This is a genomic window from Pseudomonas sp. M30-35 (assembly GCF_002163625.1).
Classification (GTDB): domain Bacteria; phylum Pseudomonadota; class Gammaproteobacteria; order Pseudomonadales; family Pseudomonadaceae; genus Aquipseudomonas.
On record NZ_CP020892.1, the window covers coordinates 573,213 to 630,883 of the forward strand.

At 54.5% G+C, this 57,671-nt stretch carries 47 protein-coding genes (2 of these 47 cut by a window edge); 23 read left to right on the forward strand and 24 right to left on the reverse strand.

Going from position 1 to position 57,671, the window contains the following annotated elements; genetic code table 11:
* The 5 genes from pgaD to B9K09_RS02555 form a co-directional block, all read right to left on the reverse strand.
* Positions 1-263, reverse strand: the 5' portion of a protein-coding gene (gene pgaD / locus B9K09_RS02535; RefSeq protein ID WP_087515376.1) for a poly-beta-1,6-N-acetyl-D-glucosamine biosynthesis protein PgaD. It extends 223 nt beyond the left edge of the window; 263 of the gene's 486 nt are visible here — the first part of the coding sequence; it begins with the start codon at positions 261-263; its stop codon lies beyond the left edge, outside the window.
* On the reverse strand, positions 260-1,600 hold the full coding sequence (pgaC, locus tag B9K09_RS02540; protein ID WP_087515377.1) for a poly-beta-1,6-N-acetyl-D-glucosamine synthase: 1,341 nt from the start codon (positions 1,598-1,600) through the stop codon (positions 260-262). Before pgaC ends, pgaD begins: the two co-directional genes overlap by 4 nt.
* Positions 1,597-3,603 carry a poly-beta-1,6-N-acetyl-D-glucosamine N-deacetylase PgaB gene (gene pgaB, locus B9K09_RS02545; protein ID WP_087515378.1) on the reverse strand — a complete coding sequence of 669 codons (2,007 nt, stop codon included), beginning with the start codon at positions 3,601-3,603 and terminating at the stop codon, positions 1,597-1,599. The genes pgaC and pgaB overlap by 4 nt, the downstream gene beginning before the upstream one ends.
* Positions 3,604-3,614: 11 nt before the next feature.
* A complete protein-coding gene (gene pgaA, locus B9K09_RS02550; protein ID WP_256574190.1) occupies positions 3,615-6,101 on the reverse strand; it encodes a poly-beta-1,6 N-acetyl-D-glucosamine export porin PgaA in 2,487 nt (828 codons plus the stop codon).
* Between the two features lie 646 nt (positions 6,102-6,747).
* The gene (locus B9K09_RS02555; protein ID WP_087515380.1) at positions 6,748-8,925 is read right to left on the reverse strand and encodes a malate synthase G; all 2,178 of its coding nucleotides are present in this window, start codon (positions 8,923-8,925) and stop codon (positions 6,748-6,750) included.
* 531 nt (positions 8,926-9,456) lie between these two features.
* On the opposite strand from B9K09_RS02555, the gene B9K09_RS02560 reads away from it, so the two are divergent.
* Positions 9,457-9,909, forward strand: a complete 453-nt coding sequence (locus B9K09_RS02560; protein WP_087515381.1) for an N-acetyltransferase — start codon at positions 9,457-9,459, stop codon at positions 9,907-9,909.
* 75 nt (positions 9,910-9,984) lie between these two features.
* Positions 9,985-10,503 (forward strand): glycine cleavage system protein R, encoded by a 519-nt coding sequence (locus B9K09_RS02565; protein ID WP_087515382.1) that lies wholly within the window; start codon positions 9,985-9,987, stop codon positions 10,501-10,503.
* Between the two features lie 299 nt (positions 10,504-10,802).
* Here B9K09_RS02565 and rarD read toward each other — a convergent pair whose 3' ends face one another.
* From rarD to B9K09_RS02590, 5 genes are all read right to left on the reverse strand, one after another.
* Positions 10,803-11,696, reverse strand: a complete 894-nt coding sequence (gene rarD, locus B9K09_RS02570; RefSeq protein WP_087515383.1) for an EamA family transporter RarD — start codon at positions 11,694-11,696, stop codon at positions 10,803-10,805.
* A gap of 203 nt (positions 11,697-11,899) precedes the next feature.
* On the reverse strand, positions 11,900-12,874 hold the full coding sequence (locus B9K09_RS02575) for a serine/threonine protein kinase (protein WP_087515384.1): 975 nt from the start codon (positions 12,872-12,874) through the stop codon (positions 11,900-11,902).
* Between the two features lie 203 nt (positions 12,875-13,077).
* A complete protein-coding gene (locus B9K09_RS02580; RefSeq protein ID WP_087515385.1) occupies positions 13,078-14,991 on the reverse strand; it encodes a PhoX family phosphatase in 1,914 nt (637 codons plus the stop codon).
* Positions 14,992-15,070: 79 nt separating this feature from the next.
* Positions 15,071-15,835, reverse strand: coding sequence for a TOBE domain-containing protein (locus tag B9K09_RS02585; protein ID WP_087515386.1), 765 nt, complete (start codon positions 15,833-15,835; stop codon positions 15,071-15,073).
* A 45-nt stretch (positions 15,836-15,880) separates the two neighbouring features.
* Entirely contained in the window at positions 15,881-16,630 is a 750-nt protein-coding gene (locus tag B9K09_RS02590) for a ComF family protein (protein ID WP_087515387.1), read from the reverse strand.
* Between the two features lie 173 nt (positions 16,631-16,803).
* Here B9K09_RS02590 and bioB point away from each other — a divergent pair, with 173 nt between their 5' ends.
* From bioB to B9K09_RS02625, 7 genes are all read left to right on the forward strand, one after another.
* The gene (bioB, locus tag B9K09_RS02595) at positions 16,804-17,859 is read left to right on the forward strand and encodes a biotin synthase BioB (RefSeq protein WP_087515388.1); all 1,056 of its coding nucleotides are present in this window, start codon (positions 16,804-16,806) and stop codon (positions 17,857-17,859) included.
* Positions 17,860-17,953: 94 nt separating this feature from the next.
* Positions 17,954-19,126: an 8-amino-7-oxononanoate synthase gene (bioF, locus tag B9K09_RS02600; RefSeq protein WP_087515389.1), complete on the forward strand. Its 1,173-nt coding sequence runs from the start codon at positions 17,954-17,956 to the stop codon at positions 19,124-19,126.
* Positions 19,119-19,850, forward strand: a complete 732-nt coding sequence (locus B9K09_RS02605) for an alpha/beta fold hydrolase (protein WP_087515390.1) — start codon at positions 19,119-19,121, stop codon at positions 19,848-19,850. The genes bioF and B9K09_RS02605 overlap by 8 nt, the downstream gene beginning before the upstream one ends.
* A complete protein-coding gene (bioC, locus tag B9K09_RS02610; RefSeq protein WP_087515391.1) occupies positions 19,843-20,658 on the forward strand; it encodes a malonyl-ACP O-methyltransferase BioC in 816 nt (271 codons plus the stop codon). Before B9K09_RS02605 ends, bioC begins: the two co-directional genes overlap by 8 nt.
* The gene (bioD, locus tag B9K09_RS02615; protein ID WP_087515392.1) at positions 20,655-21,344 is read left to right on the forward strand and encodes a dethiobiotin synthase; all 690 of its coding nucleotides are present in this window, start codon (positions 20,655-20,657) and stop codon (positions 21,342-21,344) included. The genes bioC and bioD overlap by 4 nt, the downstream gene beginning before the upstream one ends.
* A gap of 90 nt (positions 21,345-21,434) precedes the next feature.
* The gene (locus B9K09_RS02620) at positions 21,435-21,719 is read left to right on the forward strand and encodes a hypothetical protein (RefSeq protein ID WP_087515393.1); all 285 of its coding nucleotides are present in this window, start codon (positions 21,435-21,437) and stop codon (positions 21,717-21,719) included.
* A 474-nt stretch (positions 21,720-22,193) separates the two neighbouring features.
* Positions 22,194-23,999, forward strand: a complete 1,806-nt coding sequence (locus B9K09_RS02625; RefSeq protein WP_087515394.1) for a phenylacyl-CoA dehydrogenase — start codon at positions 22,194-22,196, stop codon at positions 23,997-23,999.
* Positions 24,000-24,254: 255 nt separating this feature from the next.
* On the opposite strand, the gene rmf is transcribed toward B9K09_RS02625, so the two are convergent.
* The 4 genes from rmf to B9K09_RS02645 form a co-directional block, all read right to left on the reverse strand.
* The gene (gene rmf / locus B9K09_RS02630) at positions 24,255-24,461 is read right to left on the reverse strand and encodes a ribosome modulation factor (RefSeq protein WP_087515395.1); all 207 of its coding nucleotides are present in this window, start codon (positions 24,459-24,461) and stop codon (positions 24,255-24,257) included.
* Between the two features lie 159 nt (positions 24,462-24,620).
* A complete protein-coding gene (gene gshA / locus B9K09_RS02635) occupies positions 24,621-26,216 on the reverse strand; it encodes a glutamate--cysteine ligase (protein WP_087515396.1) in 1,596 nt (531 codons plus the stop codon).
* 193 nt (positions 26,217-26,409) lie between these two features.
* Positions 26,410-26,796, reverse strand: coding sequence for a PaaI family thioesterase (locus B9K09_RS02640; protein ID WP_087515397.1), 387 nt, complete (start codon positions 26,794-26,796; stop codon positions 26,410-26,412).
* Complete coding sequence (locus B9K09_RS02645) at positions 26,793-29,114, reverse strand: Tex family protein (RefSeq protein ID WP_087515398.1); 2,322 nt, start codon at positions 29,112-29,114, stop codon at positions 26,793-26,795. Before B9K09_RS02645 ends, B9K09_RS02640 begins: the two co-directional genes overlap by 4 nt.
* A gap of 340 nt (positions 29,115-29,454) precedes the next feature.
* Here B9K09_RS02645 and ompR point away from each other — a divergent pair, with 340 nt between their 5' ends.
* Together ompR and B9K09_RS02655 are read left to right on the forward strand one after the other, a co-directional pair.
* Positions 29,455-30,192: a two-component system response regulator OmpR gene (gene ompR, locus B9K09_RS02650; protein WP_087515399.1), complete on the forward strand. Its 738-nt coding sequence runs from the start codon at positions 29,455-29,457 to the stop codon at positions 30,190-30,192.
* 97 nt (positions 30,193-30,289) lie between these two features.
* A complete protein-coding gene (locus B9K09_RS02655; protein WP_087515400.1) occupies positions 30,290-31,603 on the forward strand; it encodes an ATP-binding protein in 1,314 nt (437 codons plus the stop codon).
* Positions 31,604-31,665: 62 nt separating this feature from the next.
* Here B9K09_RS02655 and rimK read toward each other — a convergent pair whose 3' ends face one another.
* Both rimK and B9K09_RS02665 read right to left on the reverse strand, forming a co-directional pair.
* On the reverse strand, positions 31,666-32,571 hold the full coding sequence (rimK, locus tag B9K09_RS02660) for a 30S ribosomal protein S6--L-glutamate ligase (RefSeq protein WP_087515401.1): 906 nt from the start codon (positions 32,569-32,571) through the stop codon (positions 31,666-31,668).
* Complete coding sequence (locus B9K09_RS02665; protein ID WP_256574298.1) at positions 32,568-33,002, reverse strand: ATP-dependent zinc protease; 435 nt, start codon at positions 33,000-33,002, stop codon at positions 32,568-32,570. The genes rimK and B9K09_RS02665 overlap by 4 nt, the downstream gene beginning before the upstream one ends.
* A 108-nt stretch (positions 33,003-33,110) precedes the next feature.
* Here B9K09_RS02665 and B9K09_RS02670 point away from each other — a divergent pair, with 108 nt between their 5' ends.
* From B9K09_RS02670 to B9K09_RS02690, 5 genes are all read left to right on the forward strand, one after another.
* Complete coding sequence (locus B9K09_RS02670) at positions 33,111-33,509, forward strand: RNA-binding S4 domain-containing protein (protein WP_087515403.1); 399 nt, start codon at positions 33,111-33,113, stop codon at positions 33,507-33,509.
* 128 nt (positions 33,510-33,637) lie between these two features.
* Positions 33,638-34,525 (forward strand): Hsp33 family molecular chaperone HslO, encoded by an 888-nt coding sequence (hslO, locus tag B9K09_RS02675; RefSeq protein ID WP_087518952.1) that lies wholly within the window; start codon positions 33,638-33,640, stop codon positions 34,523-34,525.
* A gap of 239 nt (positions 34,526-34,764) precedes the next feature.
* Positions 34,765-36,306, forward strand: coding sequence for a phosphoenolpyruvate carboxykinase (locus B9K09_RS02680; protein ID WP_087515404.1), 1,542 nt, complete (start codon positions 34,765-34,767; stop codon positions 36,304-36,306).
* Between the two features lie 270 nt (positions 36,307-36,576).
* Complete coding sequence (locus B9K09_RS02685; RefSeq protein WP_087515405.1) at positions 36,577-38,376, forward strand: acyl-CoA dehydrogenase C-terminal domain-containing protein; 1,800 nt, start codon at positions 36,577-36,579, stop codon at positions 38,374-38,376.
* 170 nt (positions 38,377-38,546) lie between these two features.
* A complete protein-coding gene (locus B9K09_RS02690; RefSeq protein WP_087515406.1) occupies positions 38,547-40,325 on the forward strand; it encodes an acyl-CoA dehydrogenase C-terminal domain-containing protein in 1,779 nt (592 codons plus the stop codon).
* A gap of 58 nt (positions 40,326-40,383) precedes the next feature.
* On the opposite strand, the gene B9K09_RS02695 is transcribed toward B9K09_RS02690, so the two are convergent.
* Both B9K09_RS02695 and B9K09_RS02700 read right to left on the reverse strand, forming a co-directional pair.
* Complete coding sequence (locus B9K09_RS02695) at positions 40,384-40,992, reverse strand: endonuclease (RefSeq protein WP_371917428.1); 609 nt, start codon at positions 40,990-40,992, stop codon at positions 40,384-40,386.
* Between the two features lie 483 nt (positions 40,993-41,475).
* Positions 41,476-42,036: an NADPH-dependent FMN reductase gene (locus B9K09_RS02700; protein ID WP_087515408.1), complete on the reverse strand. Its 561-nt coding sequence runs from the start codon at positions 42,034-42,036 to the stop codon at positions 41,476-41,478.
* A gap of 284 nt (positions 42,037-42,320) precedes the next feature.
* Between B9K09_RS02700 and B9K09_RS02705 the strand changes: the two genes are divergently transcribed.
* Both B9K09_RS02705 and B9K09_RS02710 read left to right on the forward strand, forming a co-directional pair.
* Positions 42,321-42,551, forward strand: coding sequence for a hypothetical protein (locus tag B9K09_RS02705; RefSeq protein WP_087515409.1), 231 nt, complete (start codon positions 42,321-42,323; stop codon positions 42,549-42,551).
* Positions 42,552-42,683: 132 nt separating this feature from the next.
* Positions 42,684-42,842: a YqaE/Pmp3 family membrane protein gene (locus tag B9K09_RS02710; RefSeq protein WP_006991541.1), complete on the forward strand. Its 159-nt coding sequence runs from the start codon at positions 42,684-42,686 to the stop codon at positions 42,840-42,842.
* Positions 42,843-42,937: 95 nt separating this feature from the next.
* Here B9K09_RS02710 and B9K09_RS02715 read toward each other — a convergent pair whose 3' ends face one another.
* The 3 genes from B9K09_RS02715 to B9K09_RS02725 form a co-directional block, all read right to left on the reverse strand.
* Entirely contained in the window at positions 42,938-44,494 is a 1,557-nt protein-coding gene (locus B9K09_RS02715; RefSeq protein ID WP_087515410.1) for an acyl CoA:acetate/3-ketoacid CoA transferase, read from the reverse strand.
* Between the two features lie 82 nt (positions 44,495-44,576).
* The gene (locus tag B9K09_RS02720; protein ID WP_087515411.1) at positions 44,577-45,962 is read right to left on the reverse strand and encodes a GntP family permease; all 1,386 of its coding nucleotides are present in this window, start codon (positions 45,960-45,962) and stop codon (positions 44,577-44,579) included.
* A gap of 324 nt (positions 45,963-46,286) precedes the next feature.
* On the reverse strand, positions 46,287-47,762 hold the full coding sequence (locus B9K09_RS02725) for a sigma-54-dependent Fis family transcriptional regulator (RefSeq protein ID WP_087518953.1): 1,476 nt from the start codon (positions 47,760-47,762) through the stop codon (positions 46,287-46,289).
* Positions 47,763-48,096: 334 nt separating this feature from the next.
* Here B9K09_RS02725 and B9K09_RS02730 point away from each other — a divergent pair, with 334 nt between their 5' ends.
* The 4 genes from B9K09_RS02730 (at position 48,097) to B9K09_RS02745 (ending at position 52,210) form a co-directional block, all read left to right on the forward strand.
* Positions 48,097-49,095 carry a DctP family TRAP transporter solute-binding subunit gene (locus tag B9K09_RS02730; RefSeq protein ID WP_087515412.1) on the forward strand — a complete coding sequence of 333 codons (999 nt, stop codon included), beginning with the start codon at positions 48,097-48,099 and terminating at the stop codon, positions 49,093-49,095.
* Positions 49,096-49,144: 49 nt separating this feature from the next.
* On the forward strand, positions 49,145-49,621 hold the full coding sequence (locus tag B9K09_RS02735) for a TRAP transporter small permease (RefSeq protein WP_087515413.1): 477 nt from the start codon (positions 49,145-49,147) through the stop codon (positions 49,619-49,621).
* The gene (locus B9K09_RS02740) at positions 49,611-50,906 is read left to right on the forward strand and encodes a TRAP transporter large permease (protein WP_087515414.1); all 1,296 of its coding nucleotides are present in this window, start codon (positions 49,611-49,613) and stop codon (positions 50,904-50,906) included. The genes B9K09_RS02735 and B9K09_RS02740 overlap by 11 nt, the downstream gene beginning before the upstream one ends.
* 206 nt (positions 50,907-51,112) lie before the next feature.
* Entirely contained in the window at positions 51,113-52,210 is a 1,098-nt protein-coding gene (locus tag B9K09_RS02745) for a GGDEF domain-containing protein (protein ID WP_087515415.1), read from the forward strand.
* A gap of 29 nt (positions 52,211-52,239) precedes the next feature.
* On the opposite strand, the gene B9K09_RS02750 is transcribed toward B9K09_RS02745, so the two are convergent.
* The 3 genes from B9K09_RS02750 to B9K09_RS02760 form a co-directional block, all read right to left on the reverse strand.
* Complete coding sequence (locus B9K09_RS02750; protein WP_087515416.1) at positions 52,240-53,190, reverse strand: class I SAM-dependent methyltransferase; 951 nt, start codon at positions 53,188-53,190, stop codon at positions 52,240-52,242.
* A 607-nt stretch (positions 53,191-53,797) separates the two neighbouring features.
* On the reverse strand, positions 53,798-54,814 hold the full coding sequence (locus B9K09_RS02755; protein WP_087515417.1) for an AraC family transcriptional regulator: 1,017 nt from the start codon (positions 54,812-54,814) through the stop codon (positions 53,798-53,800).
* 343 nt (positions 54,815-55,157) lie between these two features.
* Positions 55,158-55,670, reverse strand: a complete 513-nt coding sequence (locus B9K09_RS02760; RefSeq protein WP_087515418.1) for a 2,4'-dihydroxyacetophenone dioxygenase family protein — start codon at positions 55,668-55,670, stop codon at positions 55,158-55,160.
* A gap of 620 nt (positions 55,671-56,290) precedes the next feature.
* On the opposite strand from B9K09_RS02760, the gene B9K09_RS02765 reads away from it, so the two are divergent.
* Positions 56,291-57,671 carry the 5' portion of a mechanosensitive ion channel family protein gene (locus B9K09_RS02765; protein ID WP_087515419.1) on the forward strand. 278 nt of this gene lie beyond the right edge of the window, so the window shows 1,381 of its 1,659 coding nt (coding positions 1-1,381); its start codon is at positions 56,291-56,293; its stop codon lies beyond the right edge, outside the window.

Here is a 57,671-nt window from a genome sequence, read left to right on the forward strand (position 1 = left end):
CGCAGTTCGTTGTATTTGGCCCATGTCAGCAAAATCCCGCCTATCAGTGCCCCGGCAATCGCGTAATTTGAAAGTTGCATGATCAGCGGCATAAACGCGCTGATGAGTATGCTTTGAAATTGCTCTGGGTGAGCAATCAACTGTTTGGCAAACGGCACTGTGCCGTTCGTGATCAAGTACAAAAAAACTGCCCATGCAGACAGTGTCAGCAGGGTGTCGATGGTTTTAGGTAGCCAGTGTTGCTCCGTCTTGATAATACTCATGGTTCATTCCTTTTGATTCCACGGTCAGGGCTTGTCCAACGCGCTCGTTTTCCTCGAGCGCTGATCATTACTTTCGGGAAACTCACTATCGTGGTGATAAACGTGAGCAGCCAAAAGGCCAGTGGGTACCAAATGGTCCAGAACAGGGCCTTACCCAAACCTTTTTCATATCTGCGTTCAATTACCAGGCTGAGCGCGAATTGCATCAGGCATACCGCTGCCAGAAGCACACCGGTAAAACCAGGCGGTAACATGTCGTTCACACGATAGTTCGGCGGCAACTCAACGAACTGGCCGGCAACCCAAAGTAATAATGAAAACGCCAAGGCGAAGGCCCAGGTGGCTGATATTGCGAACTCCAGCAGCAATGGCCACATGTAGCGATAGCGCCACGACCATATAGTGCGTGCGTTTTTAAGTAAGACTTCGGCGCCACCCTGTGCCCAGCGCTTGCGTTGCTTCCAAAGGCCCGCGATGGTTTCCGGCATGAGAATCCAGCACAGCGCGCGTGGTTCGTAGAAGATCGTCCAGTGGTCAAGCTGCAGCTTCCAGCTGACATCGATGTCTTCGGTGATCATGTCGGGGCTCCAGTAGTCAACGCGATCTAACGCACTGCGGCGAAAGCTCGCTATCACTCCTGAAATGGTGAATACACGCCCGTAAACACGCTGTGCACGTTTGATCAAACCGATAATTGAAGAAAACTCCCCGACTTGAATTCGCCCAACCAAGGTTGAGCGTGTGCGAATGCGCGGATTGCCGGTGACGGCACCCACGCGAGGGTTTTCAAGTAAGGGTTTGACCAAAAATGCAGCCGTGTCTCGGCTCAATAGCGCATCACCATCAATACACACCAGGTATTCGCTATTGGCGGCGATCGCAGCCATGCGCAATGCCACTGCTTTACCTTGATTCTGCGCAAGGTGGAGTACGCGCAAGCGTGGCTCACGGGCGGCAATCTGGTTGAGGATTTCGGCAGTAGTGTCTTTTGAACCGTCGTTTACTGCGATGACTTCGATATTAGGGTAGCGCTGGCTCAGCGCCGCACGAATGGTTTCATGGATATTATCGCCTTCGTTGAAGCAAGGGATAATGATTGAAATCAGTGGCTGGCCTACAAGGTCAGGGGCTGGGTTGTCACCGTCATAAGACCAGTTCCAGTCGCGCTCCCAGTGAATCCAGAAATACATCCCCCCAACAATCCATAGCACCGACATGAGCAATGGATAGAGGAAAATGAAGTTCAGCATCACCGAACCGCTTATGCCTTCAGCCAGGCCAAAAGGAATACCCAGAATGATGGCGAGGACGAGCAGTGCTATCAGGCGATCTGTCATGGTTTTGGCGCCCAAGCGTTAGAGAAAGCAGGATGAATCTCATCCAATGCAGGCTCATTGGTTACAAAGTTGTCTGGGTAGTAGCCGTAATTGACTACGCCTTTCCATTGCAGGTGCTTCATCCACTCAGCGAGCTGTTGGGCACTAATTGCAGGTGAGTTGGGCTTACTCCAGTCGCGCGCTTGCAGCTCAAAAACGGTACGTTTAAGGGCGCCTGGTCGCTGGCCGATGATGTCCACCATTTTCTCAAGCCAAGCGTTGGAGTCTTTCAGTGCGACGCCTTCCATCAGCGGCATGGCCATGGGCGCGGTCCAGTCATAGCTTGCGAGGAAATTGTCGAGGTTTTGCGCGAACCAGGTTTCGCTCACTGGATTCATGATCGGTTGTGCGTAAATGTTACGAGCCGTGAGAATCTGCGGGCCGCGGATCGCTTTAACTTTTGCTGCCAGTTCAAGCGTGAAGTCTGTCAGGTACTTGGTTTTAAACTGAGCCCAGGTTTCCAGCGACTGTTGGCTATCGCGCAGCGCGGCGATGTCTGCCGGCAAACCTGCTTTGCGGTACGCCGCAAGTGCGTCCGGCCCGGCGTCCTCAAAATCGGTGAGCAAGGCATCATCGTGGAATAGCAGGCCGTCGAAGTTTGCATAACGGGCGAGGTCTTGATAGATGTCGCCAATCTGCTTACGCGCTTCGGCGTTGAACGGAGAAAGCCGCTGGTACTGTTTAGGGTCAACAGATGGTTTGCCTGTTTCAGGATCCCAGCGCTGTACCCGTGGCAGCTTCTTGTCCAAGTCGAAACTCAGTACCGGCATCCATGCATAAACCTGAACGTGCGCTCGGGTTTGTAGTTGCCACGAAGCACGGTTGAACAGGTCGGCGCGCATAGGCAAATGGCTGTTGGGAAAGTAGGTTTCGCGAACCGTTCCATCACCTTTAGGGTCCGCGTACGCTTGCAGGAATACGGTGTTGATACCCAAGTCATAAATGCGCTGAACCATGCTGCCGATGTTTTTGTCCATCTGCTGCGGATCGGGGTCATAAACGTAGTCGAGGTCGACGTGGGCAACCCGCATTGAACTGGTTTCAGCAATTGCAAGAACAGATGTTGCGAATTGGTCAATCTCAGGATCACCACTGACTAGATAGCGCGGTCCTTCCTTGATTGTTGATAGGCTGCTCATGCCGTCTTCTAAGGTCAGAGCAATGTCGTAGCCGTTTTCATTGGCAATTTTTAATACCTCGCCACTCTGTTGGCCATATGGCCATACCCAAACCCGTGGTTTGCGCCCCGTTACAGCTTCGATTTTGTCGCTGATCTTGGCAATGTCCTTGCTCCAGCGAGCATGGGCTTCTTCATCGTTTTCATAACGTTTGAGTACAGGGTCGTAAAGGCGATTGGCAGCCGATGGCTCCAGGTTGCCTTGCGGGTTTGCCAATGCGCCGGTGTGCATATTGTTGGTATGCGCGGCAATCTCAACCAATGGGTTTTCAGCCATTCGCTTGACTTGATCCCAGGTTGCGAATTTCTTGCGCTCGGTTGGCATACCGGCGAAGTCGACCGGGCTGTTCAGAGGGGTACTGACCCAGGCGCCCACTGGGGCAAAAACGGCTGGCCAGTTGTAGGCTTCGAGCAGAGGCAGTACACGGTCATAGAAGCTGCTGTAGCCATCATCGAATGTCAGCAAAAGCGCTTTTTCAGGCAATGGTTCTGTGCCTGTCCGCGCCGCGAGAACTTGATCAATTGAAACCGCTTGATAGCCGCTTTCGTGCAGCCATTTAAGCTGGGCGATCAGGTTGGCCGTGCGAACCGAAACATAGTTCTGGTCAGCCTCCCGGTCTTCAACGTCGTGATAGCAAATTGCTAGGATCTTGCCTTGCGGCCACGGCGCCTCGCTAGTGGGCAGAGCACGGGCAAGAGGCGGCACAAAGGGTGGTCCTTCAGAGGCGCAGGCACTGAGAAGTATCAAGCTCAATGCAAAAATGGCGAATGTATTTAGATAGCGCATGGAAGTTCTCATCAAAAGCGGTACGAAAGATCGAACACAAGCCGGTATTCGGTCTCGCGTTCACCGTCGTAGGGGCGATTAAGTGCAGAGGCCGTTGCGCCGAAGTTGAGCTGGTCATTGATGCTCACGCGCTGGCCGTAACTGATAAAACCGATGGCATCGGTGCCATAGTTGCGTTGGTTGTAACTGCCCAGACCGAACTGCGCTTGTTGGCTCCAGGTCTGCTCGTAGCGCTCATACAGCAAGTGTGAAAGGCGCAAGCCGGGCATGATGCTTAGATCATCTTCGGGGCTGAAGTACGGGCCGTCAGCGGGTTGGCTGTTATGGCTGGCGCCAATATCGAGCAGGGCATCAGCCACCAGCTTGGACGAGGTATAGACCCGCTCTCGGCCGGAGATGGAGCCGCTTAAACGGTCGTTGCCGTCGTCAAAGCGCTGCGGTGTCAGTGAGATACGCCACGAACGGCTTTCGTTAGGGCTCCAACTCAAGTAGCCGGAGTAAATATCAGATGTGATGTCGCTGTTCAGCGCGCGTAGCGGTGTCTCGCGAGACCTCCAGTCCATGGACCAGCCGTACTGCCAGTAATCGTTGAGGTCATGGCTGCCACTGAGACGAGCGCCTTGTTTATTACCGTGGCCGTAGTCCTGGTTGTTGACCTCAGCTTCAAGAGTGAGGTCGCGGCTACGCCACTCAAGGCCGCCGCGTTGATAGCGATTGCGGCCTTTGCCCTCTTCAAACGTGCCCTGGCTGTAACCGAGGCCGCCGAATACACGCCAGTTGTAATCGATAGGGGAGCTGTACAGAACAGTATCGATACCATAGTCGCCACTGCCTGTGACTGTGTTGTCAGGGCTGATGCCACCGTTGCTGGAAACTCTCAGCTCGGCCATGTTGTGTAATTGGCGAGCACGTTCAAGTTGTCGTACTGAGAGCCTTTCTGGATACCGGGCAAAAATATCATCGGCATACAGTTCGAACTGTCGCCACTCTTGCAGTTGTTGGGCGGTATAGCCTTGCCTGAGCTCAACATCGACAGAGCGTGGCGAAAGGTTCTCGGCTTCTTTTAGCTCCGCTTCTGAGCGTCGTGGCCAGCCACGTGCGGAATAAATATCGGCGCGTACTGTGCGCAGCTCGGTATTGCCTGGCGCACTGTTGGCCAGGGTTTCAATTTGCAGCTGCGCAGCCGCTAGATCATTAGCAGATTGAGATGCGCTGACCTCCATCACTTTGCCGGCTAGCCAGTGCGGATTTGCTTTACCGTTGGGTAAGCCTTTTTGGTAGAGGCGTCTAGGTTGATTGGCAATTGTCGGAACCAGCGACGCTGCCGCAACGTCTTGTCCGCTTTCTTTGAGCGCGTAGTAATACCCTTGCAGGTCAGATTGACGGGCAGGGTTTTTATCTTCTTTGTTCGGCAGGATTTGCTTATATAACTTGGCGGCGAGTTCGGGCTGTCGCAAATACAAACTTGCGCCTGCAACCCAGCGTAATGCATAGGCCGGAAGTGACACGCCTTTACTATTGAAGGCGTCATACTCATCAAGCACTTTCTGCATATACACACGATTAAACAGTGCGCCCATACGGTCGATACGCAACGCCTGAGCATCGTCTTGCGCCTGTGGAATATCTGCCCATTGACTGAGTAATCTGTCGGCCTCAGCAATCGCCTTGTCAGCTATTTTGAAACGATCGCGTTCTTTGCCGACGGGTAAGTTCGACATGCGCACATAATCGGCTACTCGCGCTCTTTGCAGAGTCCGGAGCTCTCTAGCGTTGACCAGTTGTGGATTCTTCTCGGCAAGTTCAAGTGCTTTGGAGTTCACGCCTGCACGTTGCAGGGCCAATAGGTATTCGCGCTTTACACTGTTGCGTTCAGGTGCAAGACGTCGCGCTTCATTAACTTCATTCAGGGAACTGAACTTTTGTTGGTTTCGCAAGTAGGCATAAGCGAGGGCTAAGCGACGCCCGGCATCATTTGGTTTCGCCGCTACTAATGTTTTGGCCTGCTGCACGGCATCAGCTGGTTTTCCTGAGTCGGCTAAGGTCATGACCCGGCCAACCAAGGCGCCGTTGTCGGTCGGCCTCAGTCGCAGCGCCTGATTGTAAGCGGCCAACGCCTGCGGCCAGCGCTGCAAGTTACGGTAGGCGCGCGCCGTGGTTGTCAGTACATCGGCAGACGGCGTCAAATATGAGCGACTGCTCTCGTATCGATTGACCACTTCCTCATCAAGCCCCGCCCAGCCAGCAATCAATATATGGTCGCTGGCATAAAGCTCTGACTTCTGCGTGTTATTTACCTCACGCAAAAACTCAAGTGCTGGCGTAACGTTACCATTGCGCGCACTGATAATCAGTTGGTCATAGATAGGGTCTGCTGCGTACACAGCAAAAGGGCTCGCGCCCAGCAATACTGCGAAGCACAGGGGGCAGGTTATGTGCGCGAGGGGTTTTATGTTTCGGCACAAAAACAATACGGATAAGTCAGGATTTAAAATCACGTTAATTATCTTTTCAAAACGAATGAGTGCCCTGCAATTTATAAAATAATTTATAAGCTGTGCTTTGGGAGCTGTACTGTTGTTCGGGTTGTCGCAGCCAACTTAAGTTTGATGGATAAGTGCTGGCTGTGCAGGCATATTGATATGTTGTATAACTGCTTTTTAAGCGGCGTCATTGTTACGAAAGTACTTTTCTATTGACGGCGGCGTCCCGTTATTAGTTACGGATGGTGGCATTTCGATAGACTGTTGTGCGTGCTATTAATAATCTGTAGATGCACTAATTATTTCAGTACTTTCGACGGGGCTGTAAGATTTGAAAGATTTTTTCAGATTTGCCGGTAATTAATAATGAGTTCCCTGCAGTTTTAAGTTTATTTATAGGTTGTCCTTTGGGTTGTACTGTTGTTCGGGGTGTTGCAGCTAACTTAAGTTTAATGGCTAAGTGCTGGCTATGCAGGCATAGTGCTACATAATGTGTAATTGCTTTTAAGTGGTGTTCATTGTTTCTAAAGTACTTTTCTATTGACGGTGGTGCCCCGTACTTAATACACCGTTATTTTGTGCTTTCGACGATATACAGCACGAAAGTTATTTGCTTAAATAAAAAACCGCCCAATTGGGCGGTTTTTTTTAGTCGCTAAACTCAGAGGCCGTTTTTGGCCTTGAACTCGCGACGACGACGGTGCAGGACCGGCTCGGTGTAGCCGTTTGGCTGCTTGGCACCCTCAACGACCAGCTCCAATGCCGCTTGGAAGGCAATGTTGCTGTCGAAGTCTGGAGCCAGGGGGCGATACGAAGGATCGTTAGCGTTCTGACGGTCAACCACTGGCGCCATGCGCTTGAGGCTGGCGACAATCTGCTCTTCCGTGGCGATGCCATGACGTAGCCAGTTGGCCAGCAGTTGGCTGGAGATACGTAAGGTTGCGCGGTCTTCCATCAAGCCAACATCGCTGATGTCCGGCACTTTCGAGCAACCTACACCGGCGTCGATCCAGCGCACGACATAACCCAGAATACCCTGTGAGTTGTTGTCGAGTTCGTTCTGGATTTCTTCAGCCGACCAGTTGGTGTTGCTGGCCAGAGGAATGGTCAGAATGTCATCCACTGATGCAGCCGTGCGGCTCTTCAGTTCTTCCTGGCGGGCAAACACATCGACCTTGTGATAATGCAAGGCGTGTAGGGTTGCCGCGGTAGGTGATGGCACCCAGGCAGTGTTGGCGCCAGACATCGGGTGACCAATTTTCTGCTCAAGCATCGCCGCCATCAGATCCGGCATGGCCCACATGCCCTTGCCGATTTGCGCACGACCTTGCAGGCCAGTGGCCAAGCCAACGTCGACGTTATTGTTTTCATAAGCGCCAATCCACTTCTCGGCTTTCATGGCGGCTTTACGCACGACGGCGCCAGCTTCCATTGAGGTGTGGATTTCGTCACCAGTGCGGTCGAGGAAGCCAGTATTGATGAATACCACGCGCTCGCGGGCGGCTTTGATGCAAGCCTTGAGGTTAACCGTGGTGCGTCGCTCTTCGTCCATGATGCCGACTTTCAGCGTGTTAGTCGCTAAGCCCAAGGCCTCTTCAACACGGCCGAACAGTTCGCTGGTAAAGGCGACCTCTTCGGGGCCATGCATCTTCGGCTTAACGATGTAAACCGAGCCGGTGCGCGTGTTCTTGCGGCTGGTGTTGCCGTTGAGGTTGTGCATGGCGATCATGCTGGTCAGCAGGCCGTCCATGATGCCTTCTGGCACTTCAAAACCATCTTTGTCGATGATTGCGTCGATGGTCATCAGGTGACCCACGTTACGCACGAACAACAGCGAACGACCGTGCAGGCTCAACTCGCTGCCATCGGGTTTGGTGTAGACGCGGTCCGGGTTCATGGTGCGGGTGAACGTGGTACCGCCCTTGGCGACTTCTTCCGCCAGGTCGCCCTTCATCAGGCCGAGCCAGTTGCGGTAGATCACTACTTTGTCGTCCGCATCAACCGCGGCAACCGAGTCTTCACAGTCCATGATGGTGGTTAGCGCAGCTTCCATCAGCACGTCTTTAACACCTGCAGCATCGGTGCTACCGACCGGGCTGTTGGCGTCGATCTGGATTTCAAAGTGCAAACCATTGTGCTTGAGCAGTATGGCTATCGGTGCGTTAACGTCACCTTGGAAGCCCACCAGCTGTGCATCATCCTGCAAGCCGGTATTGCTGCCGCCTTTAAGACCGACAACCAGCTTGCCATCGGCAATCTTGTAGCTCGTCGAATCAATGTGTGAAGCCGCTGCCAATGGCGCTGCTTCGTCGAGGAAGGCGCGAGCGAAGGCGATAACCTTGTCACCGCGAACCTTGTTGTAGCCTTTGCCTTTTTCGGCGCCGCCTTCTTCACTGATAACGTCAGTACCGTAGAGCGCGTCATATAGCGAGCCCCAGCGGGCGTTGGATGCGTTCAGGGCGAAGCGTGCGTTCATCACCGGCACAACCAACTGCGGGCCGGCCAAACGGGCGATTTCTTCGTCGACGTTAGTGGTAGTGGCTTGGAAGTCAGCTGGCTCCGGGAGCAGGTAGCCGATTTCTTCAAGGAATGCTTTGTAGGCAACGGCATCATGCGCCTGACCGGCGCGAGTCTGGTGCCAGCTATCTACCTGAGCCTGGATTTCGTCGCGCTTGGCCAGCAAGGCACGGTTTTTCGGTGCGAGTTCGTTAATTACCGCTTCGGCGCCGGTCCAGAACTTGTCGCTGGAAATACCGGTACCAGGAATGGCTTCGTTGTTAACGAAGTCGAACAGCACTTTGGCGACCTGCAGGCCACCGACTTGAACGCGTTCAGTCATCACTTGCCTCACTCTGCTCAGCTTTACTTAATAGCCGCTTAGGAACCTCTGAAAAACTACTGCGCTAGATATTACTGGGGCAGCCCTTGCTGCGTTAAAAAACTGCTCAAAATGCTCATTTACAGCACGTAAAGTCGAGCGCGACCTCGGTCGCTTTTTCACATTTTTTGACTCGCTAGCGCTCGCCCTTCGGGCCAGCCTTTGGCTGCTACTCCCGTTGGTCGTTGCACCTTGTACTATCGTCGCTCGCTACCTTTTTCAGAGGTTCCTTAGGGCTTGGGACTCAGTCTTGTAGTCCAAGTCGCGGCATACTACATCAAGATCTATGGAAAATCAGTGGGGCGCGTCGTTATGCGACCCGAAATCGCTTAGCAGTCACGGCTGGAACATTGTGCATGCAAAACAAAGCGATATTGTTTCATAAAACAGATAAAACGGTACACGATTTGTTGCGCTGATCTTCTTTGCTATTTCCACCGCAGCAAAACGGCAGCCAGCCTATACTTCTGGAAGATACCGGGAACCCAAAACATGCACATTATTCAGGCGACTGCGGGTGATCTCGACCAGCTGAGCCACTTATTTGTTGATTACCTAACTTTTTATCAGGTGGATAAACCGCTCAATGCCGCTCGCGAGTTTCTGGCCGCACGGATTGAACAAGGTAACTCAACTATATTCATCTCTCGCGACGATACCGGTAACGCACAAGGCTTCGTGCAGTTATACCCACTCTACGCCTCGCTGGCCTTGGCACCGATGTGGTTGCTCAGTGATTTATATGTGAATCCGACCGTACGCCGTCAAGGCATTGGCGAAGCGTTGATGAATGCTGCGCGTGATCATGCACAGGCCAGTGGGGCGTGTGGTTTGCAGTTGGAGACCGCGAAGAATAATTACCCGGGACAAGCACTTTATCAGCGACTCGGGTATGTTCGGGATGAAGCGTTTTATACCTACTGGTTGGCTGTGCCTAGCCAGTAGTTGGAACTGCAGCGGCCTGCCTGAATGTGCTGCTTCAATCTCCTTTATAGATGTCACAACAAAGAGAGGCCTGCAATGGATCATCTGGTATTAACCGTTATTGCTCAGGATCAACCAGGGCTGGTTGAACGCGTTGCTCAATGTGTGGCTAATCATGGCGGTAACTGGCTTGAGAGCCGCATGTCACGAATGGCTGGGCAGTTTGCTGGGATACTGCGCGTGGCTGTGCCTGCTGAGTCACACTCCGAGTTGGTAACCGCGCTGCAGGGGCTGAATGCTCACGGCATTCGTGTCCTGCTGGCTGAAAGCGGTGCTGAGCCTTCGTGCAACTGGAAGCCGATCGTGCTCGATCTGGTTGGTAATGACCGTCCTGGTATTGTTCGTGACATCACCCGCTTGCTTACTGAGCTTGGCGTTAACGTTGAGAGCCTGCAAACCGAAGTGATGCCCGCACCGATGAGCAGCGAGCCGATATTTCATGCGGAGTCGATGCTCGCAGTGCCGCTGGAGCTGTCACTGGATGAGCTGAAAGCTCAGTTGGAGACGCTGGCAGATGATTTGATGGTGGAGCTCAATATCAAAACCGACCATTAATCACGCGGGTTTCAACATATCCACGGTCTGTGTGTGCAGGGCTGTGGATAACCTGAGGTTAGTTGGATCACCTGCTAGTGCCGCGTAGCTTTCCGCGATATGGTTAAAAAACCAACAGTTTCAAGCGCTTGTGCACAAAGGCCGGGGATGGTTCTGTGGATAAGTTTGGGATGACTGGCTGCAAGCTACGGCCGACTAGGCTTGCCGCTGGCTGATCATTTTTTGATCAGGTTTTGTGCGCAACTGGGCTGTAAGGGTTTGAGTGCAGGCGATTGGCCGCACCCAAAACCGATAGCGGGCTAGCGAATCTTGGCTCGACGAATGGTCAACCACGCATCGACGCTGTAAATCACCAAACCGGCCCAGATACAGATAAACGCCAGCAGCTTGCTTGAGTCGAAGTGTTCGCCAAACAAGAAGATCGCTTGCAGCAACACCAACGTGGGCGCCAGGTACTGCAGAAATCCCAGGGTGGTGTAGGGCAAATGACGTGCTGCAGCGTTAAAGCACACCAACGGCACCAAGGTGATGGGGCCTGCAACGATCAGCCAGAACGCCTCAGAGGTTGTCCAAAACTCAGGATTACTGCTCACCGCAGTTGGATTGAGCGCAATCCAGGCAATCGCCAGCGGTAACAGAATCCAGGTTTCTACCACCAACCCCGGTAGTGCTTTAACCGGTGCTTGTTTACGGATCAATCCGTAGAAACCGAATGTCAGTGCCAATACCAGCGAAACCCACGGGATGCTGCCGACTTGCCACAGTTGTTGCAGTACACCCACCGCGGCCAAACCCACAGCAATCCATTGCAGGCGGCGCAGGCGTTCGCCAAGAATGAGTAAGCCAAGCAAGACGTTGATCAATGGATTGATGTAATAACCCAGGCTGGCCTCAAGCATGCGTCCATGGTTAACCGCCCAAACGTAAACCAGCCAGTTGCTGGCGATCAATACACCGCTAAAACCCAGCACCGCAAATTGCTTGGGGTTCTCGCGCAGTTCGCGCAGCCAGCCCGGATGCTTCCAGACCAGTAATAACAGCGCACCAAAGATAGCCGACCAGACGGCGCGGTGGACGACAATTTCCAACGCAGGCACTTCGGCGATGGCTTTGAAGTACAGTGGGAACAAGCCCCAGATAATGTAGGCGCTAAGGCCCAGAATATACCCGCGCTGTGGGTTTGCGGTGGACATGGAAATCCTTACTTAGGGTGCTAACGATAGATTCCTGATTCTAGTCGTGTGCAGCGCTATTTGTCTGTGTGCTCAGGTTTTTATTGTCGGCTGCCGGAGTGATAAGCGTAAGACTTTTGTTACATCTGCACTGCACCGATACGCCGCGTCGCGCCTTTTGTTCGGCACGACGTTATGAGTTGTTCCCGCCACTTTCTGGTGACTTAAAACAGCTTGAGCGGCTCTTCATCCAGCGCTGACAATTGTTCGCGCAGCATCAGTATGTGCTCACCCCAATAACGCTCGCTGCCGAACCAAGGGAAGCTGTGCGGGAAGGCCGGGTCATCCCAGCGTCGCGCCAGCCATGCGCTGTAATGCATCAGGCGCAAGGAACGCAGGCCTTCAATCAATGGCAGCTCACGCGGATTAAAATCGTGAAACTCCTGATAACCATCCATTAATTCCGAGAGTTGGCCAAGGCGCTCGTGGCGCTCACCGGCCAGCATCATCCACAGGTCCTGCACGGCCGGGCCCATACGACAGTCGTCGAGATCAACCATGTGAAAGGTTTCATCACGGCACAGCAGGTTGCCGGGGTGACAGTCACCGTGCAGGCGAATCGCGGTGACTGGATTATTGGCGAATAGAGTGTCGAGCCGCTTGAGCAAATCACGGGCAACCGATTCGTAGGCTGGCAGCAGGCTCTTTGGAATAAAGCCACCATCGAGCAAGGTTTTTAGTGATGCGTGGCCGTAGTTCTCGACCTTTAAACTTTCACGATGGGCGAAGGGTTTGGTTGCGCCCACTGCATGTAGCCGACCGAGCAGTTGGCCGAGCCGATACAGCTGGTCGAGATTGCCCGGCTCTGGCGCCCGGCCACCGCGACGCGGAAACAAAGTGAAGCGATAGCCTGCGTGCTCGAAGAGGGTTTCGCCGTCGCGTTGCATAGGCGCAACCACGGGAACATCGCATTCAGCAAGCTCGAAGGTGAAGCTGTGTTCTTCACGAATCGCCGCGTCAGTCCAGCGATCCGGACGGTAGAATTTGGCGATGATCGGCGTCTCATCCTCAATGCCGACTTGATATACCCGATTTTCGTAGCTGTTCAGGGCTAATACCCGCGCATCGCTGAGAAAGCCGATGCTTTCGACGGCGTCGAGAACCAAGTCTTGAGTCAGTGCTGCAAAAGGATGGGACATGAAATCTCCTGCGCGCAGCAGGTCGCCGCGTTCGACCGATCATGGTAACGCAGGTTAAGAGATTTGGGCGGCTGAATCCGCGTTGCGTGGGGGAAGTGTTCAGTTGCGGACAAGCTGCGCGTTGTTGCGGTGAGCGCCACGGCGGATGACAGTGTGATCATCCGTCGTGGCGATTGCAGGTGCAGGCTATTTACCTAGCGAGTCTAGGTGCCGATGATGCCGCCATCTTCACGGGTAATAACCATGACCGACGAGCGCGGTTTACCGTTGGGCAGGTGCTCAGGGAAGGACGAGCCGCCATTTTCGCCCGGATGTTGAATGCCTACAAACATCGTGCGTTGATCCGGCGCGAAGGCGATGCCAGTCACTTCACAGCCCACGGGGCCGACCATAAAGCGACGGATCTCGCCGGTGTCCGGGTCGGCGCAGAGCATCTGGTTATTGCCCATGCCCGCATAGTCACCAGCATTGCTGCTGTCGCCGTCAGTCTGAATCCAGAGACGGCCAGCGTCATCAAAGCTCAGGCCATCCGGGCTGTTGAACATGTTTTGCGGGGTGATGTTTGTTGAGCCAGCGGTAGGTTGGCCGGCGTGCACCACAGGATTACCTGCGACTACAAACAGATCCCAGGTAAAGGCGGTCGAGGCGTGATCGTCATTGGCTTCGCGCCAGCGCAGAATCTGCCCGTAAATGTTGTTCTCACGAGGGTTTGGACCATTCACCGGTTGGTCGGCTTGACCCCGTTTAATGTTGTTGGTCAGGGTGCAATAAACCTGGCCATCTTTAGGACTGACCACCAGCCATTCTGGGCGATCCATTCGAGTTGCAGCCACTGTGCTGGCTGCCAGGCGCGCGTGGATAAGCACCTCGGCTTGGCTGTTGAAGCCATTGCTGGCATCCAGCCCGTTTTTACCAAAGGTCAACTCAACCCAGCGACCATGACCTTTAGGCAGGTTTGGGTTTTTGTCTCCCGCATCGAAGCGCGCAACATAGAGCGTGCCTTGATCAAGGATGTGCTGGTTGTGCTTGACGGCATCCCGACCCTTGCCGCGTTTGATTTTATCCTTGCTGATGAACTTGTAGATGAACTCGCCGCGCTCATCGTCGCCCATGTACACCACCGCGCGACCGTCTTTGGTCTCGGTAAATGCCGCATTCTCGTGCTTGAAGCGGCCCAGCGCAGTGCGTTTGATCGGAGTGGATTGTGGGTCGAATGGATCAATCTCGACGATCCATCCGTGGCGGTTGAACTCGTTGGGGTTCTTGGCCATGTCAAAGCGGGGGGTGTGCAGGTGCCAGTCGTTGCCGTCGCCGGTGATGGAGGCGCCGTAACGCAATTGAGCCTCATCGAACTGTTGCGCCGGGTCAGTGCTGCCGAAGCAATCGTCGAAATTTTCTTCGCAGGTCAGGTAAGTGCCCCAAGGCGTTTTACCGTTGGCGCAGTTCTGGAAGGTGCCGAGAACATGTTTGCCTGTGCGGTCATCTGCGGTTTTCAGCAAGTCGTGGCCTGCAGCTGGTCCACTTACGCTGATTGGCGTGTTGCCGTGAATACGGCGGTTGTATTTTGAACCCTGCACAAATTGCCACTTGCCAGATATTTTTTGCACTTCGATTACCGATAAACCTTCACTGGCCAGCGCCTTGTGAACTTCCTCGGAGGATTTCGGCAAGCCGCCGTGTTCGAGCAAATAGCGGTAGTTGGTGTATTCGTTGTTGATTGCCATCAGCGCGCGGTTTTCATCGTCGGCGAAAGGGAAGAAACTCATGCCGTCGTTGTTGTCACCGAACTGTACTTCGTGAGCGGCCGCTGAATCTTTGCTGGTTGGATCGAATGCCGGGCCGTTAGCTAATAAAGGCTGGCCCCAACTGATCAGCACCGATGATTTGTATCCGGCCGGCAGAGTGATCGTGTCTGCGGTCGAGATTGCAATGCTGTCAAAGCCGAGCAGGGTGCTGTTTGCACTGCCGACGCTGGCGGCTAGCACGCTGCGGCTGAGCAGGTTGCCGCCCAGGAACATGGCGGCGCCGCACAAGGCACCCGCGCTGATAAAACGGCGGCGGCTGATGCCGCTCATTTGTTCTAGATCGGTTAATTGGTTGTCTTCTAAACGCTTCATCACAGTAAGGCTCCGTGCCAAGAATGGCTGTACCTTAATCAGCGACTATGACGAAATTGTTGCAAGCAGGGTGATTGCCTTAAATTGGTGTACCAAGCAGAACTTGAGTTGGTGAACACTGCACACGCACAGCGCTGCCAATCGCCAATTGCAACTCCTCGAGCTGTGTCGGCTGGGCCAGTGCGCATAAAGTTTGACCGCTTGGCAGAGTGATTTTGACTTCAGTCGGGCTGTCCGGCGCGCTCAGCAGTTCTTCTATCCGACCCTGCATGCAGTTATATCCGGGCGTTTCGGGCTGTTGCAGCGATTGCAGTTCCAGCCAGCCCGCCTTGATTAAAGCAATCACCTGGCTACCGACTGCCAGCTCAAGGGTTTGTGTGCTGTCGTGGGTGATCTGCGCCGTCAAATATTGGCCGCCTGCCAGTTCGAGGCGTATCTCGTCGTTGCGGCCCTGGCTGTCGATTGCCACGACCTGACCATGCAACTGGTTGCGTGCGCTGGTGCGCATCATCAGGCGGCTTAGTAAGTCCAGATCACCGATATCTTCAGCGGCTTCCAGCACCTGAGCTTGCAGTGCTTGTAAGCGTTGGTACAGGCGTAGAACGCGTTCGCCCTCAAGCGATAACCGTGCGCCGCCGCCGCCCTTACCGCCAACGCTGCGTTCAACCAATGGCTTTTGCGCCAGATTGTTCAGTTCATCAATCGCATCCCAAGCTGACTTGTAGCTGAGACCAGCGCTTTTGGCGGCGCGGGTGATCGAGCCTTGCTCAGAAATATGCTGGAGCAGGGCGATGCGCTGCGGGCGGCGAGCAATGTATTGGGCGAGCACGGAGGTCAGCGACATAGGGGGTTGACGTGTGAGAAGAAGGTTTCAACGGTGGCTATTTGCTCAATACAAGTCAAGCAGGGTTCCGGGTTTTGGGGTACGCGCCAAGCAATAAATCTCAACCCGCGCTGCACCTGCCTTTAATAACAGCCGACTCAAAATTTGCGCCGTGGCACCGGTGGTCAATACGTCATCCACCAGCGCGAGGTGCAGTCCTTGAACCTGCGTTTCTGGCGCGACTAAAAATGCTTTGCGCAGATTCTTTTTACGGGTGGCGGCGTCCAATCCTTGCTGTGCTGGTGCCTCGATGATGCGGGTTAACCCGTGGTTTAACACAGGAATGTGCAGGTGATTGCTTAAACTTGCGGCAAGCATTTGTGCCTGGTTAAAACCGCGTTGACGCTGACGCTGCGGGGTCAACGGAACAGGCAAAAGCAAGTCGGGACGGGCCAAGCCATCATCAAAGTTGTGCTGCACATAATCGCCCAGCAAGTCGCCGAGCAATCGTCCCAATGGCCACTGAGCGTGGTGTTTGAAACGGTTGATCATACTGTCGATCGGAAAGCTATAACTCCAGGGTGCGACAACTTTGTCGAACACCGGCGGATGTTTTTGGCACTCGCCACAAATCAACCCAGCGCCGTGCATGGGCAATGCACAGACACTGCAATGCTCGCGCAACCACGGCAGCTCGCTCTCGCAATCGGTGCAGATCGGCAGACGCTTGCTTTCAGTGGTTTCATCACAGAGCAAACACTTCAAGCAGGGTTGAAGAGCTTCGAGCTGATGTTTCAACCTTTGCCAAATAGCCAAAACACTCTTCCTTGAGATTGATATGGTCTGGTTAATATTTGATCAGTTGTCAACCTGTGTCTTGCGTCGGGTTGACAGCGTCGAAACACAACTTATGATGCCTTAAGCCTGATTCGCGGCGCTTGGCCCGCAACCCTGACAACAGACGCAGTTGAGCGTCGAAGGAACTCTTCATGAATGCCACCGCATCCATCGCAACTCGCCACGACTGGTCGCTAGCCGAAGTTAAGGCACTGTTCGAGCAGCCGTTCAACGACTTGCTGTTCAATGCGCAGACTGTGCACCGCGCGCATTTCGATCAAAATCGGGTGCAGGTCTCTACGTTGTTGTCGATCAAAACCGGCGCCTGCCCGGAAGATTGCAAATATTGCCCACAGTCCGGCCACTACAACACCGGGCTTGAGAAAGAGAAACTGCTGGAAGTTCAGAAAGTCCTGCAAGCGGCCGCTGATGCCAAAGCCATCGGCTCAACCCGCTTCTGCATGGGCGCGGCGTGGAAGCATCCATCAGCCAAAGACATGCCCTACGTGCTGGAAATGGTCAAAGGCGTGAAAGCGCTGGGCCTGGAAACCTGCATGACTCTGGGCAAGCTCGACAAAGATCAAACGGCATCGCTGGCCGAGGCCGGGCTGGATTACTACAACCACAACCTCGATACCTCGCCAGAGTTCTACGGCAATATCATCACTACCCGCACTTATGCTGACCGTTTAGAGACGCTGTCGCATGTGCGTGATGCCGGGATGAAAATTTGTTCGGGCGGCATTCTGGGGCTGGGCGAGTCGTTGGACGATCGCGCAGGGTTATTGATCCAGCTGGCAAATTTGCCGGAGCATCCTGAGTCAGTGCCCATCAACATGCTGGTCAAGGTTAAAGGCACGCCGCTGGAGAATGAAAAGGACGTCGATCCGTTCGACTTTATCCGCACCCTCGCCGTTGCACGGATCATGATGCCTAAATCCCACGTGCGCTTGTCGGCAGGGCGTGAGGCGATGAATGATCAAATGCAAGCACTGGCCTTCTTTGCGGGTGCCAACTCGATTTTCTATGGCGAGAAATTGCTGACCACAATCAATCCGCAAGCGAACAAAGACATGGAGTTGTTTGCGCGTTTGGGCATCAAGCCAGAAGAGCGCGAAGAGCACGCCGATGAAGTGCATCAAGCCGCCATCGAGCAAGCACTGGTCGAACAGAAAAGCAGTGAGCAGTTTTACAACGCTGCGGTTTGATTTGTTCTCTGGCAGCCGCTGGCTGTCATCTTGATCAGCACCCTGAAGTTTGGCTGTGTGTCAGGCTTCAGCGGCTGCGCAACGGGTGATTTCCATGTCTTTTGATCTCGCGAGTCGTTTGGCTGAGCGCCGCGCTGCACAGCTATATCGTCAGCGCCCTCTGCTTGAGTCGCCGCAAGGCCCGCAGGTTGTGGTGGACGGTCGCGAGCTGCTTGCATTCTGTTCCAATGATTACTTGGGTTTGGCTAATCATCCGCAGGTGATTGAAGCCTGGCAGGCTGGCGCTTCCCGTTGGGGCGTCGGCGGCGGAGCTTCGCATTTGGTTATCGGTCACAGCACGCCGCATCATCAGTTGGAAGAGGCGCTTGCCGAGTTCACCGGGCGCCCGCGTGCACTGCTGTTCAGCACTGGTTACATGGCTAACCTCGGTGCGGTGACCGCTTTGGTCGGGCCGGGCGATACGGTGCTCGAAGACCGCCTCAACCATGCCTCTCTGCTCGATGCCGGTTTGCTGAGTAATGCACGATTCTCGCGGTATCTGCATAACGATACCGGCAGCCTCGCCAGCCGCTTGAGCAAAGCCGTGGGTAATACCTTGGTGGTGACCGATGGCGTGTTCAGCATGGATGGCGATCAGGCAGATTTGCCAGCCTTGTGCGCCGAGGCGAAATCACACAACGCCTGGGTCATGGTTGATGATGCTCACGGTTTTGGCCCGTTGGGGGCAACCGGTGGCGGTATTGTCGAGCAGCAAGGTCTGGGCATTGATGATGTGCAGGTGTTGGTCGGCACGCTAGGCAAGGCTTTCGGCACGTCCGGGGCGTTTGTGGCCGGCAGCGAAGAGTTGATTGAGGCGCTGGTGCAATTCGCTCGTCCCTACATCTACACCACCAGCCAGCCGCCTGCGCTGGCCTGCGCCACCCTGAAAAGTCTTGAGCTGTTGCGCAGCGAGCATTGGCGCCGGGAGCATCTCAATGCGCTGATCAAGCAATTCCGTGAAGGCGCACAAGCCCTTGGCTTGCAGTTGATGGACAGCTCAACACCGATTCAGCCTATCGTTATTGGTGACAGTGGCCGCGCCATGCGCGTGTCCCTGATGTTGCGTGAGCGCGGCATTCTGGTTACTGCGATACGCCCGCCAACGGTGCCTGCCGGTAGCGCCCGCTTGCGGGTTACCTTGTCGGCGGCGCATAGCACCGCTCAGGTGGATTTATTACTTGCTGCGCTGGCCGAGTGTGGCGCGGGTGAGGAGCAACTAAATGCGTAATCGCTTGGTGTTATTACCGGGTTGGGGTCTAGGTACTGCGCCGCTTGAACCGCTGGCAGAAGCATTGCGTGGGCTTGATCCGCATTTGCATGTGCAGGTTGAGCCGCTGCCTTTATTGGTCAGCAGCGAACTTGATGAATGGCTGGATGAACTCGACGCCAATTTGCCAGAAGATGCATGGCTCGCTGGTTGGTCGCTGGGTGGCATGCTGGCAGCTGAGTTGGCGGCTCGACGTGCCGAAAAATGTCCAGGGTTGGTTACCCTGGCCAGCAATGCGAGTTTTGTCGCCAGCACTGACTGGCCCCATGCAATGGCCGAAGAGGCTTTTGATCTGTTTCGCCAGGGCTGCGCCCAGAATCCAACGATAACCCTTAAACGCTTTGCCTCTTTGTGCGCGCAAGGTGCCGCCGATCAACGTGGCATGGCGCGCTTGATGTTGGGCGGTGCTCCACATGAAAGCGGGGAGCTGCTGCTCGCCAGCCTGGATTTGCTTGCCAGTCTGGACACTCGTGAAGCATTGCAGGGTTTTGTAGGCCCGCAATTGCATCTGTATGCCGGTCAGGACTCATTGGTTCCCGCTGAGGTGGCTGGAGATATCTTGGCGCTGTTGGGTGATGTTGAAGTGGGCTTGATTGATCAAGCCAGCCACGCGTTTTCACTTGAATACCCGCACGAGCTTGCCGCCGCGATTCAAGGGTTTTTGCACGAGGCAGGCGATGATTGATTTGGCTGATGAACCGCATTCGAGCTTGCCGGACAAACGTCAGGTGGCCGCATCGTTTTCCCGTGCCGCGGCCAGTTATGACAGTGTCGCCGCGTTGCAGCGTGCTGTTGGCAACCAGCTATTACAGCGACTGCCAGCAAACGTTTCACCTCAGCGCTGGCTCGATCTGGGTAGCGGTACAGGTTACTTCAGCCGAGCATTAGCCAGTCGCTTTGGTGATGCACAAGGTATTGCTCTGGATATCGCCGAAGGTATGTTGCAGCACGCCCGTCCGCTGGGAGGCGCCGAGCAGTTTATTGCCGGTGATGCTGAGCGTTTGCCATTGCGGGCTGAATCTTGTGAGCTGATTTTTTCCAGCCTTGCCCTGCAATGGTGTGAATCCTTTGGTTCGGTATTGGCCGAGGCTCAGCGAGTACTGCGTCCGGGCGGGATGCTGGCGTTCAGCAGCTTGTGTGTCGGTACCTTGCAAGAGTTGCGCGAGAGTTGGCGGGTGGTGGATGGTTTTGTTCACGTTAACCGTTTCCGCCACTTTGAAGATTATCAAGCGCTGTGCGCCGCCAGTGGCTTAGATGTGGTGGCACTGGATACCCAGCCAGAAGTTTTGTATTACCCCGACTTGCGCAGCCTGACACATGAACTGAAAGCCCTTGGTGCGCACAATCTAAATTCAGGCAGGCCAAGCGGTTTGACCGGGCGAGCACGCATGCTTGCGCTGGTTGAAGCCTATGAGCGTGAGCGCCAAGTGCAGGGGCTGCCTGCAACCTATCAAGTTGTATACGGTGTTTTGCAGAAAAGGATGAACCCATGAGCAACGCTTTCTTCATCACGGGTACTGATACCGAGATCGGTAAGACCACCATTGCTGCTGGCCTGCTTTATGCGGCGAGAGAAGCGGGAATGTCGACTGCTGCGGCAAAGCCGGTTGCATCGGGTTGCGCGAAAAGTGCAGAGGGGCTGCGCAATGAAGATGCGCTGGCGCTACTTGAGCAGTGCTCAGTCGCGCTGACGTATGAAGAGGTCAACCCGCTGGCGTTTGCGCCCGCGATAGCACCGCACTTGGCTGCACGTGAGGCAGGCGTGGTGCTGAATGTAGAGAGGCTGCAGGAAGCTGTGCAGGGCGTGCTGGATAAAACCGCTGATTTCACGGTGGTTGAAGGCGCAGGCGGCTGGCGCGTCCCACTGTCGGGCCAGGCGTCGATTTCTGATCTGGTGGTGAATTTGAAACTGCCGGTAATAATGGTGGTTGGCGTGCGCCTGGGCTGTATCAACCATGCGGTTCTCACTGCGGAAGCAATTGCCGCAGATGGCTTGGAGCTGGTCGGTTGGGTGGCCAACGTCGTTGATCCAAAGACCTCGCGTCTGGAGGAGAACCTGGCCACTCTGGCTGAGCGCTTGCCTGCGCCATGCCTTGGCTATGTGCCGCGATTGAAGTCAGCAACCGCAGCTGCGGTTGCTGCTTGTCTGGATATCAGTTTGCTGGGCATTGATGTTTGATTGCGGTGATATGGCAAAAAGCTATTATCGAATTGCAGGCATTTCTGTTTTAATACAGGCCTTGTGCAACCCTGAACTGGAGCGAAATAGATGAATGCCATATCGGGCAGCGCCTTTAACGCCGGTCTCGCGACAATCCAGTCGGGGCAGCAACGTGTCGATCAAGCCGCTCAAGGCATTGCCAGTGGCGCGGTAACTCAGCCAGCCCGTACAGAGCAACAAGCTGAGGCGGCAAATGCCACACAAGCTGGGATGCCTGAAATCACCAGCAACCTGATTGAGTTGCGCCTTGGCCAGTATCAAGCCCAGGCCGGTGCGCGCGTACTCGAGACCGCAGACGCTGTACTTGGCACGTTGATCGATACCCGCGCCTGACCCCCGTCATCACTCCTCAGCTTCACTGCTAAACCCCAATTACTCCAAATTCTGCATCGCTGCAGCGCAATGTCTTTTGCGTTGTCTCCCAGCTATTGCCTGCAATATTTATGCGTCTTACTACTGCTCTGTAGCGCTATTTATTGAAGGATAAAGGCCGTGTGGACCGGTTAGCTGGCGCCTTTGCCGCTGGGTATGATTTAGACCGGCGGTATAGCGCCGTCTGATTTCAAGGTGTTTCCGCTGATCACTAATAATTGAGGAATGGCTCAAGCATCAGGCTTTGAGCGGATGGCAAAGCTGCTCATACCGTTTGTCGAGGGTTCAAAGCACGCTTGACAATGAGTAGGCGTAAACGTATGTTTCAAACACCTGTTTGATTGTTGTCTTGCGGCAACCTTCAAACATTCGGGATTTACCCGATTCAAACAACTATTCGGTCACCCATACCGACCACCGCAGAGGTTATTAGCTATGCCTGATTACAAGGCCCCCTTGCGTGATATTCGTTTCGTACGTGACGAACTGCTCGGCTACGAAGCGCATTATCAGAGCCTGCCTGGCTGCGAAGATGCAACGCCAGACATGGTCAGTGCCATTCTTGAAGAAGGCGCCAAGTTTTGTGAGCAGGTGCTGTCTCCGTTGAACCGTGTGGGTGACATCGAAGGCTGCACCTGGAGCGAAGACGGCGTTAAGACGCCGACTGGCTTTAAAGAAGCCTACAAGCAGTACGTCGAAGGCGGCTGGCCAAGCCTGTCTCACGACGTCGACCACGGCGGTCAAGGCCTGCCTGAGTCGCTGGGTCTTGCCATCAGTGAAATGATCGGCACCTCCAACTGGTCGTGGGGCATGTACCCAGGTTTGTCGCACGGCGCGATGAACACCATCTCTGAGCACGGCACAGAAGAGCAACAGCACACTTACCTGACCAAGCTGGTTACGGGTGAGTGGACTGGCACCATGTGTTTGACCGAACCACATTGTGGTACTGACCTTGGCATGCTGCGCACCAAGGCTGAGCCACAGGCTGACGGTTCTTACAAAGTTTCCGGCACCAAGATTTTCATCTCGGCTGGTGAACACGACATGGCCGATAACATCGTCCACATCGTGCTTGCACGTCTTCCAGATGCCCCAGCAGGGACTAAAGGTATTTCGCTGTTCATCGTGCCTAAGTTCATGCCGAACGCTGACGGCGGCATCGGTGAGCGCAACGCAGTGAGCTGTGGCTCGCTGGAGCACAAGATGGGCATCCACGGTAACGCGACCTGTGTGATGAACTTCGATGGCGCTACCGGTTACCTGATCGGCCCAGCCAATAAAGGCCTGAACTGCATGTTCACCTTTATGAACACTGCGCGTCTGGGCACTGCTCTGCAGGGCTTAGCTCACGCTGAAGCAGGTTTCCAGGGCGGTCTTAAGTACGCTCGTGAACGCTTGCAGATGCGCGCACTGACTGGCCCGAAAGCACCGGACAAAGCGGCTGACCCGATCATCGTTCACCCTGACGTACGTCGCATGTTGTTGACCATGAAAGCGTTCGCTGAAGGCAATCGCGCAATGGTTTACTTCACTGCCAAGCAGGTCGATATCGTCAAATACAGCCAGGACGCTGAAGAGAAGAAGCAAGCCGACGCACTGCTGGCCTTCCTGACGCCGATTGCCAAAGCATTTATGACCGAAGTTGGCTTCGAAGCGGCTAACCACGGCGTGCAGATTTACGGTGGCCACGGCTTTATCGCCGAGTGGGGCATGGAGCAGAACGTTCGCGACAGCCGTATTTCGATGTTGTACGAAGGCACCACCGGTATTCAGGCGCTCGATCTGCTGGGTCGTAAAATCCTGATGACTCAGGGCGAAGCACTCAAAGGCTTCACCAAGATCGTGCACAAGTTCTGCCAGGCTAACGAAGGCAACGAAGCAATTTCTGAGTTCGTTGCGCCGCTGGCCAAGCTGAACAAAGAGTGGGCTGATGTGACCATGAAGGTCGGCATGGCTGCGATGAAAGATCGTGAAGAAGTTGGCGCGGCATCGGTTGATTATCTGATGTACAGCGGTTACGCCTGCCTGGCTTACTTCTGGGCTGATATCGCTCGTCTGGCAGCTGAGAAGCTGGCCGCTGGCACCAGCGAAGAAGCTTTCTACAAGGCCAAGTTGCAGACTGCGCGCTTCTACTTCGCACGTATTCTGCCGCGTACTCGCACTCACGTAGAAACAATGCTGTCGGGCGCTAACAACCTGATGGATATGGATGAAGAGAACTTTGCCCTGGGTTACTAAGTAGCCCGGACGCTAGCGTTCGACATTCATAGCGCCGCTTGAGTCTTTGGATTCTCCGGCGTGGTCACCAAAACACCCTGCGCGGGCTTCGCCTTCGCAGGGTGTTTTGTTTTTGTGGATCATCAGCGGATTGGGCGTGCGAAAGCTTAATTGCGAGGCGCGCAGTATTCGAGGCAGGAAGCTTTTTTAGCTGGCGCTGCGGCCGAGCTGTGAAGGTGCGCAGGAATGGGGCAGGGGCTACATCTACTCGCGTAGTTATGCAGATTCTCGTTTAACCAAATCATACTGCTCGTGGCCATCATCCCAACCCGCTTCCCAGGCCGCACTGAGTACTTCAGCTGTTTGCTTGAGCGGGGCCTTGGGTTGCCCGGTTAGACCAACCATATAGCCTTGTTGGTAGGCCTTGTTGAGATTTTCAAGGCTCCAATCCTGATGTTGTTCGGTCTGCGAGTCTGCCGCCATGAGAATTGCTCAATTAATTCGACTAGTGCCTATGCTAGCTGGGTTGAGCACCTATGACTGAGCCGCTGGTCTCGCCTTTTACTCCGCTGGTTGTTTTTGTGACGTGGGCCTCCATCTGCTGGCAGCTCTGTTTGCGCAGCAGATGACCTAGTTAATTGCTCAGCTTGATAGTGGCTGGTCGTGACCAAGAATGCTGGCTTGGTAGGCGGAGACAAACGTATCGAAGTCGCCTTGTTGATGACTTTCAATCTCTGCCTGCTCACGCAAAGACTCTGCGCTTGCCTGCTCAAGAGCTGCATTTTGCTCAGCACTTAATGGCTGGCTCTTGAAGTAGTCGGCGTGCAGCTTGCTTTGGCGCAGTGAGAACTGGGCAAAGCTTTCGCCTTGTTGCAGTTGCTCCAGCACTTGCGCGGATGGCGTCAGGCTGACATCGGCAACTTTTTCACGTTGAGCTTGCAGGGCTTGGCTGTGCTCAACACCGCCATTGCTGCGGTCGAGCAGGTCGGCCATTTGCTGGATTTCGTCTAGCAGTTCATCGGCCCAGGTCTTGAGTTCGACTTGCTTGTCTGCGCGCTGCAAATGCAGGCCAGGACGGCGACCTTCCTTGACCACTTTAAGGAAGTTTTCAGTGCAGGCCATGCATTCGTCACTTTCAAGTGCCGGGCTTTCCTGTAGCGCGCAGTAAAGCAAAAACGCATCGAGGAACTGTGCTTGCTTAAGGTCGATACCCATCGGTAAGAACGGGTTGATATCCAGGCAGCGTACTTCGATGTACTGCACGCCACGGGCAACCAGTGCCTGAATGGGCCGCTCGCCGCTGTAGGTCACACGCTTAGGGCGAATGCTTGAGTAGTACTCGTTTTCAATCTGCAGAATGTTGGTGTTGAGCTGCAGCCAGTCGCCATTGGCGCTGCGGGTGCCGATTTCAACGTAGGGCAGATAAGGTGTGCCAACCGCTTGGCGCAGGCTGTCAGTGTAGCTGGCAAGGTCGTTGTAGCAGGGGGTTAGCTCTGCTTGGGCGTTGCTTTGATAGCCCAGGTCGCTCATGCGTAAGCTGGTTGCGTAAGGCAGATACAGGGTGTCGGCATCGAGTTGCTGGAGCTTGTGTGCGCTGCCCCGCATAAAGCCAATGTCCAGCGCCGGAGAGGCGCCGAACAGATACATCAATAGCCAGCTGTAGCGGCGGAAATTGCGGATCATCGCGATGTAGCTGACTGACTGATAATCGCGCGCGCAGCGGTTGTTGGGGTCGAGGCTTTGCAGCAGCGGCCAAAGTTGATCCGGCAAGGAGAAGTTGTAGTGAATGCCGGCAATGCATTGCATGGTCTTGCCGTAGCGCAGGGCGAGGCCCTGACGATAAACATACTTAAGCTTGCCGATATGCGAGTCGCCATATTGAGCGATTGGGATGACATCCTCCGCCGGTAATGCGCAGGGCATTGACGGGCTCCACAGGTACTCGTCTTCCAGCTTGCTATAGGTGTAGCGATGAGTTTGTTCCAGGTTCGCTAAGGTGCTTGCCGGATTTGCTTCTGCCGGGGTGATGAACTCCAGCAGCGCTTCGGAATAATCGGTGGTGATCTGCGGGTGCGTCAACGCAGAGCCCAGCGCTTTGGGGTGTGGCGTCAGTGCCAGCTGACCGTCGCTATCAACCCGCAGGCATTCGCGTTCGATGCCATGCAGGCACTGAGTGAGCAGCGAGAGGTGGTTTGGCTCGCCAAGCAGTGCCACGCGGCGGGATAACAAATTGCTCAAAGTCGAATTCCTTCACCCATCAGTCGAGCCAATATGGGGGCACACTGAACAGTCTGCAAGGGGGTGTCAGCAATTTGCCTGACCACAGCCGAGCGTTAAATTAAATGGCTGGTGGTTGTCGCAGTGACACAACAACGCGTGACTGCGACAAGTGCCAGCTAGGCTGTTTATACAGCAGCATAGCCCACAGCCATTACACGCGAGCGAAGGTGCCTTGTGCTGTAGCGACTAATTTGTCGCCTTGATGCACCTGCGCTTCCACTACTAAAGTGCGGCGGCCAGCATGCAGCACCTTAGCCACACAAATCACCGAACCTTGGTCGATTGCGCGTATGTAATTGACCTTGCATTCAAGCGTGACGCTGCCCTGATCGAAGCCGTGGGCGCTGGAGCAAGCCAGTCCCATGGCGATATCAATCAGTGAAAACAACGCACCGCCATGCAGCTTTTTGTGCCGGTTGCGCAGTGGGTCGGTGAGGTTGAGGCGTACCCGAGCCTCACCATCGGCCACGCTCAGCGGTTCCACGCCGAGCAATTGGCTGAATGCGCTAGAGGTTAATTCCTCCGGCAGGTCGGTCATTTTTTCTTCAACTGTTTAGCGTTGGCGAACAGCGATGCCATTGCATTGTTGACGGGTGCTGGTTTGTTTTCCGGGCGCGGGGCTGGCGTGTTGCTGCGCGAATTATTGCCGCGATTACCACCGCCACGTGGGCCTTCGACCTTCTCGCCCGGGGTATCGCTCATGCGCATGCTCAGGGCAATCCGGTTGCGCGGGATGTCGACTTCCATGACTTTGACCTTAACCACTTCACCGGCCTTGACCGCCTCGTGCGGGTCCTTGATGAATTTCTCTGAAAGCGCAGAGATATGCACCAAACCATCCTGATGCACGCCGATATCGACAAACGCACCGAAGTTGGTGACGTTGGTCACCACGCCTTCAAGAATCATCCCCAACTGCAAGTCCTTGAGGGTTTCAACACCTTCCTGGAATTCTGCTGTCTTGAACTCTGGACGTGGGTCGCGGCCCGGTTTTTCCAGTTCCTGAAGAATGTCGCCAATGGTGACGAGGCCGAAGGTTTCGTCGGTGTACTGTTTAGGGTCAAGGCGCTTGAGGAAGCTGCTGTCACCAATCAGCGAGCGAATATCGCGGTTGGTGTCTTTGGCGATACGTTGCACCAATGGATAGGTTTCCGGGTGAACGGCTGAGGCATCCAGCGGGTTGTCGCCATTCATGATGCGCAAGAAGCCTGCTGCTTGTTCGAAGGTCTTGTCGCCCAGACGCGGCACTTTCTTCAGGTCATCACGGGATTTGAATGCGCCGTTGGCATCGCGGTGGGCAACGATATTCTGCGCCAAGGTGCTGTTGAGGCCCGAGATACGAGCGAGCAGGGCGCTGGATGCGGTGTTCACATCTACGCCGACGGCGTTCACACAGTCTTCGACTACGGCATCCAGACCACGGGCCAGTTTCAGCTGGGACACGTCATGCTGGTATTGACCAACGCCAATTGATTTCGGATCTATTTTCACCAGCTCAGCCAGTGGGTCTTGCAGGCGTCGGGCAATGGATACCGCGCCACGAATCGTCACGTCGAGATCAGGAAACTCTTTGGCCGCCAATTCAGATGCCGAGTAGACCGAGGCGCCTGCTTCCGAGACCATGACTTTGGTGGCTTTAAGTGCTGGATATTTTTTGATCAGCTCAATCGCCAGCTTGTCGCTTTCACGGCTCGCGGTGCCATTGCCAATCGCAATCAGGTCTACCGAGTGTTTGGCGCACATCGCCGCCAGCACCGAGATGGTCTGATCCCACTGGTTCTTCGGCGCATGTGGATAAACCGTAGCACTGTCGAGCAGTTTACCGGTGGCATCGACCACCGCGATTTTGCAGCCGGTGCGCAAGCCAGGGTCGAGGCCCAAGGTTGCCCGCGGGCCAGCCGGGGCGGCGAGCAGCAAATCATTGAGGTTACGGGCGAATACTGAAATAGCTTCGTTTTCGGCGTTTTCACGCAGGTCGCCGAGCAGGTCGGTTTCAAGGTGAGTATAGAGCTTGACCTTCCAGGTCCAGCGCACTACTTCAGCCAGCCACTTATCGGCTGGACGCCCTTGATTGCTGATGCCGAAGCGCTCGGCAATCATGCCCTCACACGGATGCATGGTGCCCGGCAACTCGTCGCCGACTTTCAGGCTCGAACTGAGGATGCCCTCGTTGCGGCCACGGAAAATTGCCAATGCCCGGTGTGAAGGCATGTTTTTGAGCTTTTCATCGTGCTCAAAGTAGTCGCGGAACTTCGCACCTTCAGTTTCTTTGCCCGCAACCAGGCGTGCGCTGATGGTCGCGTTGTCGCTCATGAAGCTGCGCAGGCTGGTCAGCAAGGTGGCGTCTTCAGCGAAGCGCTCCATGAGAATGTATTTGGCGCCTTCGAGCACTGCTTTGCTGTCGGCGAAGCCTTTTTCCGCATCGATAAACCGAGTCGCTTCGGTTTCAGGTGTCAGGCTCGGGTCGTTAAACAGCGCATCGGCCAACTCGCCGATACCTGCTTCCAAGGCAATCTGGCCCTTGGTGCGGCGCTTTTGTTTGTACGGCAGGTACAAATCTTCGAGGCGTGTTTTGGTGTCGGCAAGACTGATTTCGCGTTGCAACTCGGGGGTTAGCTTGCCTTGTTCTTCGATGCTGGCAAGAATGCTGGCGCGGCGATCATCCAACTCACGCAGGTAGCGCAGGCGCTCTTCCAGATTACGCAGCTGAGTGTCATCCAGACTGCCGGTGACCTCTTTACGGTAGCGAGAGATGAACGGTACGGTCGAGCCTTCATCGAGCAGCGCTACGGCGGCGGCAACCTGTTGTGGGCGTACGCCCAGTTCTTCGGCGATGCGGTTGTTGATGCTATCCATATATAAAAAACTACCCACACTGGATCGAAAAACCAGCCTCGCAAACAATTGGGCATCTGAAAAACACTGCTCTACAGGCCGGGTTTGCGGCCTGATCTTTTCAAATGTACCTTGCGGACTAGACACTAAAGCGGCGCATTATAAACACCGTAAAGGCGTGAGCTGGGACCGTTCGGGGAAAAATCTGCTAACAATGGCTCCAAGCAGGCAACCTGGCATCTGGGCAATAATGCTTGTATTGGAGACTATTCAGCGTTTATGACGACGGTAAATAACGACTTGGCTCGTTAATATATGGGTTATAAATGGCTAGAACAGGTTCTCAGTCTAGGAGTTATACATGAGCGGCACTGCACCTGTGGTTGAAGGCGAAAAAATTCTGATTGTCGATGACGATGCCCGTCTTCGACGCTTGCTTGAGCGTTTCTTTGAAGAGCAAGGCTACCGTGTACGCGCGGTTGAAAACGTCGAGCAAATGGACCGGGTTTTAGCGCGCGAGCTATTCAGCTTGCTAGTGCTTGATCTGATGCTGCCAGGTGAAGACGGCCTTTCAGCGTGCCGTCGTTTGCGCGAATCGAACAATCAAATGCCAATCATCATGCTCACCGCCAAAGGTGACGAAGCCAGCCGTATTCAAGGTTTGGAGTTGGGCGCGGATGATTATCTGGCCAAACCCTTCAACCCACGGGAATTGCTCGCGCGGGTTAAAGCCGTGCTGCGTCGCCAGGCGCCAATCGTACCGGGCGCGCCGGGTAGCGAAGAGGCCAGCGTAACCTTTGGCGATTACGAGTTGTCATTGGCGACTCGTGAGCTGAAGAAGGGCGAAGAAGTGCACATGCTGACCACGGGTGAATTTGCCGTGCTCAAGGCATTGGTACAGCACGCCCGTGAGCCATTGACTCGCGACAAGCTGATGAATCTGGCGCGTGGTCGTGAATGGGATGCGCTTGAGCGTTCGATCGACGTACAGATCTCGCGTCTGCGCCGCTTGATCGAACCAGACCCATCCAAGCCACGCTATATCCAGACTGTCTGGGGCGTTGGTTATGTGTTCGTACCGGACGGCAACAAATCCTGATCGGTTTCTGCCCCGTATCAACTGGGGCGCATAGACACCGCATAAAGGCTGGGCGCTTCGGCGCCCAGTTGTTTTTCACCTGGCTTGAAAGTGACTGATGAAAGCACCGCTGTGGTTCCCACAAAGTTTCTTCGCACGCACCTTGTGGCTGGTGTTGATCGTCGTACTGTTCTCCAAAGCCTTGACCCTGGTTTATCTGTTGATGAACGAGGATATGCTGGTCGACCGCCAATACAGCCATGGTGCTGCGCTGACGTTGCGCGCCTATTGGGCTGCTGATCCGGAAGACCGTGATCGCATCGCGCAAGCCGCCGACCTCAAGCAAGTTCCGCGTAAAGTGGTGCCGGCCAGCGAACAACATTGGCCCTACAGCGAAATTTTCCAGCGCCAGATGCAATCCGAACTCGGTCCCGAGACCGAAGTGCGAGTGCGAGCGAAAAGTCCACCGGCCTTGTGGGTGCATGCACCGACGCTGGGAGAAGGCTGGATTCGTGTACCCCTTTATCCACACCCTTTACGTAGCCAGCAAATCTGGAGCGTACTCGGCTGGTTCCTGGGTATTGGCTTACTCTCAACCGCTGCGGCATGGATTTTCGTTCGCCAGCTTAGCGCGCCGCTCAAGGGCTTGGTGTTTGCTGCGCGGCAGTTGGGTAAAGGCCGTAGCGTGCGTTTGCCGGTTAGTGACACACCGAATGAGATGATGGAGGTGTATCGCGCCTTCAATCAAATGGCTGAAGACGTGGAACAAGCGGCCCGTGAGCGTGAGCTTATGCTCGCCGGGGTTTCACATGACCTGCGCACGCCGTTGACGCGCCTGCGTTTGTCATTGGAGTTTCTGCAGAACGACTCGGAACTGACCGATGACATGGTTCGTGATATCGAGGATATGGATGCAATCCTCGATCAGTTCCTGGCCTTTATCCGCGATGGTCGTGACGAACTTGTCGAGGAGCTTGATCTGTTGACGCTGGTGCGTGAAGTTGTCACGCCCTATAACCAGCATCAAGAAAAGGTTCGGCTATGCCTTGAGCCGATTCCGGTGTTCCCGTTGCGCCGAATCTCGATCAAGCGGCTGTTGACCAACCTAATCGAAAACGCACTGCGTTACGGTGGCGATACCGCAGAGGTTGCCGTTTCGATGTCCGGCGATATGAGTGCGCCCTACGTGGTGTTGAGCGTGCTTGACCGTGGCGTCGGGATTGATCCGGCGGAGCTCAACAGCATCACCAATCCGTTTATCCGTGGCGATCGAGCGCGTGGCGGCCAAGGTGCGGGTCTGGGCTTGGCTATCGTCAAACGTATTGCTGCGCTGCATGGCGGCAGTATTGAGCTGCGCAATCGTTCGGGTGGTGGGCTTGAGGCGCGTGTATGCCTGCCTTTAGGCCTGCTGCTGCCTCGGGATGCGGTCTGACTTGCTGACGGCCTGTAGGTGGACAGCATAAAGCGTGTCCATCTACAGGCTCGCTATCAGGGTCAGCCTTTGCCTTTGGTGCGGGTCAGTCGCGGGCTGCTATTCTTTTCCAAGTGTTGAATGATTATCCCGGCGACATCTTTGCTGGTGGTTGACTCAATACCTTCAAGCCCGGGTGATGAGTTGACTTCCATTACCAGCGCACCGTGATTGGAGCGCAAAATATCCACCCCGGCCACGCTGAGCCCCATCACTTTTGCTGCGCGAATCGCGGTCATGCGCTCTTCAGGGGTGATTTTGATTAAGCTGGCAGAACCGCCGCGGTGCAGGTTGGAGCGAAACTCACCCGGTTTGGCCTGACGCTTCATCGCGGCGATAACTTTGTCACCGACCACAAAGCAGCGAATATCCGCACCACCTGCTTCCTTGATGTATTCCTGGACCATGATGTCCTGTTTAAGGCTCATAAAGGCCTCAATCACTGACTCAGCGGCTTTCTCCGTTTCGCACAGTACTACGCCGATACCTTGGGTGCCTTCGAGCACCTTGATCACCAATGGCGCGCCATTGACCATGTGGATCAAGTCCGGGATGTCATCCGGCGAGTGCGCAAACCCGGTGACTGGCAAGCCAATACCGCGGCGTGAAAGTAATTGCAGTGAGCGCAGTTTGTCCCGAGAGCGAGCAATGGCCACCGACTCATTAAGTGGCACCACGCCCATCATTTCGAACTGGCGCAGTACGGCGCAGCCGTAGAATGTCACTGAGGCGCCGATCCGTGGGATAACCGCGTCAAAACCTTCCAGCGGCGCGCCACGGTAGTGAATTTGTGGTTTGTGACTGGCGATGTTCATATAGGCACGCAGGGTGTCGATGACCACCATTTCGTGGCCTCGTTGCTGACCAGCCTCGACCAAGCGACGGGTTGAATAAAGTCGCGGATTACGCGACAGCACAGCGATTTTCATTGAGCACCCGAAAGGTCGTTAAGCGAAGGTTTGTCTTGTACGTAGGTGAGCGCCGGGTTGACCACAAGCTGACCAGCAATCAGCGCTTTTGAGCCCAGTAATACGCGGTAGCGCATGGTTTTACGGCACGCGAGGGTAAATTCTATTGGCCACAACCGATCGCCGAGTGACAGATTGGTACGGATTACGTAACGGTTTTGCGCCTGACCATTAGAGCTTTTAATACGTTTAACTGCTACCAATGGTGCTTCGCAGCGGTGCCGGCTTTGTACCAGGGTGCCGATGTGTGCAGTGAAGCGTACCCAGTCTTCACCGTCGCGCTCGAAGGGTTGAATATCCGAGGCATGCAGGCTTGAAGTGCTGGCACCGGTGTCAATTTTAGCGCGGATGCCGATCATGCCCAGGTCAGGGAGGTTGATCCACTCGCGCAAACCGACCACGTTTAGTTGGTCAAATGTTTTCAATAGGGCTGATCCGTAATAATTTCCGCAATTCTAGACAACTGCATCAGGCAATATTCACCCAGTAATAGAGTAATAATGAACAATAAAGATGACGATAAAGTCCGCTTGGACAAATGGCTCTGGGCCGCGCGGTTTTTCAAAACCCGGGCGCTGGCAAAAGCGGCCATTGAGGGTGGCAAGGTCCATCATCGCGGTGATCGCTGCAAACCCGGCAAAGAGCCCAAAGTTGGCGATGAGCTGGTTATTCGCATTGGCTTTGATGAACGCACAATTATAGTTCAGGCATTGTCTGTGGTGCGCCGCGGAGCGCCTGAAGCGCAAGCGCTGTACAGCGAAACCGCAGACAGTATTGAACGCCGCGAACGGGCTGCTGCGCAACGTAAAGCAGGTGCTTCAGGTATGCAGACCGATGGCCGGCCAAGCAAAAAACAGCGCCGCCAGATCCATCAGTTTCGCGGTAATCAGGATGACTGAAGCGGCGAAATATACCGGTTTGCAGCGAGTAATAGCCTTTTTTGTCTGCAACGATAGATAAGAGGCGCTTGGTCAGCTCGCCATTTGCGCCTAAAATCCACGGCCCGGTCACTTTTTGTGAAGTAGGCATGTCTGATTCTACCCAGCGCTTTTTGTTTGACGATACCGATATACGCGGTGAAATGGTCAGCCTGACTGACACCTACAGCCACGTCTTGGCTAAGCACCCATACCCGCAACCCGTCGCCCAGTTGCTCGGCGAACTGCTGGCAGCTGCCTCGCTGTTAATCGGTACATTGAAGTTCGACGGCTTGCTTATCCTGCAGGCCCGCTCATCTGGCGCCGTGCCGTTGTTGATGGTCGAGTGTTCCAGTGCTGGTGAGTTGCGTGGCATTGCCCGCTATGATGAAAGCTTGATAACCGCCGATGCCGGATTGCGCGATCTGATGCCGGAAGGCATGCTGGCGATGACCATCGACCCAACCAAGGGCCAGCGCTATCAAGGCATTGTTGCCTTGGAAGGCGACACCCTTGCAGATTGCTTCTCGAATTACTTTGCGACCTCTGAGCAGCTGCCGACCCGTTTTTGGTTGAGTGCCGACGGTCAACGTGCTCGCGGTCTGCTGCTGCAACAATTGCCTGCTGACCGGATTAAAGACGCCGAGGGCCGTGAAGCCAGCTGGCAGCACATATCGACGCTGGCCAATACTCTGAAGACAGAGGAACTGCTGGGTCTGGACAATGAGACCGTGCTGCATCGTCTGTATCACGAAGAACCTTTGCGAGTATTTGAGCCGCGCGCTTTACAGTTCCGTTGCAGTTGTTCGCGTGAACGCTCAGCCAATGCGCTGGTCAGTTTAGGTCAGGACGACGCCGTTCAATTGCTTGATGAACATAACGGCAACGTGGTTATTGACTGTCAATTCTGCAATCAGCGTTATTCGTTTGACGCAGCAGATGTCGCTCAATTGTTTGCCGGTGGTGGTAGTCAGTCACCGTCTGATACTCGCCACTAAGGAGCATTCTGAAAATTATTGTGCAGGTCATTGCGCCTTGCATGCCCGTCGCGTGTTACCTGTTTTAGAGGGAGCATGCGGCGGCGAACACTAACGATGCGTCAATTTAGTCTGATCAGAGGCTGCACCTTTCAGTTTCTTTTCTGGCATAATCCGGCGCACTTTTTTATATGTAGTAGTGTTTACGCCTTACTACAACACGCACGAAGGAATCGGCCAGCCGGCCGACGGGGACTCACATGACGCAAGCCAAAAACGCCGTGTATACCGACATCAGCGCCGCCCAACTGGTTGAAGAGGCTCTGCGTCGCAGTGAAGGCGAATTAGCCGACAACGGTTCTCTGGTTGTTCGTACTGGTCATCGTACCGGCCGCTCACCTGCTGATCGTTATATCGTTCAAGAGCCTACCACCGAGTCGAAAATTGCCTGGGGCGCAATCAACCGCCCGTTCCCAGCTGATAAGTTCGACGCACTGTGGGATCGCGTTCAAGCGTTCTCCGACGCTCAAGACAGCTTCGTATCACACGTTCACGTAGGTTCGGCTGACGCCCACTACCTGCCAGTAAAAATGACGACTCAGACTGCTTGGCAGAACCTGTTTGGTCGTTGCCTGTTCATTAATCCTGAACAGTACAACCCAGCCGGTCGTGATGAGTGGCAAGTCCTTAACGTGGCTAACTTCGAGTGCGTGCCAGAGCGTGACGGCACTAACTCCGATGGTTGCGTGATTCTTAACTTCGCCGCCAAGAAAGTGTTGATCGCAGGCATGCGTTACGCCGGCGAAATGAAGAAAGCCATGTTCTCGGTGCAGAATTTCTTGCTCCCGGAAGCTGACGTGCTGCCAATGCACTGCGCGGCAAACATCGGTGAAGAAGGCGACGTAACCTTGTTCTTCGGCCTCTCGGGCACAGGTAAAACCACCTTGTCGGCCGATGAAAGCCGTTACCTGATTGGTGACGACGAGCACGGTTGGGGCAAAGGCGTGGTGTTCAACATTGAAGGCGGTTGCTACGCCAAGTGCATCGACTTGTCCGAGAAGAACGAGCCGGTCATCTGGAAAGCCATTCAGTTTGGCGCCGTACTGGAAAACGTCGTACTCGACGAAAACCGTACCCCTAACTACGCCGATGACAGCCTCACGCAGAACAGCCGTGCAGCCTACCCGCTGGAATTGATCGAGAAGCGCTCCGAGAAAAACCTCGGTGGCGAGCCTAACGCTGTAATCTTCCTGACTTGCGACCTGACTGGCGTATTGCCGCCAGTGTCGATCCTTAACGAAGAGCAGGCGGCTTACCACTTCTTGTCGGGTTACACCGCACTGGTGGGTTCGACTGAAATGGGTTCCGGCGGTGGCATCAAGTCGACGTTCTCGACCTGCTTCGGTGCTCCGTTCTTCCCGCGCCCAGCAGGTGAATACGCTGAACTGCTGATCAAGCGTATTCAAGGTTTCGGTTCCAAGGTTTACCTGGTTAACACCGGTTGGACTGGTGGCGGCTACGGCGTCGGCAAGCGTTTCAACATCCCGACAACCCGTGGTGTTATCGCAGCGATCCAGAGCGGCGCGCTGATCGGCACTGAAACCGAGCATTTGCCAATCATCAACCTGAGCGTGCCAAAGTCGGTACCGGGTGTTGAAACCAACTTGCTCAACCCACGTAACACCTGGGCTGATCAAAACGCCTACGATGAGGCCGCTAAAGGCTTGGCCAAGCTGTTCGTCGATAACTTCGCCAAGTTCGACGTGTCGGATGCAATCCGCAACGCAGGTCCGCAGTTGTAACACGCCTTTGAAAAGGCCGCGAGCATCTTGGTGAGCCTTCCAGGCTGATTCAGATGATCACTCAACACCCCGCGCTAGCTCTGCTTTCGCGGGGTGTTTTGTTATGCGCGGCAAATAAGCAACGGCGCTAAGGCGCCTCTGATTGCTGGCGTGACAGGTTAGATTATGGCAACGCATTCATCGAGGTGAGGTTGATTGCTCAGCACTGCATGTCGCAGTAGCGTGGAGTGATTATTACGCGCCCTGCGCGCCTGCTGATGGAGAGCGAACATGCCTGAATACAAAGCGCCAATGCGCGACATGCGTTTTTTGGTCGACGAAGTTTTTGATTTCCATACCAGCTATGCAGCGCTCGGCGCGACCGATGCCTCACCGGATATGGTTAACGCGATTCTGGAAGAAGGCGCAAAGTTTTGCGAGCAGGTCTTGGCACCGATCAACCGCTCCGGTGATGAGCAAGAGTGCCAGTTCGACAACGGGGTAGTGACCACGCCCGAGGGTTTTAAACAAGCCTTTGCCCTCTATGTTGAAGGCGGCTGGAATGGTTTGGCCGCAGATCCAGCCTACGGCGGGCAAGGCTTGCCGCACTCGCTGGGGCTGATGATCAGTGAAATGGTGGGGGCCAGTAATACCTCATGGGGTATGTATCCCGGTCTGACGCATGGCGCCATGTCGGCGATTCATGCACACGGCAGCGAAGCACAAAAACAGGCTTATCTGACCAAGCTCACCGAAGGTACGTGGACCGGCACCATGTGCCTGACCGAAGCGCATTGCGGCACGGACTTAGGCATCATTAAAACCCGTGCTGTGCCGCAAGCTGACGGTAGCTACTCGTTAACTGGCAGCAAGATTTTCATCTCTGCCGGTGAACACGACATGAGCGAGAATATTGTCCATCTGGTACTGGCCAAGCTGCCGGATGCGCCCGCGGGTACCAAAGGTATTTCTCTGTTTATCGTGCCTAAATTCCTGCCAGATCCGGCAACGGGAGAGGCGGGCGAACGCAACGGTGTGTCATGCGGCTCCATTGAACACAAAATGGGGATCAAAGCCTCGGCTACCTGCGTGATCAACTTTGATAACGCCCGTGGCTTTTTGATTGGCGAGCAGAACAAAGGTCTTAACTGCATGTTCACTATGATGAACCATGCACGCCTGGGCACTGGTATGCAGGGGCTTTGCTTGGGCGAGGCGAGCTTTCAGGGGGCGATTAAATACGCCAATGATCGCCTGCAGATGCGTTCGCTCACGGGGCCAAAAGCACCGGAGAAAGCAGCCGATCCAATCATCGTCCACCCCGACGTACGGCGCATGCTGCTGACCATGAAAGCCTTCAACCAAGGCAACCGGGCGTTGGCCTATTTCACCGCGCAACTGCTTGATCAAGCGCACCGTGCGCACAGCACAGAGGAGCGTGAAGAAGCTGAAAACCTATTGGCCTTCCTTACACCCATCTGCAAAGCCTTTATGACCGAGACCGGCCTTGAGGTCACTAATCATGGCATGCAGGTGTTTGGCGGCCACGGCTTTATTCGCGAGTGGGGCATGGAGCAGTTGGTGCGTGATTGCCGTATTGCGCCGATCTATGAAGGGACCAACGGCATTCAGGCGCTGGATCTACTCGGTCGAAAGGTGCTGGGCAGCCAAGGAAAGTTGCTGCGCGGCTTCACTAAAATTGTGCATAAGTTCTGTGAGTCGCAAGCGAGTAACCCGGAGTTCAGTGCCTATGTCAGCCAATTATCGGGCTTGAACAAGCAATGGGGCGAGCTGACCCAGCAAATTGGCATGGCTGCGATGAAGAATCCAGATGAAGTCGGTGCTGCGTCGATGGATTATCTGATGTTCTCGGGCTATGTGATTCTTGCTTATTTCTGGTTGCGCATGGCCCTGGTTGCCTCAGAGAAACTTGCTGCTGGCAGTGGCGATGCTGAGTTCTATCAAGCCAAGCTGGCAACGTGTGAGTTCTACTTCAAACGTCTGCTGCCCCGTACCGCAGCTCACCTCGCAGCAGCTCAAGCAGGCAGTGATTGCATGATGGGGATGAGCGCTGAAAGTCTAGCGTTCTGACGAATGGCGTAGCCGATCAGGACCCGCCATCTGGCGGGTCTTTTTGTTTCAAGCGTATGCATACATTTTGTGGATTGCCGGTCATAACTCGACCCTATGTGTCGTCAATGTTGTTCGGTTACACTCGAAAGTCTGTTGCGAATTTGTATTCAAGTTTTGAGGAATGACCCATGGCGGACTACAAAGCTCCCCTGCGCGATATGCGTTTTGTGCTTAACGAAGTATTTGAAGTATCCAAGCTATGGGCTGAGTTACCAGCTTTGGCTGAAGTGGTTGATGAAGAAACCGCCAATGCAATTCTTGAAGAAGCTGGCAAAGTCACTGCCGGTATTGTTGCCCCGCTCAACCGCAGCGGCGACGAAGAAGGCTGCACCTGGAGCAACGGCGCGGTGAAAACCCCGGACGGTTTCCCGCAGGCTTACAAAACCTACGCCGAAGGCGGTTGGGTTGGTGTCGGTGGTGATGCCATGTTCGGCGGTATGGGCATGCCAAAAGTGATCTCGGCGCAGGTCGAAGAGATGGTCAACTCGGCCAACCTGTCGTTCGGTCTGTACCCTATGTTGACTGCTGGTGCGTGCTTGTCGATCAATGCGCACGCCAGCGAAGAGCTCAAAGAGAAGTATCTGCCAAACATGTATGCCGGCACTTGGGCGGGCTCCATGTGCTTGACCGAACCGCACGCCGGTACTGACCTGGGCATCATCCGCACCAAGGCGGAGCCACAGGCTGATGGCAGCTATAAAGTCAGCGGCACCAAGATTTTCATCACCGGTGGTGAGCACGACCTGACCGAGAACATTATCCATCTGGTGCTGGCCAAGCTGCCTGATGCCCCAGCCGGGCCGAAAGGTATCTCGCTGTTCCTGGTGCCGAAGTTCATGGTTAACGCTGATGGCTCGCTGGGTGAAGCTAACAGTCTTTCGTGCGGGTCGATCGAGCACAAGATGGGCATCAAGGGTTCAGCAACCTGCGTGATGAACTTTGACGGTGCTACCGGTTACATCATCGACGCGCCGAACCGTGGTCTAGCTGCGATGTTCACCATGATGAACTACGAGCGTCTGGGCGTGGGTATCCAAGGCCTGTCGACCGGTGAGCGCTCTTACCAGAGTGCCATTGAATATGCCCGCGAGCGTATTCAAAGCCGTGCGCCGACTGGCCCGGTTGCAACTGATAAAGCCGCTGATCCGATCATCGTGCATCCAGATGTACGGCGCATGCTGCTGACCATGAAGTCGCTGAACGAAGGTGGTCGTGCGTTCTCCAGTTATGTCGCCATGCAACTCGACACCGCTAAATTCAGTGAAGAGCCTGTTACACGCAAACGTGCTGAAGAGTTGGTCGCGTTGCTGACTCCAGTGGCTAAAGCATTCCTCACCGATGTGGGCCTGGAAACCACTATCCATGGCCAGCAAGTGTTCGGCGGTCATGGCTTTATTCGTGAGTGGGGCCAGGAGCAGCTGGTTCGCGATTGCCGTATCACCCAGATTTACGAAGGCACCAATGGTATTCAGGCGCTCGATCTGGTCGGTCGTAAGGTGATTGGCAGTGGCGGGGCGTTTTATAAGCACTTCGCTGACGAAATCAAGGCGTTTACCGATTCTGCCGATGCTTCGCTGGCCGAGTTTGTTGAGCCATTGAAAGGTGCAATCACCATTCTTGAGCAGATGACAGCAGACCTGCTGGAACGCGCCAAAACCAATCCGAATGAAATCGGTGCGGCGTCGGTCGAGTACTTGCACGCCTTTGGTTACACCGCATATGCCTACATGTGGGCGTTGATGGCGCGCACGGCGTTGAGCAAGCAGGATGAGGGCGACTTTTATGTCAGCAAGCTCGGCACTGCACGCTTCTATTTCGCGCGGATTCTGCCGCGGATTCACTCGTTGAGCGCTTCAGTTAAAGCGGGTAGCGAAAGCTTGTATCTGCTTGACGCTGAGCAGTTTTAACCGGCCGCTCCAGGTAACTAAAAACCCGCTTCGGCGGGTTTTTTAGTGCTGCGAAAAGTCAGTTATTGCTGATGCGCTCGGCGAGTGATGGGTCGTCAATGAAGCTATTACGAATACCTTGCAGCTCGGCGATTTTCTCGTTGCGTGTTTTTTCACTGGGATCAGGCGGGTCGATCTGATTCCATTGTTTATACATCTGCACTGAGCCAATGATCGGCAAGTCGTATTCACTGGCCATGTAAAAGATCGCGCGAGCAATGTTGCCTTTGGCGTCATCACGCGGCTCAACCAGTTGAAAGGTCGCCTGCATCTGGCAGCCAACGTCAGCGAGCTTATTGGCTGCGCTGTCATCCAAATCACCAAACTGGGCATTGCGCCTTACTAGCTCAGCCCGAGTTAGTGCCGGGTAGAAGTTGTGCAGATCGGCTTTCATGTAGGGGTAGCGCGGGTTGACCACTGCGCACTGGTTGTCGGTAGAGCAGCGCAAGGCGCGTTTCAGCTGCTTGCTGCTGTAGATCTGGCTGACCGTAAACAAGCTGCTTTGCTGGCTGAATACCTGGCCGCAGTAGAGTGACGCGCCGCCGGCGGCATAAACATCTGTCCACAGCAGTTGTACGGCTGCCTTGAAATCCGCAACCTGTTTTTGTCCACCGGTCGGGCCAGCCAAGCTGGCATTGCTTGCTAAGCAAGATAGGGCGCTTACCATCAGTACTTTTAGGTTTGGCATTGGTATTGGCATGTTGTGTCAGCTTTGTTGTTTTTGTCGGACAAGCTGAAATGTGAGCAAAATCACACTGAAAAGCAAGCCAACCGAGTGCTTGCTTGGGTGAATGTAGGAAAATGCTTACGCAGCGTGTCATGTTTTGCCACTATTGCCAGAGACAGGAAGTGCGTAACTTATGTGGTGTGGACGTAGCGCAGGAAGCGCGAACTTCTAATCATGGATACGATGGAATGCCTGCCAGGATGGCAAGCAGATCAAGGATGGTCAGCAACAGTCTGCATGAACCTCGCTTTTAAAGCGGGGTTTTCTTTTTTCTGGGGTTTGCTTTTTGCATTCACCCGCTCGCCGAAGTGACTGACCTTAGTAACAGACGCCGCCACAGCACTCATGCCGATTGCTACTGCGACGTCTTCGTGCGATCTCCCTTCAGGCCTTGTAGTGTTGCTCAACCCATTTAGCGTAGGCGTCGATAAACGCCTGTAAAAATGGTTTGACGCTGTCACTGAGCTGGCTGTTTTCATCGAAGAAATTACCGGCACCCCCCAAGTAGGCTTCAGGTTGCTGCATGACCGGTACATTGAGAAATACCAGTGACTGACGTAGGTGATGGTTGGCGCCAAAGCCGCCCACCGCGCCCGGTGACGCGCTCAGGACGGCGCCAGGCTTATTGCTGAAGGCGCTCTGACCATAAGGGCGTGAGCCAACATCAATAGCGTTCTTCATCGGCGCTGGTACTGAGCGGTTGTACTCTGGCGTCACAAACAGCAAGGCATCGGCTGCATTCACTTGATTGCGAAACTGGGTGTAGGCATCGGGTGCCGGATCGACATCAATGTCTTCGTTGTACAGCGGTAAAGTGCCGATCTCGACGATCTTCAATTGCAGTGAAGCCGGAGCCAAGTCAGCCAAGGCCAGTGCCAGTTTGCGATTGATAGAGGCTTTGCGCAGGCTGCCGACCAAGACGGCAACGGTGTATTGCTTGCTCATAGTTACTCTCTCTGCTGAGTAAGGGGGAACACAGTTCTAAGGGTGCGGTAAAACTATAGCCACTTAACCTTGACAGTCTTATGCCGCAAAGGTTGATTTCAAGTTGAAATCGGTAGACTGTGCAGTAAAAGCGTCATCAACCCTGAGGATACTCAGCGTTATAAAATAAGCTCACGCTTGAAATGCTAGGCGTGTTATCGCAAAGCCTTAGCGATCTCTTTTGTTTTGCTGCCTCCTGACCACTGTTTTAAGTGACGGCGTACCTCGCGCTCAAGGAGAACACCATGCATACCTACAGTTTTACTCATTTTGATTTGTTCGACCCAGCGCTGCAGCTTGAATCTGAAGAGCAGGTTGATGATTTGTCGACGGTCGCGTCTGCTGCTGCCCAGACTGTTGAATCTGAACAGGCGAATATCCACCACAAAATTATCAGTGTTATTGCAGTTATTGAGCGGTTTAATTGCCAGTTGAGTGCCCCTAAAGAGCGGCCCAGGTCAGAACAACATCGTTAGCCTTGGCTTAGTGATGTAGGAAGAATATTCTTCGTTTACGGATTGCGGACAAGCACAAAACGGAACTGTCAGGGCAATCGCGAGTCAAAATTCGCATACCCAGTGCTGGGCAATTTGCAAAGGAGTTTCTCAATGGATCTGATCCGAATTTTGATTGCTATCCTGCTACCGCCACTTGGCGTGTTTCTGCAAGTCGGCTTGGGTGGCGCTTTCTGGCTGAATATTTTGTTGACCTTGCTTGGTTATATCCCAGGCATCATCCACGCAGTTTGGATCATTGCCAAGCGTTGATCCTTGCTTTCGCGAACTCCAGAGAACCGCACATAATGTGCGGTTTTTTGTGCGTGCATGCTTTATCTCAAAAGTCTTTTTTCAAGATAATCACCTTACGAATGCAGTGTTGCTTTAAGGCCCATAGCGCCTTCAGCGAATAAGCGGGCATCCATTAGTTTGGGTTCACGCACGATTGGCATAAACGCCATACGCTGCAAAATATCGCGCTGCAGATCAACGCCCGGAGCAATCTCAATCAACTCCAAACCTGCTGTTGTCAGTTGGAATACGCAGCGCTCGGTGACATACAGCACCGGTTGTTGACGCTCAGCTGCAAGTTTTCCGGCGAAGGTGCGGTGCTCGACGAGCTCGACAAACTTGCACATGTCGCCGTCCTGTTTGATTTTCAGTTGCCCGTCGACAATCTGGATATCCTGCTTGCCAGCACTGAAGGTGCCGACAAATACCACGCGCTTGGCGTTTTGACTGATATTGATGAAGCCGCCAGCGCCCGCTAGGCGATTGCCAAACTTGGATACATTGAGGTTGCCTTCGGCGTCCGCTTGGGCCAAGCCAAGCACGGCCAGATCAAGCCCGCCGCCGTCGTAAAAGTCGAACTGGTACGGTTGGTCGAGCAGCGCGCTGTGATTGCTTGCTGCACCGAAATCCAGACCCGATGCGGGCACACCGCCGATTACCCCGGGTTCAGCGGTAAGCGTGAGCATATCAATCATGTCTTCTTCGGCCGCGACGGCCGCGACGCCTTCCGGCATGCCAATGCCGAGGTTAACCACTGCCCCCGGTTTCAGTTCCATGGCGGCGCGTCTGGCAATTAGCTTGCGTACCTCCAGCGGCAGTGGCGCCAAGCTGTCGAACGGGACGCGGGCCTCAGCGGAAAATGCCGGGTTATAAGCGGTGGCAAAGGTTTGTTGATGGTTTTCTGGCTGTGCAACCACGATGCAATCAACCAGAATCCCCGGAATTTTTACGTCACGCGGGTTGAGTGTGCCGCGTTCAACAATGCGTTCGACCTGCGCAATTACCAAGCCGCCGCTGTTATGCGCAGCCATCGCAATAGCCAGACTTTCAATGGTCAGGGCTTCGCGCTCAAAACTGAGATTGCCTTCGCTGTCGGCACTGGTTGCGCGGACAATGCCGACATCGATCGGAAAGGTTGGGTAGAACAAATAATCTTGGCCATCAATCGGCATTTTGCGCACCAGGTCGATTTGCGTGCGCTGGTTGAGTTTGCCGCCGCCGAAATCTGGGTCAACGAAGGTGCCGAGGCCGACTGTTGAAAGTTGGCCGGGTTTGCCCGCGGCGATGTCCCGGAATAATTGTGATATCACCCCTTGCGGTAAGTTGTAGGCTTCGATGAGGTTATCCACAGCCAGCTTCTGTAAGCCCGGCACCAAGCCCCAATGGCCACCGATGACCCGGCGTACCAGACCTTGATGAGCGAGGTGATTAAGGCCGCGGTGTTTGCCGTCGCCTTGGCCGGCCGCATACACCAGCGTTAGGTCACGCGGGCTTTGCTCCTGTTGGAAACGATGCTCCAGGGCGATGGCGATTTCTTCAGCGAATCCAATGCCGACAAAACCGCCGGTGGCGATGTTGCTGTTATCGGTTATGCGCGCCACGGCTGCGGCTGCGCTCATGACTTTACTCATGGTGAGTACTCGAGAGCTAAGAGGGTCGGATGCAATGGTGAATCAGCCATGCCGAACCAAGTTGGCTCGGCATGGCTGTGGTTTAAAAACTACCGAACAGGGTGCCGAGGGTGATCACCACCACCAGCGCAAGCATCGGGAAAGCCACGGTGTTGACGAAGATAAACTTGTACGACTCGCGGTGCGTGAGCTTACAGATCGCCAGCAAGGAGATAACCGCGCCGTTATGCGGCAGAGTGTCCATGCAGCCAGAGGCCATGGCGGCGACGCGGTGTAACAGTTCAGGGCTGATACCGGCGGCGGTTGCCAGCGTCATGTATTGCTCGCCGAGGGTTTTCAGGGCGATCGACATACCGCCGGATGCAGAGCCGGTGATGCCTGCGAGAATATTCACCGCCACCGCTTCAGATATCAGCGGGTTGTCGGAGACGCCGAGGACCAGATCGCGGATCACCACAAAACCTGCGAGGGACGCGATAACCGTGCCGTAGCCCACTTCCGCAGCGGTATTCAGGATCGGCAACATTGAGCCAAACGCACCGTCGTTAACGGTTTTCTTAAGATCCATCCAGCGCTGCCAGTGAATCACGATCAGCAGCAAAACGGCGACCGCCAAGGCAACAATAATCGCCCAGATACCGATCAAGGATTTAGCGTCAGACAAACCACCAAACTCAGGTTTGGCCAAGTAGCTGGCGTCGATATTCGGCAGAATTTGCTTGGCCATTAAGAAGTTCAGGCCAATCACCAGCAGAATCGGTAACAGTGCCAGCCAGAATCCCGGCGTGTAGGCGTGCTTTTCCAGAATCGGGTCATCCTGATGTTCGCCGTAGCCTTCACCTGCTGTTTTGAGTTTGCGCGCTTGAGCGGTCAGCCACCATGTGCCCAAACCAAACATAATGGCGCCCGCAATAACCCCAAGGCCCGGCGCAGCAAAGGCGTCGGTGCCGAAGAACGGGTTGGGAATGGCGTTCTGGATCGCCGGAGTACCCGGCAGCGCGGTCATGGTAAAGGTAAATGAACCCAGGGCAATTGCGCCCGGAATCAAACGCTTGGGAATACCCGCCTCGCGAAACAGCGCAGCACCAATTGGATACACGGCAAATGCCACCACGAACAACGAGACGCCGCCGTAAGTGAGAATGCCGCAGGCCAGGACAATTGCCAGAATGGCCCGCTCGCTGCCGACTTTAGCGACGATGCCATGAGCAATTGCGCGGGCAGAGCCGGAGTCATCCATTAACTTGCCGAATAATGCCCCGAGCAAGAATAGTGGGAAGAACTGAATAACATAGCCGCCCATGGCCTTCATAAAGACTTGCGTGTAGGTCGGCAGCAGCATGCTGACTTCGCCGGAAAACAGTAGCGCTAACAGGGCAAGCAGCGGTGCGAGGATCAGCACGTTGATGCCGCGATACGCTAGGTACATCAACAGTGCGAGTGAAATCAGAATACCGAGGGTACCCATAGACCTTTCCTTTTTGTTGTTGTTTTAGGCGCCACTCTATTCGGCGGGCCAATCAAGGTGCGCGACACAAACAGGCATACGCAGACCGTACGCTTGCTAGAGCGAAACTTGTGCCAAGCTGTTTTCAGACTTTAGTTGTACAGAGGTTGAACGCCTCAAGAGCGAGGCTCTTGGAGCATTTAAACAGTGTTGGGCAGAGTCAAGGTCGCAGCGATATAGGCGTTAAGAGTGTCTATATAATTGGACATGTCTTGAATGCTGGAGCGCTTGACGAGGCATGTGTCCAGCCTTTTGGACATTGGAGTGCTCGCCTACTGAGTTTGGCTAGCGCTCAACCATGCCGTGTTGTTGCAGCTTGTTGTACAGGCTGGCGCGGGATATTCCCAAGTGAATTGCCGTCTGCCTGCGGTTGCCCGAGCAGGCGTGCAAGGCGGCTTGCAATGCTTGGCGTTCGGCTTGCGCTAGGCTGTGTGCAAGCGGTGTCGGCTGGTCTTGGCTGGGCTGGGGCAATCGGGCTGACTCATTGGCAGGCGCAGCGCTGCTGATCCCCGATGAACTGAGCAGCGGTTGAATCAATTGAGCATCGAGTACCGTGCCTTCTGCGGCCAGTTGCACGCGCTCAAGCAAGTTGCGCAACTCGCGCACGTTGCCTGACCATGGCTGTCTCGTCAGCAATTGCAAGGCTTCGTCAGTTAGCTCCATTGGCGCTTGGCCTGAGCGATTGGCGATGTCATCCAGCAGATGTTCGACCAGTGCCGGAATATCTTCCCGGCGCTCACGCAGTGGCGCTACATTCAAGCTCAGAACATTGAGGCGGTAGTACAAGTCGTCCCGAAACTGGCCGCTGGCGACTTTGCTTTCCAGGTCGATATGGGTTGCCGCGATGACTCGCACATTCAGTGGTTTTACTTGATTCGAACCCAGCGGCTCGACTTCCTGTTCCTGCAATACGCGCAGCAGTTTTGCCTGCAAGGGCAGGGGAAGATCGCCAATTTCATCGAGAAACAGAGTGCCGCCATCGGCCAATTCAAACTTGCCAATACGCGCCTTGCGATCCGCACCGGTGTAAGCGCCGGGAGCCGTGCCGAATAATTCAGCCTCAACTAATGTTTCCGGAATCGCCGCGACATTGACCGCAACAAAGGCGCCGTTGGCCCGTGGCGAGAGGTTGTGGATACCTTGGGCGAGCAGTTCTTTGCCGGTACCGGTTTCGCCACGGAGCAACACCGTTGCATCCAGTTGTGCGGCGCGTCGGGCCTGGCGTTTGACTTCGCTGGCGGCGTGACTGGTACCAATAAAACCTGCAATTGTGTAGCGCGCCCGTCGGGCCTTGGCCAACTCATGCTGAGTGGCCAGTAGCTGATTCTGCAGAATGTTGTACTTGGCCATTAACGGCTTTAGATGCCGGGCGCGATCAAACAGTACGAAACCTAAAGCGCCGACCAAGGTGCCGTCTTCATCGCAGAGCGGAATTCGGGTAACCACAAAGTGCTCATCGCCGAATGCCATCAGATCAAGCATGCTCGGCTGACCGCTTTCGACCACTTCACGCAGTCTGCTGGCGGGCAGAACTTCTTCGATTTCTTTGCCCAGTACACTGCGCGCATCGCTGATGCCTACCTTCTGCGCGTACTTATCGTTTATCCATACAATCCGCGCCTGGCGGTTCACTGCGATGGTGCCCTCGCATTGTGCATTGAGGTGATCAAACAATAACGGCATGGCCACGGCGCGAAAGCGCTCGGGTGATACGCCGATGATCAAACCATCGTGGTCGAGGTCTTCGCGGGAAATAGTCATCGCCAGCAGCATCCAGATAAAACAATCAGACGATTATGGGCAGGCCCGCGTCTGGTTGTCCAAAGCATGCGCATCATGCCTTTTGATAATGGCGCTTTGTGCAGGCATTTGAGATAGTTAGCTGGCTATGCGCTAGCCGCTAGCTGGCCACTCGCGACTCACAAGGTCAAATGAGTGGTTTCAACGCATAAATGCGTGCACTTTGTGCCAACCCGGCACGCTCAGGCGACCTATCCGCTCGCCGCTGGATCTGCCGAACGCAGTTATCAATACTGTGTATTGAGCTTCGAGCCATAAATAATAAAACGATATCGATCCACATCAAGGATGCCCGATGAAATTTTCCCGTTGCTTTACGCTGCTGGCGACTGCCGCTGCTTTGTCTGTTGCGATGACTGCTCAGGCTCGCGAATACTCTGTTTCAACCGTTCTCTCGGACGCTTTCCCATGGGGGCAAGCTGCGCAGAAGTGGGCGGATTTGGTAAAAGAGCGCTCAGAAGGGCGCATCACCCTGCGGGTTTATCCGAATGCTCAACTGGTTGCTGGCGACCAGACCAAAGAGTTTTCGGCCATGCGCTCCGGGTTGATTGATATGGCTGTCGGCTCGACCATCAACTGGTCGCCACAAGTGCCAGAGCTCAACCTGTTTTCTGTACCCTTCCTGATGAAAGACAATGCTGACCTTGACGCAATCACTCAGGGTGAGGCGGGCAAGTTGGCGTTCAGCGCTATCGAGAAACGCGGCATCATGCCGTTGGCTTGGGGTGAGAACGGCTTTCGTGAGCTGTCCAACTCGGTCAAACCACTGCGCACCCCGGCTGATCTCACTGGTCTGAAAATCCGTGTGGTGGGCTCACCGTTGTTCCAGGACACCTTCACTGCGCTGGGGGCTAACCCAACGCAAATGAGTTGGTCCGATGCCAAGCCTGCGTTAACTACTGGCGCGGTCGATGGCCAGGAAAACCCGATCTCGGTATTCGATGTGGCGCGGGTTGATCAGGTCGGTCAAAAGTACCTGACGTTGTGGCACTACATGGCGGATCCGCTGATTTTTGCGGTCAACCAGCGTGTCTGGAAAACCCTGCCGGAGGCTGATCGTGAACTGCTGCGTCAAGCTGCACTGGACGCGGGTAAGTGGGAAATAGAGTTGTCGCGTGGTCAGCAAGAACAACGATTGGCCGACATCCGTTCGCGAGGTGTTGAAGTCGTTGAGTTGAGCGATGCTGAGCGCAGCGCTTTCGTTGAAGCAACGCAAAGCGTTAAGCAAAACTGGGAAGCGAAAATCGGCCCAGAGTTGATGAAAGCTGCACAAGACGCCATTGCTAAACCCTGACCCTGTGTGACCCGCAGGCCTTCAACCTTGCGGGTAGTTTGAGGTTTTTATGAATAAACAACCGGACGCACGCATAGAGCGTGCGCTGGCGACGCTGGCGCTGGTGATCATCAGTTTGATCAGCCTGGCTAACGTGGTGGTGCGTTATTTCACCAATGCATCCTTTGCATTCACTGAAGAGTTTTCGGTGTTTTTGCTGGTTATCCTGACCTTTGCCGGTGCGTCTGCGGCGCTACGGCGTAATCGTCACATTCGCATTGGCATGCTTGAACGCATGTTCCCGCGCCTGCGCACGCCACTGATCTTCCTGCAGTGGCTGGCAGCGATGACGGTGCTGGGGTTGATCGTCTGGTACGGCGGTCAATTCGCGCTAGAGGAATACCAATGGGATTCTGAATCACCGGGCTTGGGCCTGCCGAATTGGTGGTATGTGGTCTGGCTGCCAGTGTTGGCGCTGTTCATGGTCTTTCGACTGACCCAGATGAGCCTTGATCGACTGCGCGGGAGACTCAGCGATGAGCCCTGATATGTGGTTGATTGTGAGCTTTATCGGCTTACTGGTGCTCGGTGTCCCGGTTGCATTTGCCTTGGGGCTTTCGGGCGCCATTGGCATTATTGTCGGTCTGTCACCAGATATGCTGGCAACTCTGGGCACCAATACCTACAACGGTGTTGCTAAATACCCGTTGATTGCGATTCCGTTGTTTATCCTCACCGGTCTGGTGTTCGAGAAAGCGGGTGTGGCCTTGCGTTTGGTTCGCTTTGCCCAAGCGCTGATCGGGCCTCGGCATGGTGGCTTGGCGCTGGTCGCGATTCTGGTTTGTTTGATCATGGGCGGCATGAGCGGCTCGGGTCCGGCGGATGCTGCTGCGGTCGCGATGGTAATGTTGCCGAGCATGACCAAGGCCGGTTATCCGAAACCCTTCTCTGCGACGCTGATTGCGGCGTCCGCCTCGACTGCGATTCTGATCCCGCCCTCGATTGCCTTGATTCTTTATTCAATCGTGGTGCCGGGCGTTGATCTGCGCGCGCTGTTCGCAGCGGGCCTGTTTCCGGGAATCATCGCTGGCTTGGTGTTGCTGCTGCCTGCATGGCTGCTGTCGCGCCACTATGGTTGGGAGTCGCCTGACAGCGCAGAGCGTCCACCGGTGTGGGCGAGTTTCAAACAAGCGCTGCCCGCTTTATTTGCCCCGGTCATTATTCTCGGTGGCTTGCGCAGCGGGCTGTTCACTCCGACTGAAGCCGCCGTTGTTGGTGTGGCTTATGGCGTGGCGATTGGCCTGTTTATAACCCGTGATCTCGACTTGCGCAGTTTGTGGAAGCTCTGTGGCGAAGCGGCGATGATCTCGGGTGTGGTGATGTTGATTATCGCCCTGGCTGGGATATTCGCGTGGGCCGGGACCATGCTCGGCACATTCCGCCATTTGGCTGAGTGGTTGATCTCGTTATCAGACAACAGCACGGTGTTGCTGATACTGGTGATGGTTGCAGTACTGCTCGCGGGGATGTTGCTCGATGCGATATCCATCTACTTGATTCTGATGCCAATCCTGATTCCAGTTATGCAGCACTTTGGCTGGAACCCGGTGTGGTTCGGCATTTTGTTGGCGATGAATATTGCTATCGGTCAGTTCACCCCACCCGTTGCGATCAATCTGATGGTGACGGCCGAAGTTGCCAAGATACGTCTTGAGCAAACTGTCGGTTGGGCGCTGTTATTCGTGTTGGTGATGGGCAGTGCGCTGGTGTTGGTCGCCGTATTCCCAGAAATTGCACTATGGTTACCACGTGTACTTGGCTATGCAGTTTAAATTGCAATGATCGACTGCCGCGTTTCTGACCTTCACAAGCGCGGTGGTGGATGCAACGACGGCAGCCAGTGCTTAGAGCCCTGCAGCGTATGTGTCGCTGCACATGGGGCTATCAAAGGCTCGATTCTGATAGTGGCAATTGATTTCTAAGGTGCCATCACGGTGCTATACATTGATCAAAGTCACCCAAGCGGTCAGGATAAAAAATGTCACTGTTGCGCCCCCAGCAACGCATAAATGACGAGCTAATTGCTTCGGGAATCGAAGACGCTAGCAAGCGTAAGATGATGCGCGTCATTCTGGTCGCGACTGGGGTTACGTTAAGCGGCTTTGCGCTGCTGCAATTTCTCTCTGGCAATCATCTGTTCGCCCTATTCGAAGCCTGCGCATCGGTACTGCTGGTGCTCGGCGGCTGGCGTATCGTTTATGTGCGAGACCTGACCCCATGGGTTTACCTTTACGTACTGCCGACTGCATGTTTCCTGGTCTACATCATAATCATGCCGCAAGCCTCGGCGACTGCGTTCGTGTGGATCTACATGATTCCATTGCTCAGTTATCTATTACTGGGGCGGGCTCGAGGTTTTTTGGTCTCGGTGCCTTTTATGGTGGTGTCGACGCTATTGTACTTTCAGCAACACCGCTACACGCTTGATGCCAGTGGTTTGATTGACCTGGGTAACGCAATACTCTGTGGCCTGCTGACCATTGCCTTTGTGCACATCTATGAAACCTTGCGCGCACAAGCCTATCGTCAGCTTGAGCGATTGGCGCAGACGGATGCATTGACCGGTGTCGATAGCCGAGGCTGCTTTCAGCAAGCGTTGGAACGCAGTATTCACGAAGCTGAGCGCAGCAACCTGGCCATTGTCCTGGTGATCTTGGATGTTGATCACTTCAAGCAGGTTAATGATGAATGGGGACATGTTGCCGGTGATATGGCTTTGCAACACCTGTGCTCATCGATTTTGGAGCGCTTGCGAGTCACTGACAGCATGGGCCGTCTGGGCGGTGAGGAGTTTGGTTTGTTGCTGCGAGATACCGACCTCAAGGGGGCCAAACCCTTGATTGAAGATTTGCGCATGCAGCTTGCCACTTCGCCTTTGCAATACGGCAACCAGCAGATCCCTCTCTCGGCAACCTTTGGTGTCGCTGAATGGCCAAGCGATGGACGCAGTGTTGACGAGCTTTATCGTTGCGCTGACCGGCGTTTGTATTACGGCAAACAACAGGGGCGCAACCAGTTGGTAACTGCGGATAGGGTTGGGGAGCAAGCTGATTTGGTCAGCAGTGCAAACGTCTAGCGATTCCATTGGGCAATGGTGCGCTGGGCCTATTCAGTGTCTGGTGCAAGGCTAAATACCAGTGCCTTCAAGCCACTGTTGGGGTCGATGTCGGCGAACTCCGGCGGATTTTCCAGGCGTTGCTCGAAGCGCAGACTCGGCGCATCGTTAGCCATACCCTCAATCAAAAATTGTGGACCCACATCCGGATCATTAACGCAGGCCAGCACCACGCCTTGCTCGGTCAGCAGTGCCGGTAGGCGGCGAATGATTCGCTGGTAATCCTTACTCAAAGCAAAGCTGCCTTTCTGAAACGACGGCGGATCGATAATGATCAAGTCATATGGGCCGAGCTTGCTAACTTTGCCCCATGACTTGAACAACTCATGACCCAAGAAGCTAACTCGGCTCATGTCATGCTGGTTCAAACGGTGGTTGTCGCGGCCACGACTCAAGGCCGCACGCGCCATGTCCAGGTTGACCACATGCTCAGCGCCACCGGCGATTGCGGCCAGGGAAAAACCGCAGGTGTAGGCAAACAGGTTCAACACGCGTTTGCCCTGTGCGTGCTCGCGCACCCATTGGCGGCCGTAACGCATATCGAGAAACAGGCCGTTGTTTTGTTTTTTGCCGAGGTCGAGTTGGTAGCGCAGGCCGTCTTCACTGATTACGCACTCATCAACCATTTCGCCGTGAAGCACTTCCATGCTGCTATCTGGCAAGTAGCGGTGTTGTAACAACAGGCTTTGCGCCTTGCTGACCTGCCATGGCGTCGATTGAGTCAGCGTCACCAGCATCTGCTTGAGTGCTTCGAGTTCAGCCGCTTGCGGCTCGCGAAACAGCGACACCAATAACACCCCTTGTAGCCAGTCGACGGTGACATGTTCAAGCCCAGCCCATAGGCGGCCACGGCCATGAAACAGCCGCCGTGTTTCAGCTGGGGCTGTGTTCAGGGCTTCGCTCAGATGGTTGTTGAGAGTTGTTAGCGCGGCAGAGTTCATAAATCATCACGGTCTGAAAGATCCACGCCATTTTAAAGGCAAGCGCATGAACGGGTTGGAAAATTTCAGCAGACCACGGCAATGCCTTGAAGTGCTTGGCTGCTGACGCGCTTCAATGGCTGCTGACGCGTTGCAATAGCGGGTGAGCGAGTCAAAACCTGACGTTAAATGCCAATTCAATGTCATCAAATGACAATTAACACGATAAAGGGAGTGCGATTATTTAGGTCAAATAAAAACTAAATCCCTAAGAGGGAGATCCACACCATGAGCAATTGCCTGATTGCACTGTCGCTTGTTGCCGTACTTCTGAGTAGCGTTTGGATTATCAAAGCAGAAGTCCAAGCTGAGAAACCTGTTACTTATAGCGTTAGCATCGCTGATGTCCTAAGCAACCACTGATGTCCCTGCTTGTTTGAGGTATTACAGGCGATACGACATTCGTTGTGAATTTCGCTTGTATGTCTAGCGCGATCGCGCCGCAGATTTATCTGCTTCTCCAATGCGTCTCAGCCTGACATTTCTGCACTGCGCAAAGCCTGCTGCACGTTCCCACCGCATCTACAAAGCAGGTGCACGTTTTCCGTGTGTGCCCAGCTTGAGTTGTTTATAGCTCACTCAGACGTAGCTGTTTGCGTCGCTCTTTGGGCGATTTCGCATGCCAGCGCTTGCAGGCGCGATTGAACGAGCTTTGCTCTGCGTAACCGAGTAAACCGGCCACTTGAGCCATTGGCATATGGGCTTCAATCAGGTAGCGGTCTGCCAATTCCATGCGGGTTCGGTCAACCAGGTCTTCGAACAATAGATTGCGCTCCGACAATCGACGTTGCAGCGAGCGTTCGCGCATTCCGAGCCGTTCTGCAATCAATGGCAGGCTGCAGCGCTGTGTTGGCAGCAAGCGCAGAATCAGTTGTTCCACCTGGTTGCAGATGTCCAGAGGGTTGGCATCGCTGATTGCACTGACGTACTCGATAAGCGTGTCGTGCAGCTCTTGATTATGTTGATCAATTGCTTTGCTTAAGTGTTCAGGCCGCAGAACCAGTGCGTTACAGGCTTGGCCGAAGTAGGCGTGCGCGCCAAAGAAGCGTTGATAGCGTGCTTGCGGCAAGTCTGTGGTGGTGCGCAGCATGACTGAGTCGGCGCGGAAGTTACTGCCAAAAAGCATTTGCAGGGTCTTGTGTGCGATGCAAAGGGCCAGCTCGGTTATTTGCCGAAGTCGATTCAGGCCGGGTATGTGGACTTCGAGTAGCAGTTGGGGGTGCGCTGGGTCGGTTTTGAGATCGATCTCAAGTGAAATCCCCGGGCTGTATACATGTAGAAATTTTGCGATCTCATGCAATGCCCCGCCAACGGTTGATGAGTTCTGAGCGATCACTGCGATAGGCCCAAGAATCATCATGTTTTGCCGCTCGGCAAGCTGTAGGCCGAAATCTGCACATTGCAATTGCTCCGCCGAGTACTCCAGCAAGTTGACCATGGCGCGATAAGAAATTACCGCCGAGCTGCTGTTGAGCAATTGCGGGTCGATATTGAAGCGTTTGAGCATTTGATCGGGATCGCCGCCAAGCTCTCTAATGAGTTGGGGGTAGCCAGTGAGCGATGTGGTTCTTATTAATGCAGTCATTGGTTCAATGGCAGGTTTCTGTCAGTAACTGCTAGTTACTATGGGCCTTGGGTGCCTATAACGCCACTATATTACCGCCTGGGCTGTAGATCACTATGCCGATGCTTTTATCCGGCAAATCAAAAGTTTGATGAGAGCCTGAGGTTGGTTTTATGGCTGACTGATATGTACCCGCAAGCGTATTTACTTGGCAGACAGCCGAACGAAAGTGATCAACACCGGCGCGAACAAAGCTAAACCTTTTGCTCAGGCAATAAAAAACGCCTGGAGAATGATCGAGTGCAAGCGTGACATTCAATAGGCGTTTTCAGGTGGCTTTACAGGGCGTGCCGCATTGCGAAGTTCAGGCCTTGGTGAAATTTGGGGCTGGGCTGCTGATGTAACGAACATCTTCAGCGCCCGGCTGCTGTTTAATCGCTTGGTCAACCCAGGCTTTGATCAGGCCAGCGTCCATCATGTTGATGTATTCGCCTGTTTCGCTGAAATTAACGTTTGCCCCGAAAACAATCATGAAGGTGTCAGTGTCTTCGGTGTTGTCTGCTGGAACATTGAATTGGTGAATCGATCCTCCCGGTTCGAACAGGTAGCTGCCCGCAGTTTGTTTCTGATCCGGGTATTCGGTGTAGTACCAGCAACCGGACAGAGTGTAGAGATGCACAACACCGGTGTGATAGTGGATTGGCAAGGTCACGCCCGGCTTGAATTTAACGCGCAGGCACCACACTCCGTTGTGCGTATCGAGAAACAATGGCGCTACGCTGATGCCGGGATGCAGCAGGCCATCAAGAAAAGGTTGAGCGTTGCTCGAGATGGTGAGTAGCTCATCTTGATGGGTAAAGGTGTCAGGCAGGGCCATATCAATTTCCTCGTTATTATTTTTGGCTAATCGACAGCGTTGGCTGTGACTGTTTTGTCGAGAAGACGCAGATCAGCTGTGTCGAATCCGTCGAACTTCAATCCTTACAGCTTTCCTGCATCATCATTTGGATAGGACTGATTCTGGAACCTAGCGCGTTCTAAAGATTGGCCTCAGCTGCCATGTATTTGACAATTCGCGCCACGTCGATCTGCTCAATCGTTCGCTTTTACGGGCCGTTTAGGGGGCGACATTGAAGTGCTTATATGCCCGCTTGCCGGGTTGTCGATGAGGTGCAAGGTTGCCTGGACAGACCTTCATCCAAGCTTTGCTTGGGCTACGCTTACGCCAAGCAGAATCTTTAGCTGACATTATTTCTGGAGGCCATTGCTGTGCCGCATGCACAGCGTTATAACAGCGCCCGAAATACTGTGCTGTCTCTGTGTTTCGCTGATGCTGACCCTAGGAGCGAATAGGGTCAGTTCATTGGGTTGTAGTTGTACATGTTGTTCGTTGCACGTTCTCCGCTCGCTTTGATACCGAGCCTCTAAGGGCTCAACTACAGTGGTTTGATGGCGGGGCCACAACGTTGTGGCAGTCCGTACGATGGGGAGTCAGTAATGCGCGTTGCAGCCAACCTGTGGATAGCTGTTTGTTGCTGTGTTCTGTGGTCGAGTTGGTTAAATGTGGCGTCTGCTGCTGACACGGCAATGATTGCCGAGGGCGTGCCAGCAGAGTTGAAGATTGCTAATAGAAGCATTGTCGTATTGCGTGCAACGCTGCTCAGCGAAACACCTGAGCAACGTGTCAGCCGCGCGCGTGCGATTATTGATGAAGCACTGGATAGCAATGAAGCGTTAGAGGTCAGGGTTGAATCCGTGCTGAATAGCTACATCGTCCTGCTTGGTCAGCGACGAGCGTTTATTATTTCACCGGGAGATATCGACACCACGGACAGCTCCACGCGTAATACCGCCGAGATTGCCGCGGAAAAACTACGCCTCGTGGTTGCCGAAACGCAGCAAACACGAAATGTGAACTTTATGCTCATGGCCGCAGGCTTCAGCCTCGTTGCCACACTGATCTATTTTATCTTGTTGCGTGGCGTGAGCTGGGTCCGGCGCAAACTGGTCAGCCAGTTGCCGCGACTCATGCAGCGCCATATCAGTACGCTTAAAGTCGGTCACACACCGCTGATTGATATCAAAAACATTTATTACGTGGTCGACCGCCTGTTGTGGCTGTTGTATTGGGCGTTGGTGTTTTTGTTCAGCTATCAGTGGCTGGGCTTTGTGCTTTCGCGGTTCCCGTATACCCGGCCGTGGGGTGAGAGCCTTAATATTTACCTGCTGAACATGGCCGGTTACCTGCTTGAGGGTGTGATCAGTGCGCTGCCTGGGTTGGCGGTTGCTGTTGCCATTTTCTTTATGGCACGCGGCATCATCGGGTTTACCCGTAGTTTGCTGATGCGCATGGCGCGTCCAGGTACTATCACTTGGCTGAGTGGAGAAACGCTGCAGCCAACGATGCGCCTGACATCTATCGCGATCTGGCTGTTTGCTTTAGCCATGGCTTATCCCTACTTGCCGGGCGCAGGCACTGATGCGTTCAAGGGCTTATCGGTGTTGGTCGGTTTGATGATCTCCCTCGGCGCATCGAGCGTGGTGGGTCAAGCTGCAGCGGGGCTGATACTGACGTACTCGCGGACCTTGCGTCCGGGGGAGTTCGTCAACGTAGGCGGCCACGAAGGCACGGTTACCGAGTTGGGCATGTTCACCACAACCATCCGTACAGGCCTGGGTGAGGTGCTGACGATTCCTAATGCGATGATCACTGGCGGCGTGACCAAGAACTACTCGCGCACGGTCAATGGCAGTGGCTATGTGGTCGATACGGTGGTCACCATCGGCTATGACACGCCGTGGCGCCAAGTCGAAGCCATGCTGCTTGAAGCGGCTAAGCGCACTGACGGGATCATCAACGAGCCTGCGCCGCAAGTGT

Excerpts from the sequence above, each read along its gene's own strand:
- ompR (WP_087515399.1), top strand. The coding sequence starts at position 29,455 with ATGAGCGGCACTGCACCTGTGGTTGAAGGCGAAAAAATTCTGATTGTC.
- bioD (WP_087515392.1), top strand. The coding sequence starts at position 20,655 with ATGAGCAACGCTTTCTTCATCACGGGTACTGATACCGAGATCGGTAAG.
- B9K09_RS02720 (WP_087515411.1), bottom strand. The coding sequence starts at position 45,962 with ATGGGTACCCTCGGTATTCTGATTTCACTCGCACTGTTGATGTACCTA.
- B9K09_RS02735 (WP_087515413.1), top strand. The coding sequence starts at position 49,145 with ATGAATAAACAACCGGACGCACGCATAGAGCGTGCGCTGGCGACGCTG.
- B9K09_RS02655 (WP_087515400.1), top strand. The coding sequence starts at position 30,290 with ATGAAAGCACCGCTGTGGTTCCCACAAAGTTTCTTCGCACGCACCTTG.
- B9K09_RS02760 (WP_087515418.1), bottom strand. The coding sequence starts at position 55,670 with ATGGCCCTGCCTGACACCTTTACCCATCAAGATGAGCTACTCACCATC.
- bioC (WP_087515391.1), top strand. The coding sequence starts at position 19,843 with ATGATTGATTTGGCTGATGAACCGCATTCGAGCTTGCCGGACAAACGT.
- rimK (WP_087515401.1), bottom strand. The coding sequence starts at position 32,571 with ATGAAAATCGCTGTGCTGTCGCGTAATCCGCGACTTTATTCAACCCGT.
- B9K09_RS02575 (WP_087515384.1), bottom strand. The coding sequence starts at position 12,874 with ATGTCCCATCCTTTTGCAGCACTGACTCAAGACTTGGTTCTCGACGCC.
- B9K09_RS02565 (WP_087515382.1), top strand. The coding sequence starts at position 9,985 with ATGGATCATCTGGTATTAACCGTTATTGCTCAGGATCAACCAGGGCTG.
- rmf (WP_087515395.1), bottom strand. The coding sequence starts at position 24,461 with ATGGCGGCAGACTCGCAGACCGAACAACATCAGGATTGGAGCCTTGAA.
- hslO (WP_087518952.1), top strand. The coding sequence starts at position 33,638 with ATGTCTGATTCTACCCAGCGCTTTTTGTTTGACGATACCGATATACGC.
- pgaC (WP_087515377.1), bottom strand. The coding sequence starts at position 1,600 with ATGACAGATCGCCTGATAGCACTGCTCGTCCTCGCCATCATTCTGGGT.
- B9K09_RS02680 (WP_087515404.1), top strand. The coding sequence starts at position 34,765 with ATGACGCAAGCCAAAAACGCCGTGTATACCGACATCAGCGCCGCCCAA.
- B9K09_RS02670 (WP_087515403.1), top strand. The coding sequence starts at position 33,111 with ATGAACAATAAAGATGACGATAAAGTCCGCTTGGACAAATGGCTCTGG.
- bioF (WP_087515389.1), top strand. The coding sequence starts at position 17,954 with ATGTCTTTTGATCTCGCGAGTCGTTTGGCTGAGCGCCGCGCTGCACAG.
- B9K09_RS02710 (WP_006991541.1), top strand. The coding sequence starts at position 42,684 with ATGGATCTGATCCGAATTTTGATTGCTATCCTGCTACCGCCACTTGGC.
- B9K09_RS02715 (WP_087515410.1), bottom strand. The coding sequence starts at position 44,494 with ATGAGTAAAGTCATGAGCGCAGCCGCAGCCGTGGCGCGCATAACCGAT.
- B9K09_RS02640 (WP_087515397.1), bottom strand. The coding sequence starts at position 26,796 with ATGACCGACCTGCCGGAGGAATTAACCTCTAGCGCATTCAGCCAATTG.
- rarD (WP_087515383.1), bottom strand. The coding sequence starts at position 11,696 with ATGTCCACCGCAAACCCACAGCGCGGGTATATTCTGGGCCTTAGCGCC.
- B9K09_RS02605 (WP_087515390.1), top strand. The coding sequence starts at position 19,119 with ATGCGTAATCGCTTGGTGTTATTACCGGGTTGGGGTCTAGGTACTGCG.
- B9K09_RS02585 (WP_087515386.1), bottom strand. The coding sequence starts at position 15,835 with ATGTCGCTGACCTCCGTGCTCGCCCAATACATTGCTCGCCGCCCGCAG.
- B9K09_RS02755 (WP_087515417.1), bottom strand. The coding sequence starts at position 54,814 with ATGACTGCATTAATAAGAACCACATCGCTCACTGGCTACCCCCAACTC.
- B9K09_RS02645 (WP_087515398.1), bottom strand. The coding sequence starts at position 29,114 with ATGGATAGCATCAACAACCGCATCGCCGAAGAACTGGGCGTACGCCCA.
- B9K09_RS02685 (WP_087515405.1), top strand. The coding sequence starts at position 36,577 with ATGCCTGAATACAAAGCGCCAATGCGCGACATGCGTTTTTTGGTCGAC.
- pgaB (WP_087515378.1), bottom strand. The coding sequence starts at position 3,603 with ATGCGCTATCTAAATACATTCGCCATTTTTGCATTGAGCTTGATACTT.
- B9K09_RS02740 (WP_087515414.1), top strand. The coding sequence starts at position 49,611 with ATGAGCCCTGATATGTGGTTGATTGTGAGCTTTATCGGCTTACTGGTG.
- B9K09_RS02730 (WP_087515412.1), top strand. The coding sequence starts at position 48,097 with ATGAAATTTTCCCGTTGCTTTACGCTGCTGGCGACTGCCGCTGCTTTG.
- B9K09_RS02690 (WP_087515406.1), top strand. The coding sequence starts at position 38,547 with ATGGCGGACTACAAAGCTCCCCTGCGCGATATGCGTTTTGTGCTTAAC.
- B9K09_RS02705 (WP_087515409.1), top strand. The coding sequence starts at position 42,321 with ATGCATACCTACAGTTTTACTCATTTTGATTTGTTCGACCCAGCGCTG.
- B9K09_RS02625 (WP_087515394.1), top strand. The coding sequence starts at position 22,194 with ATGCCTGATTACAAGGCCCCCTTGCGTGATATTCGTTTCGTACGTGAC.
- bioB (WP_087515388.1), top strand. The coding sequence starts at position 16,804 with ATGAATGCCACCGCATCCATCGCAACTCGCCACGACTGGTCGCTAGCC.
- B9K09_RS02620 (WP_087515393.1), top strand. The coding sequence starts at position 21,435 with ATGAATGCCATATCGGGCAGCGCCTTTAACGCCGGTCTCGCGACAATC.
- B9K09_RS02700 (WP_087515408.1), bottom strand. The coding sequence starts at position 42,036 with ATGAGCAAGCAATACACCGTTGCCGTCTTGGTCGGCAGCCTGCGCAAA.
- B9K09_RS02580 (WP_087515385.1), bottom strand. The coding sequence starts at position 14,991 with ATGAAGCGTTTAGAAGACAACCAATTAACCGATCTAGAACAAATGAGC.
- B9K09_RS02555 (WP_087515380.1), bottom strand. The coding sequence starts at position 8,925 with ATGACTGAACGCGTTCAAGTCGGTGGCCTGCAGGTCGCCAAAGTGCTG.
- B9K09_RS02750 (WP_087515416.1), bottom strand. The coding sequence starts at position 53,190 with ATGAACTCTGCCGCGCTAACAACTCTCAACAACCATCTGAGCGAAGCC.
- B9K09_RS02560 (WP_087515381.1), top strand. The coding sequence starts at position 9,457 with ATGCACATTATTCAGGCGACTGCGGGTGATCTCGACCAGCTGAGCCAC.
- B9K09_RS02725 (WP_087518953.1), bottom strand. The coding sequence starts at position 47,762 with ATGACTATTTCCCGCGAAGACCTCGACCACGATGGTTTGATCATCGGC.
- B9K09_RS02745 (WP_087515415.1), top strand. The coding sequence starts at position 51,113 with ATGTCACTGTTGCGCCCCCAGCAACGCATAAATGACGAGCTAATTGCT.